The organism is Propionicimonas sp., from assembly GCF_049840635.1.
In the GTDB taxonomy this organism is placed as follows: domain Bacteria; phylum Actinomycetota; class Actinomycetes; order Propionibacteriales; family Propionibacteriaceae; genus Propionicimonas.
In genome coordinates, this window is the sequence record NZ_JASGKL010000004.1 from 115344 (window position 1) to 172249 (window position 56906).

The 56906-nt window shown below is 70.7% G+C and carries 52 protein-coding genes, 2 tRNA genes and 1 pseudogene (2 of these 55 cut by a window edge); 27 read left to right on the forward strand and 28 right to left on the reverse strand.

The genetic code is table 11. The features are described 5' to 3' along the window. The 3 genes from QM779_RS00760 to QM779_RS00770 all read left to right on the forward strand — a co-directional run. Positions 1–792 carry the 3' portion of a carbohydrate ABC transporter permease gene (locus tag QM779_RS00760; RefSeq protein ID WP_428530252.1) on the forward strand. The gene continues 63 nt to the left of window position 1, outside the view, so the window shows 792 of its 855 coding nt (coding positions 64–855); its start codon lies beyond the left edge, outside the window; its stop codon occupies positions 790–792. Between the two features lie 22 nt (positions 793–814). Beyond that, positions 815–2143 (forward strand): extracellular solute-binding protein, encoded by a 1329-nt coding sequence (locus QM779_RS00765; protein ID WP_428530254.1) that lies wholly within the window; start codon positions 815–817, stop codon positions 2141–2143. An 81-nt stretch (positions 2144–2224) separates the two neighbouring features. After that, positions 2225–4099, forward strand: a complete 1875-nt coding sequence (locus tag QM779_RS00770) for an amylo-alpha-1,6-glucosidase (RefSeq protein ID WP_428530256.1) — start codon at positions 2225–2227, stop codon at positions 4097–4099. Between the two features lie 607 nt (positions 4100–4706). On the opposite strand, the gene QM779_RS00775 is transcribed toward QM779_RS00770, so the two are convergent. Further along, complete coding sequence (locus QM779_RS00775) at positions 4707–5216, reverse strand: GNAT family N-acetyltransferase (protein WP_428530258.1); 510 nt, start codon at positions 5214–5216, stop codon at positions 4707–4709. A 69-nt stretch (positions 5217–5285) separates the two neighbouring features. Between QM779_RS00775 and QM779_RS00780 the strand changes: the two genes are divergently transcribed. Next, on the forward strand, positions 5286–5810 hold the full coding sequence (locus QM779_RS00780; protein WP_428530260.1) for a TspO/MBR family protein: 525 nt from the start codon (positions 5286–5288) through the stop codon (positions 5808–5810). A gap of 237 nt (positions 5811–6047) precedes the next feature. On the opposite strand, the gene QM779_RS00785 is transcribed toward QM779_RS00780, so the two are convergent. Continuing rightward, entirely contained in the window at positions 6048–6776 is a 729-nt protein-coding gene (locus QM779_RS00785) for an SCO1664 family protein (protein WP_428530262.1), read from the reverse strand. A 2-nt stretch (positions 6777–6778) separates the two neighbouring features. After that, positions 6779–7438, reverse strand: a complete 660-nt coding sequence (locus QM779_RS00790) for a histidine phosphatase family protein (RefSeq protein WP_428530264.1) — start codon at positions 7436–7438, stop codon at positions 6779–6781. Positions 7439–7518: 80 nt separating this feature from the next. Between QM779_RS00790 and QM779_RS00795 the strand changes: the two genes are divergently transcribed. Next, positions 7519–8907 carry a sigma 54-interacting transcriptional regulator gene (locus QM779_RS00795; RefSeq protein ID WP_428530266.1) on the forward strand — a complete coding sequence of 463 codons (1389 nt, stop codon included), beginning with the start codon at positions 7519–7521 and terminating at the stop codon, positions 8905–8907. A 4-nt stretch (positions 8908–8911) separates the two neighbouring features. Beyond that, the gene (locus QM779_RS00800) at positions 8912–10981 is read left to right on the forward strand and encodes a vWA domain-containing protein (RefSeq protein ID WP_428530268.1); all 2070 of its coding nucleotides are present in this window, start codon (positions 8912–8914) and stop codon (positions 10979–10981) included. 17 nt (positions 10982–10998) lie between these two features. On the opposite strand, the gene QM779_RS00805 is transcribed toward QM779_RS00800, so the two are convergent. The 5 genes from QM779_RS00805 to QM779_RS00825 form a co-directional block, all read right to left on the reverse strand. Then, complete coding sequence (locus QM779_RS00805; RefSeq protein WP_428530270.1) at positions 10999–11856, reverse strand: hypothetical protein; 858 nt, start codon at positions 11854–11856, stop codon at positions 10999–11001. A gap of 226 nt (positions 11857–12082) precedes the next feature. After that, on the reverse strand, positions 12083–12967 hold the full coding sequence (locus QM779_RS00810; protein ID WP_428530272.1) for an aminodeoxychorismate lyase: 885 nt from the start codon (positions 12965–12967) through the stop codon (positions 12083–12085). A gap of 2 nt (positions 12968–12969) precedes the next feature. Then, on the reverse strand, positions 12970–14088 hold the full coding sequence (gene menC, locus QM779_RS00815; protein WP_428530274.1) for an o-succinylbenzoate synthase: 1119 nt from the start codon (positions 14086–14088) through the stop codon (positions 12970–12972). Continuing rightward, positions 14085–14774 (reverse strand): MurR/RpiR family transcriptional regulator, encoded by a 690-nt coding sequence (locus QM779_RS00820; protein ID WP_428530276.1) that lies wholly within the window; start codon positions 14772–14774, stop codon positions 14085–14087. The genes menC and QM779_RS00820 overlap by 4 nt, the downstream gene beginning before the upstream one ends. Continuing rightward, a complete protein-coding gene (locus QM779_RS00825; protein WP_428530278.1) occupies positions 14771–15499 on the reverse strand; it encodes a hypothetical protein in 729 nt (242 codons plus the stop codon). Before QM779_RS00825 ends, QM779_RS00820 begins: the two co-directional genes overlap by 4 nt. Before the next feature lie 107 nt (positions 15500–15606). On the opposite strand from QM779_RS00825, the gene QM779_RS00830 reads away from it, so the two are divergent. Then, positions 15607–16770, forward strand: coding sequence for a M20/M25/M40 family metallo-hydrolase (locus QM779_RS00830; RefSeq protein WP_428530280.1), 1164 nt, complete (start codon positions 15607–15609; stop codon positions 16768–16770). Positions 16771–16862: 92 nt separating this feature from the next. On the opposite strand, the gene QM779_RS00835 is transcribed toward QM779_RS00830, so the two are convergent. From QM779_RS00835 to QM779_RS00860, 6 genes are all read right to left on the reverse strand, one after another. Continuing rightward, positions 16863–17249, reverse strand: coding sequence for a DoxX family protein (locus QM779_RS00835; RefSeq protein ID WP_428530282.1), 387 nt, complete (start codon positions 17247–17249; stop codon positions 16863–16865). A 39-nt stretch (positions 17250–17288) separates the two neighbouring features. After that, positions 17289–18272 carry a quinone oxidoreductase family protein gene (locus QM779_RS00840; RefSeq protein WP_428530284.1) on the reverse strand — a complete coding sequence of 328 codons (984 nt, stop codon included), beginning with the start codon at positions 18270–18272 and terminating at the stop codon, positions 17289–17291. 223 nt (positions 18273–18495) lie between these two features. Beyond that, a complete protein-coding gene (locus QM779_RS00845; RefSeq protein WP_428530286.1) occupies positions 18496–19371 on the reverse strand; it encodes a carbohydrate ABC transporter permease in 876 nt (291 codons plus the stop codon). Further along, positions 19368–20306 (reverse strand): carbohydrate ABC transporter permease, encoded by a 939-nt coding sequence (locus tag QM779_RS00850; protein ID WP_428530288.1) that lies wholly within the window; start codon positions 20304–20306, stop codon positions 19368–19370. Before QM779_RS00850 ends, QM779_RS00845 begins: the two co-directional genes overlap by 4 nt. Beyond that, positions 20284–21666 carry an extracellular solute-binding protein gene (locus QM779_RS00855; RefSeq protein ID WP_428530290.1) on the reverse strand — a complete coding sequence of 461 codons (1383 nt, stop codon included), beginning with the start codon at positions 21664–21666 and terminating at the stop codon, positions 20284–20286. Before QM779_RS00855 ends, QM779_RS00850 begins: the two co-directional genes overlap by 23 nt. Positions 21667–21712: 46 nt before the next feature. Beyond that, positions 21713–22780 (reverse strand): PfkB family carbohydrate kinase, encoded by a 1068-nt coding sequence (locus QM779_RS00860; protein WP_428530292.1) that lies wholly within the window; start codon positions 22778–22780, stop codon positions 21713–21715. Positions 22781–22921: 141 nt separating this feature from the next. On the opposite strand from QM779_RS00860, the gene QM779_RS00865 reads away from it, so the two are divergent. Further along, complete coding sequence (locus QM779_RS00865) at positions 22922–24259, forward strand: 6-phospho-beta-glucosidase (protein ID WP_428530294.1); 1338 nt, start codon at positions 22922–22924, stop codon at positions 24257–24259. A gap of 137 nt (positions 24260–24396) precedes the next feature. Here QM779_RS00865 and QM779_RS00870 read toward each other — a convergent pair whose 3' ends face one another. Next, complete coding sequence (locus tag QM779_RS00870; protein ID WP_428530296.1) at positions 24397–25314, reverse strand: NAD(P)-dependent oxidoreductase; 918 nt, start codon at positions 25312–25314, stop codon at positions 24397–24399. 189 nt (positions 25315–25503) lie between these two features. Between QM779_RS00870 and QM779_RS00875 the strand changes: the two genes are divergently transcribed. Next, positions 25504–26448 (forward strand): AEC family transporter, encoded by a 945-nt coding sequence (locus tag QM779_RS00875; protein ID WP_428530298.1) that lies wholly within the window; start codon positions 25504–25506, stop codon positions 26446–26448. A gap of 212 nt (positions 26449–26660) precedes the next feature. Next, positions 26661–28070, forward strand: coding sequence for an ElyC/SanA/YdcF family protein (locus tag QM779_RS00880; RefSeq protein WP_428530300.1), 1410 nt, complete (start codon positions 26661–26663; stop codon positions 28068–28070). 7 nt (positions 28071–28077) lie between these two features. On the opposite strand, the gene QM779_RS00885 is transcribed toward QM779_RS00880, so the two are convergent. Together QM779_RS00885 and QM779_RS00890 are read right to left on the reverse strand one after the other, a co-directional pair. Then, positions 28078–28935, reverse strand: coding sequence for a chitosanase (locus QM779_RS00885; RefSeq protein ID WP_428530302.1), 858 nt, complete (start codon positions 28933–28935; stop codon positions 28078–28080). A 495-nt stretch (positions 28936–29430) separates the two neighbouring features. Next, complete coding sequence (locus QM779_RS00890) at positions 29431–30627, reverse strand: FadR/GntR family transcriptional regulator (protein ID WP_428530304.1); 1197 nt, start codon at positions 30625–30627, stop codon at positions 29431–29433. A gap of 166 nt (positions 30628–30793) precedes the next feature. Between QM779_RS00890 and QM779_RS00895 the strand changes: the two genes are divergently transcribed. From QM779_RS00895 to QM779_RS00920, 6 genes are all read left to right on the forward strand, one after another. Then, positions 30794–31555, forward strand: a complete 762-nt coding sequence (locus QM779_RS00895) for a (Fe-S)-binding protein (RefSeq protein ID WP_428530306.1) — start codon at positions 30794–30796, stop codon at positions 31553–31555. Next, positions 31552–33033 (forward strand): LutB/LldF family L-lactate oxidation iron-sulfur protein, encoded by a 1482-nt coding sequence (locus QM779_RS00900; protein WP_428530308.1) that lies wholly within the window; start codon positions 31552–31554, stop codon positions 33031–33033. Before QM779_RS00895 ends, QM779_RS00900 begins: the two co-directional genes overlap by 4 nt. Further along, positions 33030–33680 (forward strand): LutC/YkgG family protein, encoded by a 651-nt coding sequence (locus QM779_RS00905; protein WP_428530310.1) that lies wholly within the window; start codon positions 33030–33032, stop codon positions 33678–33680. The genes QM779_RS00900 and QM779_RS00905 overlap by 4 nt, the downstream gene beginning before the upstream one ends. Positions 33681–33745: 65 nt before the next feature. Beyond that, the gene (locus QM779_RS00910; protein ID WP_428530312.1) at positions 33746–34360 is read left to right on the forward strand and encodes a maleylpyruvate isomerase N-terminal domain-containing protein; all 615 of its coding nucleotides are present in this window, start codon (positions 33746–33748) and stop codon (positions 34358–34360) included. Between the two features lie 75 nt (positions 34361–34435). After that, positions 34436–34867 carry a DUF6325 family protein gene (locus QM779_RS00915; RefSeq protein ID WP_428530314.1) on the forward strand — a complete coding sequence of 144 codons (432 nt, stop codon included), beginning with the start codon at positions 34436–34438 and terminating at the stop codon, positions 34865–34867. Further along, positions 34864–35250 carry an SHOCT domain-containing protein gene (locus QM779_RS00920; protein ID WP_428530316.1) on the forward strand — a complete coding sequence of 129 codons (387 nt, stop codon included), beginning with the start codon at positions 34864–34866 and terminating at the stop codon, positions 35248–35250. The genes QM779_RS00915 and QM779_RS00920 overlap by 4 nt, the downstream gene beginning before the upstream one ends. Positions 35251–35298: 48 nt before the next feature. Here the strand turns inward: QM779_RS00920 and QM779_RS00925 are convergent, their stop codons facing one another. Continuing rightward, positions 35299–36027 carry a type 1 glutamine amidotransferase gene (locus QM779_RS00925; RefSeq protein WP_428530318.1) on the reverse strand — a complete coding sequence of 243 codons (729 nt, stop codon included), beginning with the start codon at positions 36025–36027 and terminating at the stop codon, positions 35299–35301. After that, positions 36024–37322: a MurT ligase domain-containing protein gene (locus tag QM779_RS00930; protein WP_428530320.1), complete on the reverse strand. Its 1299-nt coding sequence runs from the start codon at positions 37320–37322 to the stop codon at positions 36024–36026. Before QM779_RS00930 ends, QM779_RS00925 begins: the two co-directional genes overlap by 4 nt. A gap of 88 nt (positions 37323–37410) precedes the next feature. Between QM779_RS00930 and QM779_RS00935 the strand changes: the two genes are divergently transcribed. Continuing rightward, entirely contained in the window at positions 37411–37737 is a 327-nt protein-coding gene (locus tag QM779_RS00935) for an ArsR/SmtB family transcription factor (protein ID WP_428530322.1), read from the forward strand. Positions 37738–37740: 3 nt separating this feature from the next. Next, entirely contained in the window at positions 37741–38229 is a 489-nt protein-coding gene (locus tag QM779_RS00940; protein WP_428530324.1) for an SRPBCC family protein, read from the forward strand. A gap of 254 nt (positions 38230–38483) precedes the next feature. Here the strand turns inward: QM779_RS00940 and QM779_RS00945 are convergent, their stop codons facing one another. Next, a complete protein-coding gene (locus QM779_RS00945; protein WP_428530326.1) occupies positions 38484–39272 on the reverse strand; it encodes an SGNH/GDSL hydrolase family protein in 789 nt (262 codons plus the stop codon). Positions 39273–39379: 107 nt separating this feature from the next. Between QM779_RS00945 and QM779_RS00950 the strand changes: the two genes are divergently transcribed. Then, on the forward strand, positions 39380–40030 hold the full coding sequence (locus QM779_RS00950; RefSeq protein ID WP_428530328.1) for a DUF2461 domain-containing protein: 651 nt from the start codon (positions 39380–39382) through the stop codon (positions 40028–40030). A 43-nt stretch (positions 40031–40073) separates the two neighbouring features. Here QM779_RS00950 and QM779_RS00955 read toward each other — a convergent pair whose 3' ends face one another. Further along, positions 40074–40766, reverse strand: a complete 693-nt coding sequence (locus tag QM779_RS00955; protein ID WP_428530330.1) for a TetR/AcrR family transcriptional regulator C-terminal domain-containing protein — start codon at positions 40764–40766, stop codon at positions 40074–40076. A gap of 72 nt (positions 40767–40838) precedes the next feature. On the opposite strand from QM779_RS00955, the gene QM779_RS00960 reads away from it, so the two are divergent. Together QM779_RS00960 and QM779_RS00965 are read left to right on the forward strand one after the other, a co-directional pair. Beyond that, positions 40839–41450 carry a DUF4386 domain-containing protein gene (locus QM779_RS00960; protein WP_428530332.1) on the forward strand — a complete coding sequence of 204 codons (612 nt, stop codon included), beginning with the start codon at positions 40839–40841 and terminating at the stop codon, positions 41448–41450. Between the two features lie 389 nt (positions 41451–41839). Then, positions 41840–42886: a tyrosine-type recombinase/integrase gene (locus tag QM779_RS00965; protein WP_428530334.1), complete on the forward strand. Its 1047-nt coding sequence runs from the start codon at positions 41840–41842 to the stop codon at positions 42884–42886. Between the two features lie 87 nt (positions 42887–42973). Here the strand turns inward: QM779_RS00965 and QM779_RS00970 are convergent, their stop codons facing one another. After that, complete coding sequence (locus QM779_RS00970) at positions 42974–43510, reverse strand: AAA family ATPase (RefSeq protein WP_428530336.1); 537 nt, start codon at positions 43508–43510, stop codon at positions 42974–42976. Between the two features lie 192 nt (positions 43511–43702). Between QM779_RS00970 and QM779_RS00975 the strand changes: the two genes are divergently transcribed. Further along, positions 43703–44368 (forward strand): hypothetical protein, encoded by a 666-nt coding sequence (locus QM779_RS00975; protein ID WP_428530338.1) that lies wholly within the window; start codon positions 43703–43705, stop codon positions 44366–44368. A 264-nt stretch (positions 44369–44632) separates the two neighbouring features. Here QM779_RS00975 and QM779_RS00980 read toward each other — a convergent pair whose 3' ends face one another. Both QM779_RS00980 and QM779_RS00985 read right to left on the reverse strand, forming a co-directional pair. After that, positions 44633–47071 (reverse strand): hypothetical protein, encoded by a 2439-nt coding sequence (locus tag QM779_RS00980; protein ID WP_428530340.1) that lies wholly within the window; start codon positions 47069–47071, stop codon positions 44633–44635. After that, positions 47068–48450 (reverse strand): SWIM zinc finger family protein, encoded by a 1383-nt coding sequence (locus QM779_RS00985; RefSeq protein ID WP_428530342.1) that lies wholly within the window; start codon positions 48448–48450, stop codon positions 47068–47070. Before QM779_RS00985 ends, QM779_RS00980 begins: the two co-directional genes overlap by 4 nt. Before the next feature lie 38 nt (positions 48451–48488). Here QM779_RS00985 and QM779_RS00990 point away from each other — a divergent pair, with 38 nt between their 5' ends. The 4 genes and pseudogenes from QM779_RS00990 to QM779_RS01005 all read left to right on the forward strand — a co-directional run bounded on the left by QM779_RS00990 (position 48489) and on the right by QM779_RS01005 (position 54811). Further along, positions 48489–49076: a transglutaminase-like domain-containing protein gene (locus QM779_RS00990; RefSeq protein ID WP_428530344.1), complete on the forward strand. Its 588-nt coding sequence runs from the start codon at positions 48489–48491 to the stop codon at positions 49074–49076. Positions 49077–49458: 382 nt separating this feature from the next. Further along, positions 49459–51267: pseudogene (mobF, locus tag QM779_RS00995) on the forward strand (MobF family relaxase); the annotation flags it as partial. A 2174-nt stretch (positions 51268–53441) separates the two neighbouring features. Beyond that, positions 53442–53984 carry a type IV toxin-antitoxin system AbiEi family antitoxin domain-containing protein gene (locus tag QM779_RS01000; RefSeq protein WP_428530346.1) on the forward strand — a complete coding sequence of 181 codons (543 nt, stop codon included), beginning with the start codon at positions 53442–53444 and terminating at the stop codon, positions 53982–53984. After that, positions 53981–54811, forward strand: a complete 831-nt coding sequence (locus tag QM779_RS01005) for a nucleotidyl transferase AbiEii/AbiGii toxin family protein (protein ID WP_428530348.1) — start codon at positions 53981–53983, stop codon at positions 54809–54811. The genes QM779_RS01000 and QM779_RS01005 overlap by 4 nt, the downstream gene beginning before the upstream one ends. Positions 54812–54999: 188 nt before the next feature. On the opposite strand, the gene QM779_RS01010 is transcribed toward QM779_RS01005, so the two are convergent. The 3 genes from QM779_RS01010 to QM779_RS01020 all read right to left on the reverse strand — a co-directional run bounded on the left by QM779_RS01010 (position 55000) and on the right by QM779_RS01020 (position 56357). Beyond that, a tRNA-His gene (locus QM779_RS01010) sits at positions 55000–55075 on the reverse strand. A gap of 52 nt (positions 55076–55127) precedes the next feature. After that, on the reverse strand, positions 55128–55724 hold the full coding sequence (gene orn, locus QM779_RS01015) for an oligoribonuclease (RefSeq protein ID WP_428533015.1): 597 nt from the start codon (positions 55722–55724) through the stop codon (positions 55128–55130). A gap of 90 nt (positions 55725–55814) precedes the next feature. Continuing rightward, positions 55815–56357 (reverse strand): mycothiol transferase, encoded by a 543-nt coding sequence (locus QM779_RS01020; RefSeq protein ID WP_428530350.1) that lies wholly within the window; start codon positions 56355–56357, stop codon positions 55815–55817. Between the two features lie 60 nt (positions 56358–56417). Here QM779_RS01020 and QM779_RS01025 point away from each other — a divergent pair. Next, positions 56418–56490 (forward strand) — tRNA-Arg (locus QM779_RS01025). Between the two features lie 43 nt (positions 56491–56533). On the opposite strand, the gene QM779_RS01030 is transcribed toward QM779_RS01025, so the two are convergent. After that, positions 56534–56906, reverse strand: partial view of a TetR/AcrR family transcriptional regulator gene (locus QM779_RS01030; RefSeq protein WP_428530352.1) — the 3' portion only. It continues 221 nt past the right edge of the window; the window shows 373 of its 594 coding nt (coding positions 222–594); the start codon falls outside the window, past its right edge — the gene reads right to left on this strand; the stop codon is at positions 56534–56536.

Genomic DNA, 56906 nt, shown 5'->3' on the forward strand with positions numbered 1-56906 from the left:
GTCCTCTCCCTGGGCGCGATCTTCGTCCTGATGCCGGTCTTCTGGACGATCCTCACCTCGCTGAAGACCGGCCAGCAGACGCTGGAGATCCCGCCGGTGTGGTTCTTCGTCCCGCAGTGGGGCAACTACGCCGAGGTGCTGCGGCTGGTGCCGTTCCAGAACTACGCGCTGAACACGGCGGTGATCGTCACCGGCGTGGTCGTGGGGACGCTGCTGAGCTGCTCGTTCAGCGCCTACGGGTTCGCCCGGCTGCGCGCGCCGGGTCGCAACGTCATCTTCGGCGTCCTGATGGCAACGATGATGCTGCCCTCCACGGTCACCCTCGTCCCGACCTACATCGTGTTCAACAAGATCGGCTGGCTGAACACGTTCCTGCCGCTGATCGTGCCGGCCTTCTTCGGCTCGGCCTTCTTCATCTTCATGTTCCGGCAGTTCTACCTCTCGCTGCCCAGGGAGCTGGAGGAGGCGGCCCGCATCGACGGTGCGAGCTACTTCAGGATCTGGTGGAGCATCTTCCTCCCGCTCAGCCTCCCGGTGATCGCGACCGTGACCGTGTTCACGTTCGTGGGCACCTACAACGACTTCTTCGGCCCGCTGATCTACCTCACCGACGAGTCGAAGTGGACCATCTCCGTCGCGCTGTCCACGTTCGGGGGCAGCCCCCGGATCGGGCCGCAGCTGCACATGCTCACCGCGGCGACGATGATCGCCGCCGCGCCGTCGATCATCGTGTTCCTGCTCGCCCAGCGCTACTACGTCAACGGCATCAGTGTGGCCGGCATCAACAAGTGAACCGAATCGAGAAAGGACTCGAATGAACCCAGTGCCCCTGACCCGACGGACGCTGCTCGGCGGCGCACTCGCCGGATCCGCCCTCGCCCTCGCCGGGTGCAGCAGCCCGACGGCCGCTCCGACGTCCGCCGCCCCGGCGCCCACGTCCACCGAGATCGTCGGCAAGACCGACCTGACCGTCTACGCGTGGACCAACGGCACCACGATCGACGAGAACTTCAAGAAGAGCGTCGAGATGTTCAACGACGAGTTCTCCGGCAAGTTCACGGCCAAGATCAACTTCCTGCCGTACGACCAGTACTGGCAGAAGATCCAGCTCCAGTACGCGGCCAACCAGCCGTTCGACATGTACTACTGGGACGTCCAGGCCTACGCCCACTACAAGAAGGGCCTGCTGGAGAACCTCGAGGGGGTCGTCTCCGCGTCCGAACTGGCCGACGGGAGCAAGTACCCGGTGGACCTGTTCGCCCCGTGGCGCTTCGACGGCACCAACCTCTACGCGATCCCCGAGAACATCCAGTCGATGGCGCTGTTCTACAACAAGTCGCACTTCGACGAGGTGGGGCTGTCCTACCCCGACGCCACCTGGACGTGGGACCAGGTGCAGGACGCGGCGACCAAGCTCCAGAAGAAGAGCGGAGACAAGGTCACCCGGTGGGGCCTCGACATCGGCGACCTCGGCGTGTGGTGGGGGATCCAGACGCTGGCCTGGTCCGCCGGGACGGCGTTCTTCGACAAGCCGCTGGAGCCGACCGCCTTCCAGATGACCGACCCGAAGGTGGTCGAGGCGCTGAGCTTCGTGCAGGGCCTGATGTGGCAGTCGCACATCGCGCCGCAGCCGACCGAGCGGGACGCGAACAACCAGGCCGGCGGTTTCGCCGGGGGCATCGTGTCGATGATGCCGGGCGGGACCTGGAACATCACCTCCTACCAGCAGATGAAGGACGGCTGGGGGATGGCGCCGCTGCCGCTGTACCAGGGCAAGAGCGTGATGCCGTACTGGCTGGGTGGCTGGGTGATCCCGAAGCAGTCCCAGGCGCTCACCGCCGCAGAGACGTTCGCGATCTGGCGGGCGACGAAGTTCCAGGACCAGATGGCCTCCGACCACGACTGGATCCCCGTCCAGAACGCCGCCCGCACCTCCGACGCGATGCTGAAGGGGATGCCGGACGGCTTCAAGGAGGCCATGGCCGCGCTGCCGTCCGCCCAGATCGGCGACCTGTACACCGAGAACAGCCAGAAGATCCTCAACGAGGTGTTCGGTCCCGCGCTGGACGACCTGTTCCAGAACAAGGCGACCGCGCAGGACACCGCCAGCAAGATCCAGGACGACGCCACGTCGCTGCTGTGACCTGGTGACCGGCCGGGTGGGAGGACCACGGGGATCCTTCCACCCGGCCGGACGCCGTTCCCGACCCAGGAGGTGCCTGCCGTGCCCGTCGAACCCGCCCCGGGGCTCCAGCCCGTGCTCAGCGACGGCGTCGTCCTGCTGCGCGCGCCCGTCCAGGCCTGGTCGCGTCCGGACGGTTCGATCGGAGGGGCGGCGATCGACGGCATCTACCTCGGCGACCTGCGCCAGCTGCGCTCCCGGGAGCTGGTCGTCGAGGGCACAGCCGTGGAGCCGATCTCGCTGGCCCGTCCCTCGGCCTCCTCCGCGGTGTTCGGCGGGGTGCTGCGGGGCCTCGACGACCCCGATCCGGACCCGAAGGTGCGGCTGCTCACCACCCGGACGGTGACGGGCGCGGGCGTGCAGGAGGTGCTGCGGCTGGAGTCCCACCTGACCCGGACGCTGTCGACGACGGTGACCGTGCGGCTCGAGCCCGAGTTCGGGCACCTCGGCGACATCAAGAACGGTGTTCTCCCTCCGGCGCGCGGGGACGTGGTCGTCGCCGGCGACACGGTGGTGGCCGGACTCGGCAGCGCACGGTTCACCCTGCGCGCGCCCGACGCGCAGGTCGCGGTGGAGGAAGGCCGGATCGTGCTCTCCTGGCCGATCGACCTCGGCCCGCGGTCGGCCGTCGAACGGAGCTGGTCGGTCGAGTTGGAGGACGACGCGCTCGTGGTGGCCGCACCGTCGGGGCCGGCGCCGTGGGCGGTGCCGCCTGCGCCCGGCGTCCACCCGGACGCCGCGCGGTGGCTGGCCGTGGCCCTCGACGAGCTGGACGCGCTGCGCCTCACCCTGACCGGCGCCACCGACGTCGACTTCCTGGCCGCGGGCGCGCCGTGGTTCCTCACCCTGTTCGGGCGGGACGCGCTGTGGGCGGCGCGTCTGCTGCTCCCGCTGGGGACGGGGATGGCCGGCTCGACCCTGCGCGCGCTGGCCGTGCTTCAGGCGTCCGATCGCGACGACGCCACGTCCCGCGAACCGGGCAAGATCCCGCACGAGCTGCGCGCGTCCATGCCCGTGGGGACCGGCTCGGGGTTGCCGCCGCTGTACTACGGGTCGGTGGACGCGACGCCGCTGTGGGCGTGCCTGCTCGTGGACGCGTGGCGGGCGGGCCTGCCCGAGGCGGAGGTGCGCGCGCTGCTGCTGACGCTGCGCGGCGTCCTCGACTGGCTGGTCGAGGCGGGTGACAGCGACGGCGACGGCTTCATCGACTACATCGACCGCACCGGGCGCGGGCTGGCCAACCAGGGCTGGAAGGACTCCGGGGACTCGATCCAGTGGCGGGACGGGCGGCTGGCTGTCGGACCGATCGCGCTGTGCGAGGTGCAGGGCTACGCGCACGAGGCGGCGGTGGGGAGCGCCGACCTGCTGGACGCGCTCGGCGAACCGGGCGGCGCGGCGCTCCGGGAGTGGGCGGCAGCGCTACGGGCCAGGTTCGCGGAGAGCTACTGGGTCGATACGCCGGAGGGTCGCTACCCCGCGATCGCGCTGGACGCGGACAAGAACCGGGTGGACACACTGACGAGCAACATCGGCCACCTGCTGGGGACGGGGATCCTCGACGGCCCGGAGGAGGCGATGGTCGCCGACCTGCTGGTCTCGCCCGCGCTGTCGTCGGGGTTCGGCGTCCGGACGATGTCGACCGGGGCCGCCGGCTACTGGCCGCTGAGCTACCACGGCGGCTCGGTCTGGATCCACGACACGGCGATCATCGCTGCCGGCATGGCGCGGGCGGGCCTGCCCGATCACGCGCGCAGGGTGGCCGAAGGGATGCTCGCCGCCGCGGTGGGCTTCGGCTACCGCGTCCCCGAACTCCACTCCGGCGACGCCGCCACGCTGTCGCCGTACCCCGCGGCGTGCCACCCGCAGGCGTGGTCGGCGGCCGCCGCCGTCACCGCGTGGCGCCTCCTGCGCGCCTGATCAGCGGCACGATGGGGACGGTTCCTAACGTGCCGCGCTCTTCGTCATCCCGGGCTTGACCCGGGATCTCCGGGACAAGGCTGTCCGCGCGGACGTCGGGATCCCGGCTTTCGCCGGGATGACAGGTGGGTTGGGCGGTCCGGGTCGGGAACGGTTGGGCGAGTGCCGCACTCCTTGTCATCCCGGGCTTGACCCGGGATCTCCGGAAGAAGGCTCGCCGCACAGGGGGGGTGGGTTGGTCATCCCGGGCTTGACCCGGGATCTCCGGGACAGGGCTGGCCGCACGGGCGTCGCGGTCCCGGCTTTCACCGGGATGACAGGGGGAGTGGTCGTCCCGGGTCAGGACGGTTGGGCGGGTGCCGCGCTCCTTGGTCATCCCGGGCTTGACCCGGGATCTCCGGAAGAAGGCTGGCCGCACGGGCGTCGCGGTCCCGGCTTTCGCCGGGATGACAGGGGGATTGGGCGGTCCGGGTCAGGACGGTTGGGCGAGTGGCGCGCTCCTTGTCATCCCGGGCTTGACCCGGGATCTCCGGGATGACAGGGGTCGGGTCGAAATCTCCGGAGGTTCACAGCCCGGCCGACGGGCGGCGGCGGACGCGAGCGTACTTCATTGTGGTTCACCCGAATCGATGTCCGGCAGCGCGAGCCATTCCGTCCAGGTGAGGTCTCGGCCGATGAGTCGCACGGCGGTGAACGGCCACGCTTCGGCCAGCCAGCGCGGGACGAACGCGTCCAGAGCCGCCTCGAGCGAGGTCCCGGCGTGCTCGTCCCGCACCCACCAGCTCACCTCGGCGTCGGCGCCCACCTTCTCCGGCGGGTCGATGTAGACGCACCCGATCAGCTCGGTCTCGGCCTCGTCGAACAGGGCGTAGTTGAACGAGGCGTGGGCGGCGATCTCCGCCTCGTGGCGGGCGAGGTCCTCGGCGTCCTGCTCCGCCGTCATGGTCGCCGGCGGCCAGCCCCACGCCGGGCCGAAGATCGACCACAACCGAGCCTGGGAGCCCATCACGGCGGGCATGTCCAGAGCCACGTCGTCGGCCCGAATGGGACGCAGGTGGTGGCCCTCGTCCACCGGGACGACGCCGGGATGCTCGAACTCCTCAGGGAGCCACGCCATCAGGAACCTTCCGCCCGCCGCTGGTTCCCGCACCGTAGCCCGGGCGCGAGGGCGCGGCAATCCGTCCGGATGGGGTACTGGTCGGAGGTGATCAGGAAGACGAACCGCACGCGGTGGCTCCGCAACCTCGCCCTGACCGGCTCGATGGTGGGGGCCACCGTCGTCGCCGGCACCCTCGCCACCGACCCGCAGGGCCAGTGGTACGAGGGCCTGTCCAAGCCCGACTGGCAGCCTCCTCGGGAGGCGTTCCCGATCGTCTGGACGGCGCTGTACGCCGACATCGCGCTCACCTCAGCCGCTGCGCTCACCGAGCTCGAGCGGCGCGGCGACGAGCAGGCCGCCGCCGACTTCCGCAAGGCGTTGGTGGTGAACCTCGTCCTCAACGGAGCGTGGAGCTGGCTGTTCTTCCGATCACACAACCTCGCCGCGTCCGCGATCGGCGCCGGCGTGCTCGCGGCGAGTTCGATCCAGCTGGCCCGCAACGCGCGCCGTGCGGGACGCCGCTGCGCGGTCCTCCTCGCGCCCTACGCGCTGTGGACGTCCTTCGCCACCGTTCTCGCCGCGGTGGTGTGGCAGCGCAACCCGAACGGCTGAGCGGGTCGGGCGGCGGCCTGACCGCGACGTTTCCCGGCTTTTCGCCCCTGTGGTCGGGGACGATCTCCGCGATAGCGACGTTTCCCGGCTTAAGAGCAGCTTCGAACCGGTCATAAGCCGGGAAACCTCGCGGTCATCGGACGCAGCACGGGAGAGGGTCCTCATAACTCGGGAAACCTCGCTGTCAGGCGCGGCCGAGCCCTGTGCAGGCTCTGGAATCGGGACGGCTGCGCCCGCTCACACCATCGGCCAGGGCACCCGGCGGCCGCTGTGGTCGACGGGGAAGCGGCCGAAGCGGACCACCCGCCGGACGCGGGCCTTCAGCGCGTCGACCTCGTCGGGGTCGATCAGCGCGCAGAGCTCGGCGGGGACGTTCTCGGCGAGCGGCGCGACCCGCTCCAGCAGCGGCTCGGGGATCGGCTCGTCGGCGAAGTCCCAGATCACGGTCCGCAGCTTGAACGGTGCGGCGAAGCACAGGCCGTGGTCGATGCCCCAGAGCCGGCCGTCCGGGCCGTGCAGCACGTGCCCGCCCTTGCGGTCGGCGTTGTTGGCAACCAGGTCGAAGACCGCCATCGCCCGCAGCGCGTCCACCACGCCCGCCTCGGACTGATCGAGGGTGAAGAAGTTCTCGCGCTCGTCCACGTCGATGTAGAGCTGCACCGAACCGACGCCGAGCGGCCCGTCCTCGCGCACGATCGTCGGCGGCACCAGCCCCCAGCCCAGCCACTCGCTGAGCAGCCAAGCAGCCCGCTCCCGGCGATGCAGCCCCGGGTCGAAGTCCCACAGCGGGCGCTCCCCGGCCTCCGGCTTGTACACCGCGCCGACGGCGTCCTCCCGGTCGCCCACCTCCACCAGCAGCGTCAGGTTGCTGCTGGGGAATCGTCCGATGATCTCCATCCGCCCGCGGGCGAGCAGGTCCAGTACGCGGTCGTCGGCCGTGGGCTCGGGACGCGGCAGCGCGGACACGCTCAGACCGCGGATCCGGTCGAGGGCACGAGGTCGTCCAGCGGACCGTGCAGCGAGTTCACGCCGAGCACCAGCGGCGGGGCGTCGTGCGGGAATCGCACCACCGACACCGAGCCGGTGCCGACGTTCACCCGGTGGAACGCGTCCAGCGGTGCCCCCACCGCGTACGTGAGCGCCGCGCGGATCGGGTCGGCGTGGGTGAAGCACGCCACCACGCCGTCGGGGTGCGCGCCCCGCAGCCGGTCCAGCAGCGACACCATCCGCGCCTCCAGCTCGGCCAGGCTCTCCCCGCCGGGGAACCGGAAGGTGGACGGGGAGGTCATCAGCGCCCGCCATTCCTTGCGCCGGGCGAGGGTGGCCAGCGACTCGCCCGTCCACTCCCCGAAGTCACACTCGAACAGGTCGGGCTCCACCACCGGCACCAGCCCGGTGGCCGCGGCCGTCGGCGCCGCGGTCTCCTGCGCGCGCTCCAGCGGGGACGTGTACAGGGCGGCCAGCGGCAACCCGGAGAGCCGTGCGGCGGCGTTCTCCGCCTGCCGCGCGCCGGCCGCCGACAGGTGCAGCCCCGGCGCCCGACCGGGCAGGACCCTGCCGGTGGTCGGGGTCTGGCCGTGCCGCACGAGCAGGACGAGGGTGCCGGGCGGCCGCTTCCGGGTCGGCATGCGGCCGAGCGTAGCTCGCGGGGCAGTGTCCACATAGTGCGATCTTCTGCCGGTCTTGCCCACGCGGTTAGCGTGAATGCGTGAGTGAACCCCCAGCCATCACCACCGTCGGACAGCTCCGCGCAGCCGGTCACGTGCAGAAACACCTGCGCCAGGAGATCCGCGACAACCTGCTCGCGATGATCGCCGCGGGCGACGACCCGTGGCCCGGCATGCACGGGTTCGGACGCACCGTCCTGCCGCAACTCGAACGCGCGCTGATCGCCGGCCACGACGTCGTCCTGCTCGGCGAACGTGGCCAGGGCAAGACCCGGCTGCTGCGCACCCTGTCCGGCCTGCTCGACGAGTGGACGCCGGTGATCGCCGGCTCCGAGCTGGGCGAGCACCCCTACGACCCGATCACGCCGGCCTCGGTCCGGCGCGCGGCCGCCGAGGGCGGCGACCTGCCCGTGGCCTGGCGGCACCGCTCCGAGCGGTACGTCGAGAAGCTCGCCACCCCGGACACCTCGGTGGCCGACCTCGTCGGCGACGTCGACCCGATGAAGGTCGCGGAGGGACGCCAGCTCGGCGACCCGGAGACCATCCACTACGGGCTGATCCCGCGCTCCCACCGCGGCATCGTCGCGATCAACGAGTTGCCCGACCTCGCCGAGCGCATCCAGGTGTCGATGCTGAACGTGATGGAGGAGCGCGACATCCAGATCCGCGGCTACGTGCTGCGACTGCCACTGGACGTTCTCGTCGTCGCGTCCGCCAACCCCGAGGACTACACCAACCGCGGCCGGATCATCACCCCGCTGAAGGACCGGTTCGGTGCCGAGATCCGCACCCACTACCCGATCGAGCTGGACGACGAGGTCGCCGTCATCGCCCAGGAGGCGCACCTCGTCGCCGAGGTGCCCGCGCCGATCCTGGAGATCCTGGCCCGGTTCACCCGCGCGCTACGGGAGTCGGCGGCGATCAACCAGCGCTCCGGGGTGTCGGCCCGGTTCGCCATCGCCGGCGCGGAGACGGTCGCCGCCGCCGCCCTGCACCGGGCGACCGCCCGCGGCGAGGCCGAGGCGGTGGCCCGGGTGGTCGACCTCGAGGCAGCGGTGGACGTGCTGCTCGGCAAGCTCGAGTTCGAGTCGGGCGAGGAGGGACGTGAGGCCGAGATCCTCGCGCACCTGCTCCGCACCGCGACGGCCGAGACCGTCCGGGCGCACTTCCGCGGCATCGACCTCGGGCCGCTGGTCGCCGCGCTCGACGGACGCACCACCGTGGTCACCGGGGAGCAGGTCAGCGCCAGGGAGTTCCTCACCGGTCTGCCCTCCCTGGACGGTGCGGACGTGTACGACGAGCTGTGCGCGCGGTTCGACGCCACCACGGACGGTGAACGCGCGAGCGCGATCGAGCTGGCGCTGGAAGGCCTCTACCTCGCCCGCCGGATCTCCAAGGAGTCCGACGACGGCCAGACGATCTACGGGTAGCGCCATGCCGCACTCGCGATCGTCCCGCTACGGCCGCTACGTCGACGGCCCCGACCCGCTCGCGCCCCCTGTCGACCTGTCCGAGGCGCTGGAGGAGATCGCCCGCGACGTGATGGAGGGCTACTCGGCCGAGCGGGCGCTGCGCGAGTACCTGCGCCGCGGCGGGCACGGACGCCAGGGCCTGGACGACCTCGCCGCCCGCGTCCAGCGCCGCCGGCAGGACCTGCTGAGCCGGCACCGCCTCGGCGCCACGATGGAGGAGGCGAAGCGGCTGCTCGACACTGCGGTGCTGGAGGAGCGCAAGGAGCTCGCCAGGGACATCGACCTGGACGACCTCGACCGCGACTTCCGGCAGCTCCGGCTGGACAACCTGCCCGATTCGACCCCCGCTGCCGTGAACGAGCTGGCCGACTACGACTGGCGCTCGCCGACCGCGAAGGCCGCGTACGACCGGATCCGCGACCTGCTCGGACGCGAGCTGCTCGACCAGCGGTTCGCCGGCATGAAGCAGGCGCTGGAGAACGCGACCGATGCCGATCGCGAGGCCGTCCAGGAGATGCTGGCCGACCTCAACCAGCTGCTGGACGCGCACCGCCGCGGCGAGGACACCCCCGAGGACTTCGACGCGTTCATGGCCAAGCACGGCGAGTACTTCCCCGAGAACCCACGTGACGTGGACGAGCTGATCGACGCGCTCGCCAAACGGGCCGCCGCCGCGCAGCGCATGTTCAACTCGATGACGGCCGAGCAGCGCGAGGAGCTGATGCAGCTGTCCGCGCAGGCGTTCGGGTCGCCCGCGCTGATGGCGCAGCTCGGCCAGCTGGACGCCAACCTGCAGTCGCTGCGTCCGGGCATGGACTGGTCGGGCTCGGAGCAATTCGGCGGCGAGGAGGGGCTGGGCCTCGGCGACGGCACGGGGGTGCTGTCCGACCTCGCGGAGCTCGACGCGCTGGCCGCCCAGCTCGGGCAGGGCTACGGCGGCGCGCATATGGACGACATCGACGTGGACGCGCTGGCCCGCCAGCTGGGTGAGGACGCGGCCGTGTCCGCGCGGACGCTGGCCGAGCTGGAACGTGCCCTGCGCAGCGCCGGCTACCTCAGCCGCAGCGCCGACGGCGGCCTGAAGCTGTCGCCGCGGGCGATGCGCCAGCTGGGCAAGAGCTTCCTCGCCGACGCCGCCGACCGGCTCAGCGGCCGCACTGGCCAGCGCGACACCCGTCTGGCCGGGGCGGCGGGCGAGCAGACCGGCTCGACCAGGCAGTGGGCATTCGGCGACACCGAGCCCTGGGACGTCACCCGCACGATGCTGAACGCGATGCGCAACGGCGAGGACGTGCCCACGGTCCCTGAGGAGCGAGCGCAGCGAGCGTCCACGGTCCCTGAGGAGCGAGCGCAGCGAGCGTCACGAAGGGCCGCCGACACGAATCCCCGGATCCGGGTCCGCCTTGAGGACGTGGAGGTGGCGGAGACCGAGACCCGCACGCAGGCCGTCGTCGCGCTGCTGGTGGACACGTCGTTCTCGATGGCTGCCGAGGGCCGCTGGCTCCCGATGAAGCGGACGGCGCTCGCCCTGCACCACCTCGTCTCCACCCGGTGGCGCGGTGACCAGCTGCAGCTGATCACCTTCGGCCGCTACGCCCAGGCGATGGACGTGGGCGAGCTGACGGCGCTCCCCGCGCTGCGCGAGCAGGGCACGAACCTCCACCACGGGCTGCTGCTGGCCGAGCGCCTGTTCCGCCGGTTCCCGACCATGCAACCGGTGCTGCTCGTGGTCACCGACGGTGAACCGACCGCCCACCTCACCGCCGAGGGCGACTCGTGGTTCACCTACCCGCCGAGCTACGAGACCCTGCGCACGACCGTCACCCAGCTCGACAAGCTCGGCCGGTTGCGCGCCCGGACGACCTTCTTCCAGCTCGGCGACGACCCCGGCCTCGAGCGGTTCGTGCGCCAGATGGCCGAGCGCGTCGACGGACGCGTGGTCAGCCCCGACCTCGACGACCTCGGCGCGGCCGTGGTCGGGGAGTACCTCGGCGCCCGGCGTCCTTTCTGGGACTACCCGCGCGGCTGGTGAGCGCAAGGCCGGCCGGGTTACCCGGTGAACCCCTTCTCCCGAGCGTCCTGAACGATCTTCGTCCAGTCCGCGGCCAGGGTGCGAAGCTGGGAATCATGGCCGGCTGCAAACTGACTCAGTTCGGGGCCGAGCAGGGCGAGCCCCTGCTGGTACTTGTCGGCTCGGCACCGCTCGTCGGCGTTCAGCGCTGTGGTCTCCAGGTCGAGGTAGCGGTTCCAGGCGGGCGACGGCTTCTCGTTCTCGATGGGGGCCTTCGGCATACTGGCGGTCAAGAACATGTAGAGACCCTGCCATCCCTCGTCGCCGTCGGACTTCTCGGAATAGTTGATTCCAGCCTCCGCCATGCAGGTGCGGTAATCCTGAATAGGTCCCAGTTGTGCGTCGACGGACGTGATCAGCTCCTTGAACTCGGCAAGGAGTTGGGCCGCACCTTCGGGCGTCCCGGGGCCACCGCCGACCGTCATGTCCTGGTCGTTGACCTGACAAGCGTCCGACACTTTCGCGTATTCGGCGGACGTCTCCGATGGTTCGGACTCGTCCCGGGACGAGGCGGCGATTCCGAGCGCGTGCAGCGACGGCTTGACCTGCACTGCACCCATCCACGTACCCGAGGTGGCGTTCGGTGTCCAGCTTGTCCACAGCGGTGAGAAGTGCTTCACCGGTTCGACTCCGCGCTGCTCCATGCACGACCAGTAGTCCTCGTTCAGGGCAATCCAGGACAGGTAGTTGCCGGCCTCACGCTGCTGAGCATCGCCGTAGATCTGAACAAACACACGGTTGGCGGCTGTCTCGACCTCCAGCGGGTCACTCGGCGCACCCGGCACGCCCGAAGAGAGAGCGGAACAGCCGACCAGCACGAGCGCAGCGCCCGCCACGGCAGATCCCCTCAACAGTCGGCGGCGCGGCTTCATCGAGTCCCCCATCGATCACCAGAATCAATTGGAACACCGCCGTCGTCCCACTTGTTCTCGCCATTCTGCTTGCACGGATAGATCGAGTGTCTCAGCTTGGTCCAAGCCTGAGCCGTGTTGTTGCGGAACTCATGGCGCTCATGGGCCGCACGGGGACGAACCAGTCAGTCGTCCCTGCGAAGGTGAGTGATCAGCGGGTCCGGGCCAGCAGGGCCGCGTTCCCTGCGTCGGTGAGTTCGCGGTCGACGGTGATCGGGCGGCCGTCCAGTTCGCGGACGGGGACGAGCATGCGGCCCGACGACGTCAGCCACAGCGCGTCCGCGTCCCAGAGCTGGTCGATCCGCAGCAGCACCTCGGACGTGGCGTAGCCGGCGTCAGCGAAGAACTCGAACGCCGCCGCCTGCGTGGTGCCGCGCAGGATCCCCTGCGAGGTCGACGGCGTCCAGATGTGGCGGCCGTGCTTCACGATCAGGCTCGCGCTCGGGCCCTCCAGCACGTAGCCGTCGGAGCTGGTGAACACCACGTCCTGCGCGCCCCGGCGGGCGGCCTCGCGGAGCACCGCCTTGTTCACGGCGTACGACAGCGTCTTCGCCCCGGCCAACAGCCACGGCGCCCGGGAGGCGATGTCGTGCGGGTAGCCGCGCTCCAGCAGGACGACGCTCACGCCGGTCTGCCGTTCCACGGCGTAGTCGTCGGCGGACTTGAACGCCAGCACCCACGCGGTCGCCACGCCCGACCCCTCGATCCCGCGGGTGACGATGATCTTCACCGAGTACTCGCGGTGCGGCTCGTCGAACGCGGCGACCACCTGGTGGATGGCGGCGCGGAACGCGTCCAGGTCGAGGGCGGGCAGGTCGAGCATCGCGGCCGAGACCGCCAGCCGGCGCAAGTGGGCGTCCACCGCCTGCGGGTGGCCGTCCACGACGCCGAGGACCTCGAAGATGCCGTCGCCCCTGGTCACGCCCAGGTCGGTGACGGAGACCTGCGGGAGGGCGGGGTCGACCACGTGCAGGCGGTCCGCCGTGGGGACGGAGGCGGACGCCTCGGCGGGGCTGACGATGAGGCAGGCGGGCACGGTCATTCCTCTACATGGATGGTGGACAGGGTGTTCGCCGCGACCCATTCGGTGTCGACGTCGAACCCTAGGCCGGGTCGGGTGGGGACGGGGACGTAGCCGTCGGCGGTGGTCTCCACCGGCGGGGTGATCACGTCCCGGGCGTAGTACTTGTCGGAACCGGACACGTCCGAGGGCAGCGTGAAGCCCGGCAGCGAGGAGAGCGCGACGTTCGCCGCGCGGCCCACCCCGAACTCGTGCATGCCGCCGCACCAGACCGGGATGCCGGCCTCGCGCGCGCGGTCGTGGGCGGCGACCGAGGTGGTCAGGCCGCCGAGCCGGGACACCTTGATGTTCAGGACGCGGCCGGCGCCCAGCGCGATCATCGTCTCCAGGTCCGCCAGCGTCTCCACGGCCTCGTCCAGGCAGACCGGGGTCTCCAGCTGGGCCTGCAGGCGCGCGTGGCCGACGAAGTCGCGGGGCGCGAAGGGCTGCTCGATCATCGTCAGGTGGTACTGGTCGAGCGTCCGCATGACGGCGAAGGACGCGTCGTCGGCAGGGTAGGCGCCGTTCGCGTCCACGTGCAGGTCGTGGTCGGGGTAGACCGCGCGGACGGCGGCGACCGGCTCGGTGTCCCAGCCGGGGGCGATCTTCAGCTTCACCCGGCGGTAGCCGGCCTCGACCTGCGCGGCGACCTGTGCGACGAGCGCGTCGATGGTCGGCTCGATGCCCAGCGAGACGCCGGTGGCCGCACGGTCCCGCGTCCCCCCCAGCAGCGCGGCGAGCGGGCGTCCGGACGCCTCGGCGGCCAGCACCCAGCAGGCCATGTCCACGCCGGCCTTCGCGAACTCGTTGCCGCGCACCTTCGCCCACGACTTCGCGGCGTCGGCGGGGTGCTCCCAGCTCGTGCCGAGGAGGGGCGGCAGCAGGTAGCGCTCGGCGACCAGCGTCGCGGTCTCGACCGTCTCCGGCCCGTAGAAGGGGTGGGACGCGGACGCGATCTCGCCCCACCCGACCGCCCCGGAGGCGTCGGTGAGTTCGACGAGGATGTGGTCGAGGTGGCGCTTGGCGTGCGAACTGGTCTGGAACTCGTGCACCAGCGGCAGCCGGACCGTGTGCAGGGTAGCGGCGACGACCCTCATCGGGGATCTCCCGTCTCGTCCAGGTAGAGCCCGAGCGCCGCGCTGATCCGGTCGCGGTCGGCGAACCGGCGCCGGGCGCCCTTCGCGCTGGCGGTGGTGAGCGTGGAGAGCAGGTGGATCGCCGCGGCGACGGCGGTGGGGGAGTCGGCGTAGGACTCCGAGTCGGTGGCGACCTCGACCACCTCGTCGGCGTGGCGGGCGATCGGTGCGGTGGCGTCGTCGGTCACGGCGACCACCTTGCCGCCCGCGGCGTGGAACTCCCGCGCGACCTCGACGGTCGAGCGGCGGTAGCGGCGGAAGGAGAAGGCGATCAGGACGTCGGTCTCGCGCACGTCGGAGAGCAGGTCGAGGGTGCTCACACTGGAGTCGTCGACGAGGCTGACCTGCGCCACGGCCGTCGACAGGTCGGAGGCGAGCAGGTTCGCGTAGGCGTGGCTCTTGCCCGCCCCCACGACGAACCGGCGCCGGGCCGCGACGGTGAGCGCGGCGGCGCGGCGGACGCTGCCGTCGGCGCTGAGCCGCTCGAACACCTCGGCGAGGTTCTCCAGCTCGGAGGCGATCAGGCGCGCCTGGAGCGTGGCCGAGGAGGTCGACTCCATCCGGGCGCGGTACCGGTCGGCGGGGCTGCGCAGCGAGCGGTTGGCCTCGTGGCGGGTGGGGGTTCCGGTGTTCGTCTGCGTGCTCATGCGTCGCTCCCGGTGAACACGTAGACGGCGGTGTCCGCGTCCTGCCGGACGCAGGAGCGCGCGACCAGCCCGTCCGCGAACAGGCCGCTGAACGCGTCGTCCATGCGCGCGACCACCTCGGGGGTCACCCGGCTCCGCTCGGAGGGGAGGGCGACCGCCGCTGCGCCCTCGCCGCGGTCGACGCGTCCCCACTCGGCCGCCGAGTAGGACGCCCAGGGTGCCGGCACCGGGGCAGGGGTGTCGGCGTCGAGGTCCCAGTCGACGACGAGCCGGGACTCGCCGTCCCCGTAGCAGTCGGGGACGAACCAGCGTCCGACCGCGCCGAGCACGGACAGGTTGAAGTGGGCGTTGCGGGACAGGATCGGGTTGTAGGCCCACCGCATGTGGTGGAGCCCGTTGGAGAGGGCGAGCCGGCGCTGCTCGCCCTTGATGCGGCGCCCCACGCCCGAGCCCTGGAGCCCGTCGGCGACCACGACGGCCTGGGAGTAGAAGTAGGTCTCGCCGCCGGCGTGGCCGGTGAAGCCGTAGCCGAACGCGACCAACCGGTCGCCGTCCCAGGCGCCGACCATCGAGCCGCCGTTCGCGGCCATCGCCATCAGCAGGCGCGGGTTGAGGGTGGCCTCGGGCTTGGTGTAGCCGAACACGTCGCGGTACAGCCCGGACGCGGTCGCGAGGTCGTCAGCGCCGGTCAGGGGGGCCACCCGCAGCTGTTCGGTCGTGCTCACGAGATGAACTATAGGATCCGTATCATCCGAGTCCAGTCCGTGATCACTGGGAGAGATGAGCGGGCGGTTGCCGGAGATAGGATACGTAAAACAGACCCTGGAGGATCATGGAACTGGCTGCTGCCGGAGCGGCGGTGCGCGCGTCGCTGGACCCGGACGCCCTCGTCGCCGACCTCGTCGCGCTCGTGCAGCGGGAGACGCCCAGCCACGATGCTGCCGCGAGCGCAGGTATCGCCGGACACCTGGCCGGACTGTGGCAGCCGTTCGGCGCTGTGAGCGCTGTCGAGGCGCCGATCGGCACGCACCTGGTCGTGGCGGTTCCCGGCACTCCGGGACGGCAGGACGCGGCCCCGGTGGTGCTGCTCGGCCACAGCGACACGGTCTGGCCGGTCGGCACGCTGGACGGCGCGGTGCCGCTGGTGGTGGAGGACGGCGTGCTGCGCGGTCCCGGTTCGTACGACATGAAGGCCGGCCTGGTCGTGATGCTCGCCGCGGTGCGGGCGCTCGGGGAGCTCGGGCTCGCGCACCGTCCGCTGCGGGTGGTGATCGCCGCCGACGAGGAGGTGGGGTCGGGCTCCGCGTCCGCGCTGGTACGTGAACAGTGCGCGGGTGCCGCGGCGGTGCTGGGCTTCGAGTCCCCGCATCCCGACGGGGCGTTGAAGGTCGGGCGGTTGGGCTCGACCCGGCTGCGGTTGCGGGTGACCGGCCGGGAGTCCCACGCCGCCCTCGACCCGGACGGGGGTGTGTCGGCGATCGACGAGCTGGTCGACCAGCTCGTGGAGCTCCGCCGGTCGGTCGCCGCCGTGTCGGCCCGGCATCCGGGCCAGGTGCTGTTCAACGTCGGCGCGCTCAGCGGCGGGGGCCGGACGAACGTCGTCCCCGGCGCGGCGGAGGCGCTGATCGGGTTCCGGTTCGGGACGTCCGCGGCAGAAACGGAGGTGCTGGACGCCGTCTCGGCGCTGTCCCCGCTGCGGGTGGGCGCCGTGCTCGAGGCCGAGGTGCTGAGTTCGCGTCCGGCGTGGCAGGCGTCCGACGCGGACGCCGCGCTGCTCGGCCGGGTGTCGGCACTGGCCGCCGAGGTCGGCCTCGAGGCGTCCGGACGCCCGGCAGCGGGAGCGGCCGACACCAACACCAGTGGTGCGCTCGGCATCCCGACGCTGGACGGCTTCGGCCCGCGCGGCGGCGGCGCCCACGCCGTCACCGAGCACGTCCTGCTGGACTCGCTCGCCGATCGGGTCGTCCTGCTCGCGACGGTGCTGACCGGCCTCTGACCCGCTCGTGGCGCGAAAGGAGAACCGTCCCCGATTCCGCGCCAACCCGTCGCGGCACGATGGGGACGGTTCCTAACGTGCCGCGTCGCGGGTCAGGACTTCGGCGACGTCGACCAGAGGGCCCAGGCGACGAGCAGGGGCTGGAAGAACAGGCGGACCAGCCGGCGGTTGTCGGTGTCCAGGCCGAAGCCGTCGCGCTTCTTGAGGTACTGCTCGACGTTGCCGGGGAAGACGGCCACGAAGAACGCGGCGAGGATCACGCCGATCCGGCGGCGGTCGCCGGGCAGCGCGACCAGCGCGGCGCCGAGCATCGCCTCCACGGCGCCGGACGCCACGACCACGCCGTCGGCGTCGATCGGGACGACGTCGGTGACCCAGTCGGGAACCTGCGCCTGGAACTCCTTGCGGGCCCAGAACAGGTGGCTGAGCCCTGCGAACACCATGGAGCCGGCCAACAGCCAGCGAGCGAACGTCCTCATGTCTCCAGCACACCCCAGCCGGGCGGGGCTGTCCAGCCCTCAGCCGATCTCGAGGATGACCTTCCCCGTGGTGGCCCGGCCCTCCAGCGCGCGATGGGCGGACGCGGCGTCCGCCAGCGGGAACCGTGCCCCGATCCGGACGTCGAGCCGCCCGGCGACGACGGCGGCCATCAGCTCGTCCCAACGCCAGCGGAGTTCCGTGGCGTCCACGATGTAGTCGCCCAGCTTCGGGCGCGTGGTGAACAGGGACCCGCCCGCGTTGAGCCGCTGGAGGTCGAACGGCGGCACCTGGCCGCTGGAGCCGCCGAACAGCACGAGCATGCCGCGTCGGCGCAGGGTGGCGAGGGACGCGTCGAAGGTGGCCCGACCGACGCCGTCGTAGACCACGTCCACCGGGCCGCCCGCGGCCTCCTTCACCAGCGGCGGCAGCTGCGTGGTGAGGTCGTCGAGTTCGTCGTAGCGGATCACCGCCGCCGCCCCGGCCGCCCGGGACAGCGCGGCCTTCTCCTCCGTCGACACCGTCGTCACCACCCGGGCGCCGCGGAGCGTCGCCAGCTGGGTGAGCAGCAGCCCGACGCCGCCTGCTCCCGCGTGCACGAGCGCCCACTCGCCCTCGCCGACCGGTCGGGTGGACGCCACCAGGTAGTGCGCGGTCATCCCCTGCAGCGGGAGGGCCGCGGCCACGTCCAGGCCGACCCCGTCAGGGACGGGGAGCGCGCGGCTCGCCGGCACCCGGACGAGTTCGGCGTAGGCGCTCGGCGCGTCCACCCATGCGATCCGCTCGCCGACCGCGAGGCCGGTGACTCCCTCGCCCACCGCGGTGACGACCCCCGCGCCCTCGTCACCGGGGACGTGCGGGAACGGGATCGCGTAGACCCCGCTGCGGCGGTACGTGTCGATGAAGTTGATCCCTGCGGCGGCCGACCGGGCCACCACCTCACCGGGACCGGGGACCGGATCGGGCAGTTCCACGAGGTCGAGGACGCCGGCGTCGCCCGGTTCACGGGCCTGGATCGCGCGCATGAGCCGAATCTACGGGACCCTGCTGCGAGAGGGAAAAGGATGGGCCTGGACGGCGGGCCTTACGGCGCCACCGCCCAGGCCCAACGCACGGCGACGCCCCCCGACATTCGCTGTGCACCGTCCCGGACGCCCCCCCGGCGTCTAGTGGACTGTTTCCACCCTACGTGGCGGAAACTCTTGCCCAAGTCCCCGTCCGGGTGACTGCGTGGCCGCGATATGAGACCTACTTCACGGCTCCCTCGGTCATGCCCGCGATGAAGTACCGCTGGGCGAACAGGTACAGCACCACGACCGGCGCGGCGACCATCACCGCCGCCGCTCCCATCAGCGCGTAGTCGGTGACGTGCTGGCCCTGGAAGAAGGCCAGGCCGAGCGGCGCCGTCCGCAGTGTCCCCGTCGGCGACATCACCAGCGGGATCAGGAACTCGTTCCACGTCCACATGAACACCAGCACCACCAGGGTCAGGATCGCGGGCCGGGCGATCGGCGCCTGCACCTGCCAGAGCACCTGTCGGGGCGCCGCCCCGTCGATGATCGCCGCCTCGGTGATCGCGCGGTCGGCGGAGCGGAAGTGGGTGCGCATCCAGTAGGTACCGAACGCGATCGACTGCGCGATCTGCGGGCCCGCGACGGCGACGAGGGTGTTCACCAGCCCGAGTTGTCGCAGGTCGAAGAACAGCGGCACGACGATGGCCTCGGTGGGCACCATGATCCCGAAAAGGAACAGGTAGAACAGGACGGTGCTGCCCGGGAACGTCATCGTCCCGAACGCGTACCCGGCCAGCACCGACAGCACCACCGACACCACGACGACGGTCACGGACACGACGACCGAGTTGAGCATGTAGGACGAGAAGCGGCCCTGGCTCCAGGCCAGCCCGAAGTTCTCCAGGTGCAGGCCGCCGGAGGTCACCGCCGCGGAGCTGGACGGGCCGAACGCCTGGGCCACGATCGTCCCGATCGGCCACAGCGAGACCAGCGCGAAGCCGAGCAGGATCACGTAGTTGGCCGTGACCTCTGCCCGCGAGGTGAGCGGGCCCGCACGCCGCCGGCCGCGCCGGGTGGCGGCCAAGGTGCGGGGTGTCGTCACGGCGCTCACGAGTCGGCCGCCGCCCGGTCGCCGAGCCGGTTCAGGACGAGGTTGATCCCGAAGATCACCACGGCCAGGCTGACCCCGATCGTGGTGGCCATGCCCACTTGCCCCAGCCCGAACGCCTGGTTGTACACCTGATAGGACGGGACGGTCGTCGAGGTCCCCGGGCCACCCCGCGTCGTCATGTAGATGATGTCGAAGTTCTTCAAGGCGGCCACGACCGTCAGCGTCGCCGCGACGACGAGTTCGCCCCGCACGGCCGGCAGCGTGATCGCGAGGAACTCCGCGATCGCGCCGGCTCCGTCCAGCCGCGCAGCCTCGTACAGGTCCCGCGGGACCCGCCCCATGCCGGCCAGCAGCAGGATCGTGACCAGTCCGGTCTCCACCCAGGTGCCGATCAGCCCGACGGCGGGCAACGCGAACGTGTAGTCGCCCAGCCACGCCCTCGTGACGTCGCCGAGCCCGACCAGCCGCAGCAGGGCGTTCAGCGAGCCGTCGGTGGAGTAGATCCGCGTCCACGCCACCGCGACGACGACCATCGCGATGACCTGGGGCAGGAAGATCACGGTGCGGAAGAACGACAGCCCTCGCACCCGGGCGCGGTTGAGGATCGCCGCCACGACCAGGCCCAGGCCGATCGGCAGCACGGCGTAGAAGATGATCAGCACCGCAGCGTGACCGAACGACGCGAGCAGGTCCGGGTCGTTCACCATCGCCACGTAGTTGGCGAAGCCGACGAAACGGGCCGGTGAAACGGTGTCCCACGCGTAGAGCGAGAACTGCGCGGCCCGCGCCAGCGGCCACAGCAGGAACGCGCCGTACACCAGCAGGGCCGGCGCGATGTAGAGGTACGGCGTCGCGACGGTCCGCCCCTCGCGGCTGGCCAGGCGACGCCGGGCCAGCCGCCGGTCGGGGCGCTCAGCCCTTGATGAAGTCGCCATAGTCCTTCTGGAGGGTCTCGGCGAACTCCTGGGGGGTCTTCTTCGCCGCGATCAGGTCCTGCAGGGCCGCGCCGAGGGTGTCGGAGAAGGTCGGGGTCGCGTAGTCGAGGTACGGCAGCAGGTGGCCCTTCGTCGTGACGAGTTCGTAGGCCGCGTACACCTCCTTGCCGACGCCGGAGGACGGGGCCAGTTCGGACGCGTGCAGCACCGGCAGGTTGCCCTTCTCGGCGATCACCTTCATCGCGTCGTCGCTGGTGAGGAAGTTGATGTAGGCCGCGGCGGCGTCCGCGTGCTTCGATGCGGACGTGACCGCGAACGGCAGCGACGTGCCGCCGGTCGTCGCCGGCCCGGCGGACGCGTCCGTGGGCGGCGGGGCGAAGAAGCCGACGTCGTCGCCCATCGCGGGGTCCAGCGTCGCGGTGTTCCAGGAGCCGCCGAGGAAGTAGACGCCGGTGCCCTTGGCGAACTTCGCCACGACGTCGTCGTAGGCCGCGCCGTTCACGTCGGCGTTGAGGTAACCGGCCTTCACCCAGTCCTGGAGCTCGGTTGCCGCCGCCACGTTGTTCGCGTCCGTCCAGTCGCCGCCCGCGTTGCCGAGGGCGAGGTTGGTGATCTCGTCGGCCGGGGTGTGGGCGCCCTGGATCGGCCCGAAGACGTGGATCGCCGGCCACTTCTCCAGGTTGCCGAGGACGAGCGGCGTCTCGCCGGCGTCCTTGATCGTCTTCAGCTGCGCCTCCAGCTCGGCCCACGTCGTGGGCACCGTCAGGTTGAGCTTCGCCAGCTTGGACTTGTTGTAGTAGAACCCGACGACCTCGCCGACCTGGGGCAGGCCGAACAGGCTGCCCGAGCCGAAGGTCTTGCCGTCGGTGCTGTACGAGGAGAGCTTCAGCACGGACGCGGGGAAGCGGTCGCGCCAGCCGTACGCCTCGGCATAGGGGTCCAGGTTGAGCAGCTGGCCGGCGGTGACGAACGAGCCCATCTGGCTGCGCGAGTTGTTGGCCTCGATCACGTCGGGGGCGTCGGGGCCGGTGAGGACGAGCCGCCCGGTCTTCTGGAGGTCGTCGAACGACTGCGCGTGCCGGTCGATCGTGATGTTGGGGTACTTCTCGTGGAACTGGGCGTTCAGTGCCTCGATCTCGTCGTTCTGGCCGCCGCGGACCTCCTGGTCCCAGACCGTCAGCGTGATCTCGCCCATCGACGCCGGATCGGTGTTCACCGAGGCGGCCGGCGACGCCGGCGCGGTGGTCTGGGTCGTGCCCGCGCCCGGGGCGCAGCCCGCGGACAGCGCGAGGAGGGCGGCGATCGCTCCTCCCGCCAGTGCCCTGGGCCAGCGGGTCGTGGGGTTCCCCTTGCCGATCACGTCTTCTCCTCTCGTGCCGCGCCCGGCGGCTGTGGTGGTGCCCATTTCACACGTCCGCGAGCTGCGCGATCGTCGCTTCCGCCCGCCGGACGGCGCGGCCCTCGTGCCGGGCCAGGAGCTCGGGAAGGAACACGTAGTCGCGGGCGAGTGCTTCATCGGCGGTGCTTCCCGCGTCTGCCCGCCGCGTGGTCCGGCTCCACCAGTCGGCGATGTCGCCCCAGCCGGGGGCGGCCAGCCCTCCGCCGAACTGCTGGACGGCCAGGGACGCGGCCAGCGCGGCGAAGCGCAGCCTGTCGGCCAGCGGCCACCCGTCCAGCGTTCCGGCGACGAGCGCGGCGGCGAAGACGTCGCCGGCGCCGGTCGGGTCGATGGCGGGCACGTCCAGCGCGGTCACGGATGCGTGCTCGCCGGTGGCCTGGTCGACGGCGATCGCCCCGCGGGCGCCCATCGTCACGACGGCGAGCGGGACGCGGTCGGCCAGCGCGGCGAGGGCTGCCTGCGGGGAACCGGTGCGGGTGTAGGCCATCGCCTCCACCTCGTTCGGCGTGAACGCGTGGCAGCCGTCCAGCCGGTCGAGGACGCGGCGGTCCCACGCCTCTGTCGGGTCCCAGCCGACGTCGGCGAACACGAGCGCGCCGGCGTCCCGGGCGCCCAGCCACCAGGGCTCGACCTGGAGTTCGGCGATGACGGCGCGGGCACGCGGCGCGGCGCCGAGCAGGTCGGCGAGCGGGACGGGGGAGTCGTGGCCGTGGGTGACCATCGCCCGGTCGCCGTCGTAGGCGAGCGAGACGGTGACCGGGGAGTGCCAGTCGCCGAAGATGCGCGACCTGCTCAGGTCGATGCCCTCCTGGCGCTGGAGGATGTCGCGGCACCACCGCCCGTAGCCGTCATCGCTGAACGCCGCGACCAGGCTCGTGCTCAGGTCGAGCCGCGCGGTGGCGGTGGCGAGGTTCGCGATCCCTCCCGGGGAGGAGCCCATGCCGCCGGCCCACACCTCGTGGCCGGGCGAGGGTGCCTGCATGTCGGTGAAGACGATGTCGAGGAAGACCATGCCCGCCAGGAGCACGTCGACGACCGCCTCGTCGCGTCCGCCCGTGCTGTTCGTCCCCTCCACCCCCTCACCCTCGCACGGCCCGCCCACACCCTTCAACCTTCAACAAAGTTGCGACGTCGATCAGGACGGTCAGGGGGCGCCCCTACGATGGGTCGCACGGGCACCCTCGGGGTGCGGGAAGGGGTGCGAGGTGGTGCAGGCGTGAAGCTCGTCATCATCGGCGGGGCCGGGTTCCGGGTTCCGCAGGTCGTCGGCGCGGTGGCCACAGCGGGACCGGTGGACACGGTGGCCCTCGTCGACACCGACGCCGGCCGGCTGCGCACGATGCGGGCCGTGCTGGAGCAGCTGCCGCTGGGTGGCGACCTGCTCCTGAGCACGCACACCGACCTCGCCGAGGCGCTCGTCGGCGCGGACTTCGTGTTCTGTGCGATCCGGGTGGGCGGGACTGCCGGTCGCGTGGCCGACGAGCGGGTCGCGCTCGACCTCGGCGTGCTCGGCCAGGAGACCACGGGTCCCGGGGGGCTGGCCTACGCGCTGCGGACGATCCCGGCCATGCGTGCGATCGCGCGGACGGTGCGCAGGGTCGCGCCGCAGGCCTGGTTCGTGAACTTCACCAACCCGGCCGGGATCATCACCGAGGCGCTGCGTCCCGTCCTGGGCGAGCGGGTGGTCGGGATCTGCGACACCCCGATCGGGCTGATGCGCAGGGCGGCGGCCGCGGTCGGCGCGTCCGGCGACTCCCCGGACGTGCGCTACGACTACGTCGGGCTCAACCACCTCGGCTGGCTGCGCACGCTCGAGGTGGACGGAGTGGACCGGCTGCCCGACCTGCTCTCCTCGCCCGACCGGCTCGAGCGGATCGAGGAGGCACGGCTGATCGGCCCCGACTGGGTGCGCCAGCTCGGTGCCCTCCCCAACGAGTACCTCTTCTACTACTACTGCAACCGGGAGGCCGTGGCCCGGATCCTGGCCGCCCCCGGCACGCGCGGGGAATTCCTCGCCGCGCAGCAGGACCGGTTCTATGCTGAGGCCGCCGGCCGGCCCGGCGACGCGCTGGAGCTGTGGCGGGAGACCCGCCGGCAGCGCGAGGAGACCTACATGGCCGAGGCCCGCGCCGAGGACGAGCAGCGGGACGCGGAGGACACCGACGGCGGGTACCAGGCGGTCGCGCTGGCGCTGATGACCGCGCTGTCCGGCGGCGAACCGACCGCGGCGATCGTCAACGTCGCGGGGCGCGGGGCCGTCCCCGGGCTGCCGGACGACGCGGTCGTGGAGGTGCCCTGCGACGTGGACGCGGACGGGATCCACCCGCGTCCGGTCGCACCGCTGGCGGGCCCCGAGCTGGGGCTGGTCCAGTCGGTGAAGGCGGTCGAGCAGCTGACGATCAGGGCGGCCACCGAGCACTCCGAGGGACTCGCCTGGGAGGCCTTCGCCACGCACCCGCTGGTGGGTTCGGTGAGCCTGGGTCGCCGCCTGCTGGACGGCTACCGGGCGCGGATCCCCGAGGTCGCGGCCGCGCTGTCCGGCGACGCTGGCTGACCGGAGGGACGGGGCGACGCCCACCCCGAAGCGAACCGGGAGCGGCACGATAGGAACCGTCCCCATCGTGCCGCATCCGATGGGGGCACGATGGGGACGGTTCCTATAGTGCCGCATCCGATCTGGCCGTCGTCCGCTCAGGTGCGGGCGACGACGTTCTCCGGCTGCTCGCCGGCGAGCAGGTGCTCGAGCTGGCTGCGCAGGAGGGCGGCCACGCGGGAGTAGGTCGCGTCGCTGTTGCCACCCTGGTGCGCGGTGATGATCGTGCGCGGGGCGTGCCACAGCGGGTGGTCGGGAGACAGCGGCTCGGGGTCGGTCACGTCGAGCGCCGCCCGGAGGCGCCCGCCCTCCAGTTCGGCGAGCAGCGCGGCGGTGTCGACCACGCCACCGCGGGCCACGTTCACGACCAGGGCGCCGTCCGGGAGCGCGGCCAGCGCCGCGGCGTCCAGCAGGTGGTGGGTCTCGGCAGAGCCGGGCACGGCCAGCACGACGATGTCGGCGGCCGGGAGCAGGGCGGGCAGTTCGGCGATGCCGTGGACGCCGCCCCGCGCCGTGCGCGCGACCTGGGTGATCTCGACCTCGAACGGACGCAGCCGGTCCACGATCGCCTGCGCGAGCGAGCCCGCGCCCACGACCAGCACCCGACGGTCGGCGAGGGAGGGGAGCTCGGGGTTGTGCCAGCGGCCCTGACGCTGCGCGTCGAGCGCGTCCACCAGGCCGCGCTGGGACGCGAGGATCAGCGCGAGGGCGAGTTCGGCCGTCCCCGCGGAGTGCACGCCGCGTCCGTTGCAGAGGGTCACGCCCTTCGGGATCCGCGGCAGCGCGTGCTCGAAGCCGGCCGACGGCAGCAGGACGTAGCGCAGGTTCGGAGCCTCCGCCAGCCGGCGCCAACGCTCCGGTTGCACCCAGTAGTGGCCGATCTGGACGACCTCGACCCGCTGCGCGACTTCGGCGGGCAGCGGCTCGAGCAGGTCCCACAGCACCAGTTCGACCCGGTCGGAGAGGTCGGAGAGGCGGGCCAGCAGGTCGAGGTCCGGGACGGTCACGGTGAGCACGGCCCGAGTCTGCCAGCCGCCCCGTCCGCCCGGTCTCCATCCCGCGTTTGCTCCCGAAAGGCGGCCTTGCTCCCCGAACTCCGGGAGCAAGGCCGCCTTTCGGGAGCAAACCGGTCGGTGGTCGTCGTCCCGGAGGCGGGTCGGCGTCTCCTAGGGTGGCGGGGGAGCGCGAGCGGGAAGAGGTGCGGGGTGGCGTTCGGCGTGCCGGCGGGGCAGGTGCTGATCATGTTCATCCTGATCGCGCTCGGCTGGGCCGCATTCCGGCTGCACTGGATCGGCCAGGAGTCGCTGAAGGGCATGACGAACCTGCTGCTGTACCTGGTGTCGCCGTCGGTCACGATCCTGGCGTTCCAGCGCCCGTTCGACGCCGACCGGTTGCGCATGATGGGCATCGTCTTCCTCGTCGACCTGGCCGCTTTCGCCCTGACGATCGGGATCGCGAACGCCCTGTTCAACCGTCGCGTCGTCCCGGACGCAGACACGAGGACGGCGTTGCGCTTCGGCACGGTGTACTCCAACGCGGGCTTCATCGGCATCCCGCTCGCGCAGGCCATCCTCGGCAACGACGGCGTGTTCTACACCGTCGCCTTCATCGCCGCGTTCACCGTGATGGTGTGGACGCACGGCGCGTCCCTGTTCGGCCACGACGACGAGGCACTGGCCGCGAAGGTCCGGCGGGTCGCCGTGAACCCCGGCATCGTCTCGATCGTCATCGCGCTGCCGCTGTTCCTGTTCTCCGTGACCCTGCCCTCGCCGATCTCGGACGTCCTGGGCTACCTGGCGTCGATGAACACCCCGCTCAGCATGGTCGTGGTGGGGGTGAACCTCGCGGCCTTCAGCCTGCGCACGGTGTTCAGTGACCGGCTGGTCTGGCTGGGCACGGTCGCCCGCAACGTCCTGGTGCCCGCCGTGTTCATCGCGCTGCTCGGCCTGCTGCCCATCGACCCGGTCGCCCGGCTCGCGATCGTCATCTCGGTGAGTGCACCGGTGGGGGCGTTCCTGGTGATCTTCAGCGTCCGGCACGACCGCGACACCCAGTTCGCCACCCGGTTGCTGTGCCTGTCCACGCTGGCCAGCGTCGTGACCCTTCCCGCGGCGCTGGCGGCGGCCACGGCACTGTGGGGAAGTGCCTGAACCAACCCTCAACCAGCGCCGGGCAAACTCTCAACCAAATGCTGTATGCGTGATGAGCCCGTGTCAGACTCCTTCGTGTAACGGCGGTCGAATACGACTGCGCATTTGGCGTTGCCCGCCCGAATGAGTGGTGGGTTCGACGTCCACGAAATCGCGCACCAGTCGCTCTTCGGCATGCCCGCAGCAGGGAAATCATGGGAAGGGCTGCAGCGATGGAACCGATCAGGACGGTACGGGTGCTGGCCGCCACGGTGGTGATGGCGGTGTTCGTCGCCCTCACGGGCGGGATCGTCGTCGAACCCGCGTCCCACGCTGCGGCGGCGGCCTCGCCGACCAGCCTGAAGGCCCAGGCGATCTACTTCCAGCAGGACCGCAACACCGCCCGCCGCGATCTCGCGGTCGCGTCCATGGCCGCGGGCTCAGCCTGGGAATACACACTGTGGAGCGGATTCGTCGAGTCGTGGTCGACGATCAACAACTCCATGGTGATGAACTCCACGGTGCCCGACGGATTGCCCAAGAAGGGTCATGTGTTCGTCGTGCTGGGCTCGGCCCTGAAGAGTTCCGGGAAAATCAGTGTCAAATTCGAACGACGACTGAAGGTGACGCTGAAAGCGCTGAAGAAGTACCCGAAGTCCAAGGTGCTGGTCACCGGTGGCGCGCCGAAGAAGGGCCACACCGAGGGCGAGGTCGGCTACCAGTGGCTGGTGGCCAAGGGCATCGCGAAGTCCCGAATCATCGTGGAGAAGAGGGCCTCCAGCACCATCGGGAACGCCAAGAACTCGATGGCGATCCTGGCGAAGTCGTCGGCCTACACCAGCTACAGCCTGATCTCCGACTCCTCCCACCTGCGCAGGGCCTCGATCCTGTTCGACGCGGCGAAGGTGCTCGTGCAGGAGAAGAGCGGGAAGCCGTGGGGTATCCAGCGGCTCGCCAACGTGGCGTACATGGACATGAAGTCCGCGGGCAAGGTGCCCCTGGCCGACTGGTCGGTGAGCTACACCGCCGGCAACGTCGCCGCCCTGTTCGACGTGACGAGCGGCTACAAGAAGCTGCTGGCGGACGCACCGGCGAAGGCCGTGCTGACCTCGGTCGCGGTTACGTCCCCGACCAAGGTGACCTACACGGTCGGCCAGGACCTGAGCACGAAGGGGCTGGCTGTCACCGCCCTCTACAACAAGGGCGTGTACTCCCGTGACGTGACGTCGACGGCGAAGCTCAGCGGGTTCGACTCCTCGGCCGTCGGCACCGGCACCGTCAAGGCCACCTATTCCGACGGCGGGGTGAGCAAGTCCGCGTCGTTCACGTACACCATCGCGAAGAGCGCCAGCACGCTCGCGCTCAAGCGCTCGACCAGCACCGTGAAGGCCGGCGTCACGCGCCTGACCGTGACGGCGACGGTCGGGACGAACGCCCCCGATGTCGTGCCTGCCGGCTCCGTGAAGTTCTACCTCGACGGCACGCGGCTGAAGACCGTCACCCTGACGGACGCCGCGGCGGGAGTGTCCAAGTACCGCTTCCCGAAGATCAAGGCCAAGGGTACGCACCGCATCGTGGTGAAGTACTCCGGCTCTGATGTCCTGGCGTCCACCCGCAAGGAACTCGCCGTCGTCGTCAGCTGAGCCGGACTCAGCCGATGTGGTACGGGTCGCCGTACACGTGCCAGTCGAGCGGGGGAGCGAGGTCGAGGTTGCCGGCTCGCAGGAACACGCGCTGCGCGTCGTCGATGCGGGAGGTGTCCTCGTGGGCCTCCTCCGCCCGCATCGCCTTCTTCCGCACGTCGAGGAAGGTGTTCAGGTAGGTGGTCTCGTCCCCGCCCTGCGCGGGCGGCAGCGCCCGCTCGAGAGCGGCAGCGCGGATACCACCGAAGCTCGCCGGGTCGTCGCCGGGCCCGTGCATCACCATCGCGTCGTAGTAGATGAACTGGCCGAGCGTGCCGAGCCCGTCCTCCCGCGCGCGGTCGACGGCCGGATCGAAGTAGGTGCCGTCCCGCTCGGCGTCCTGCGCGGCCTGGAAGGCGGGATCCTTCGCCGCCGTCCGCCACGCCCGGACGAACGGCCTGCCCAGGCCGGCGTGCGACGCCGTCCCGTCCACCTTCTCCAGCGCGGGCAGGAACGCGGCCAGCGGGTTGGCGGGGCTGGCCGCCGTGTACTGCTGGATGACCTCGAGCATGTCGCCGGTGCCCGAGCAGAACCCGATGATGCCGCCGGTGTAGCCGCGTCCGTCGCCGATGTCCTCGATGTAGCGGTACTGCGCGCGCCAGTCGAGGGAGGAGTTCTCGGCGCTGGAGACCAGCTCCATCGCGATCTCCTTCTCCGCGGGGTCCCGCAGCCCGGCCGCTGCCGTGGCGGACGCGGACGGTGTGGACGGTGAGACGGCCGACGGCGTCGGCGCCCTGGGCGACGCGATGGACGGTCCTGCGTAGGCGGAGAGCACGGCGGCGAGCGACAGCACGGTCAGCAGGCGGGAGGATGCGGCGAACCCCATGCGGGAACCCTACGTCCGGGAATGTCCGGCGCGGTTCCTGCGCTGGAGGTTCTGTAGAACGAGGAACCACCGGGAGGGTGCATGTCAGACAGCGAACACGCGACGACCAGCGACGAACGAGAGGGACGCGATCGTCGCACCGGCCCGGTGGAAGGACCCTTCGTCGGCTCATCGGCCTCCGAGGAGGAGGGGGCTGGTCGCGGCGACGTCCCCCGGGCTCGGCAGACGATCGCGTTCTGACGTCGGCCCTGGCCGCCACCGTCACCCCGGGCTTGACCCGGGGTCTCGCCTTCCCGTCCACGACAAGGTGGACGCTTTGTCGTGAGTTGGCCGCAGAGGCGTCCACGACAAGGTGGACGTCGGCTCTGGCCGCCACTGTCACCCCGGGCTTGATCCGGGGTCTCGCTTTCCCGTCCACGACAAGGTGGACGCTTTGTCGTGACTTCGCCGCAGAAGTGTCCACGACAAGGTGGACGTCGGCTCTGGCCGCCAGTGTCACCCCGGGCTTGATCCGGGGTCTCGCCTTCCCGTCGCGTCAAGGTGGACGGAAAGTCGTGAGTTGGCCGCAGAGGCGTCCACGACAAGGTGGAGGTCGGCTCTGGCCGCCACTGTCACCCCGGGCTTGATCCGGGGTCTCGCTTTCCCGTCCGCGTCAAGGTGGACGCTTTGTCGTGACTTCGCCGCAGAAGTGTCCACGACAAGGTGGACGTCGGCTCTGGCCGCCACTGTCACCCCGGGCTTGACCCGGGGTCTCGCTTTCCCGTCCCCGACAAGGTGGACGCTTTGTCGTGACTTCGCCGCAGAGGCGTCCACGACAAGGTGGACGTCGGCTCTGGCCGCCACTGTCACCCCGGGCTTGATCCGGGGTCTCGCTTTCCCGTCCACGACAAGGTGGACGCTTTGTCGTGAGTTCGCCGCAGAAGCGTCCACTTTGTGGTGGACGTGGGCCTGGACAGCGCGGCCGCCTCCGCTCAGGCCTCGGGCTCTGAGATGCCCAGCGTGAGGTAGGCGCGGCGGATGTGGCGCTCGATCAGGGTCGCGGCGGACGCGGAGTCGCCGGCCTCGATCGCGGCGAGGATTCTCCTGGTGCTCGGTGAGGATCTCCCGGCGGTGGTCGGGCCAGTTGGGGAGCAGCCGGGTCGCCGCGCGGATGGTCTCCCTGACTGCCTGCCGGATCGCCACCGTGAGGTCAGCGATCAGCTCGCTCTGGCCCGCCCGGGCGATCTGGACGTGGAAGTCGGTGTCGAGGTCATTGAACTCGTCGACGGCGTCCGCCTCCTCCATCGCCGCCATCAGCGCCTTCAGCTTGCGTACCGAGCGCCCGGTCGTGCGCTGTGCAGCGAGGGCCGCCGAGGACCGTTCGAGGGCGACGCGAGTCTCGGTGAGGTCGGCCGTCCCCGCCGCAGAGAGCGTGAGGTGCAGCTGGAAGATGCGGGCGAGCGCGTCACCGCGGGCGGGCGAGATCCGGGTGCCGCGTCCGGGGCCGGAGCTGGAGGTGATCAGGCCCTGCGTCTGCAGGACCCGCATGGCCTCGCGGACCGCCGACCGGCTGACGCCGAGCTGGGCGGCCAGGTCGCGCTCAGGCGGCAACTGGTCGCCGGGACGGTGCGTCCCGGCGAGGATGCCGGCCTCGATGTGCTTCAGCACGACCTCGTAGGCGTGGAGCCCTTCACGCTCCTCGGTGGGTGTCACGACTTCATTGTGGCGGATCTGCCGGGTGCTCTTGACGATGGCGGTGCGAAGGTCCAGACTCAGAAATGGTCTGACCAATAGGTCGAACCAAGGTGTTGCCGGGTTCCGTCCGCCCCCTCTGGTCGCGGGTCGTGCCGTCGGTGGCGCCGCGAGGAACGGAGGAACGATGACGATCCCGTCCGGTGGAATCACGGTGGCGCTGTTCGCCACGTGCATCAACGATGTGATGTTCCCGGGCACGCCCAAGGCGGTGGTGTCGGTGCTCGAGCGGCTGGGCTGCCGGGTCGAGTTCCCGCTCGAACAGACGTGCTGCGGCCAGATGTTCACCAACACCGGCTACTTCGACGCCGCCGTCCCCGACGTCCGCAACTACGTGAAGGCGTTCTCGGACTACGACTACATCGTCGGGCCGTCCGGTTCTTGCATCGGCGCCGTGCGGCACCAGCACCCGATGCTGGCCGAGCACGCCAGGGACGCGAAACTGGCCGAGGCCGTGGACGCGGTCGTCGCCAAGACCTACGACTTCACCGAACTGCTCGTGGACGTGCTCGGCGTGACCGACGTCGGCGCCTACTTCCCGCACCGGGTCACCTACCACCCGACCTGCCACTCGGTCCGGGTGGCGAAGGTCGGCGACCGCCCCTACCAGCTGCTCAGCAAGGTGAAGGGCATCGACCTGGTCCCGCTGGACGCGTCCGACCAGTGCTGCGGCTTCGGCGGGACGTTCTCGGTGAAGAACCCGGACGTCTCGGTCGCAATGGGCTCCGACAAGGCGCGGCACGTGATGGACACGGGCGCCGAATACCTGATCACCGGCGACAACGCCTGCCTGATGCACATCGGTGGCCTGCTGCACCGGCAGAACTCGGGCGTCAAACCCATCCACCTGGCCGAGGTCCTCGCCCACACCGAGGGAGGCAAGGCATGAGCACCGAAGCCATGCGCCGCACGCCGGCCCCGCCTCCCGGCACCTACCTGGGCATGCCGAAGTTCCAGAAGAACGCCAAGGAGCAGCTCGGCAACGAGCAGTTGCGCAAGAACCTTCGCCACGCCACCGGGACGATCCGCGCCAAGCGCGTGCTGCGGGTCTCCGAGGTGCCCGAGTGGGAGGAGCTGCGGCTGGCCGGCGAGGCGATCAAGAACCGGACGCTGCGCCACCTGGACCGCTACCTCGTCCAGCTGGAGGAGTCGCTGACGAAGGCCGGCGCCACCGTCCACTGGGCCAGGGGCGCGGCGGAGGCGAACGCGATCGTCGTCGCCCTGGTGAAGGCCAAGGACGTCGACGAGGTCGTCAAGGTCAAGTCGATGGCCACCCAGGAGATCGAGCTCAACGAGGCCCTGGAGGAGGCCGGCGTCGCGGCGTGGGAGACCGACCTCGCCGAGTTGATCGTCCAGCTGGGCCACGACCGGCCCAGCCACATCCTCGTCCCCGCGATCCATCGCAATCGCGCCGAGGTGCGCGAGATCTTCCTGCGCGAGATGAAGCAGTACGGCACGCCGGCCCCCGAGGACATCACCGACGACCCCGCCGAACTGGCCAGCGCCGCGCGGCGGCACCTGCGGGAGAAGTTCCTGCGCGCGAAGGTCGCCATCTCCGGCGCGAACTTCGCGATCGCCGAGACCGGGACGCTGGTCGTCGTCGAGTCCGAGGGCAACGGACGGATGTGCCTGACCCTGCCCGAGACGCTGATCTCGGTGGTCGGGATCGAGAAGGTCCTGCCGACGACGGCCGACCTCGAGGTGTTCATGCGGCTGCTGCCGCGCTCGTCCACCGGCGAGCGGATGAACCCGTACACGTCCATGTGGACCGGCGTCACGCCCGGCGACGGACCGCAGGAGGTGCACGTCGTCCTGATCGACAACGGACGCACTCACGCGCTCGCTGACCCGCAGGGACGCCCTGCCCTGCGCTGCATCCGGTGCTCGGCCTGCCTGAACATCTGCCCCGTCTACGAGCGGGTCGGCGGGCACGCGTACGGCTCGGTGTACCCGGGCCCGATCGGGGCGGTGCTGAACCCGCAACTGCGCGGCATCGAGCACCCGATCGACCAGTCGCTGCCGTACGCGTCCAGCCTGTGCGGGGCGTGCTTCGAGGTCTGCCCGGTGCGGATCCCGATCCCCGACATGCTCGTCCACCTGCGCAAGGAGGTGGCCGACCACAAGGCCGGCGTGCACCTGGAGCCGATCGCGATCGGGCTGGCCGGCTGGGCGTTGAGCGACCGCAAGCACTTCGAGTTCGTGGAGGGCCTGGCTTCGCTCGCCGCGCGGGTGCTGCCGAACACCCACTACCTCGGCCCGTTGCCGTGGCCGGCCGCGGCGTGGACGCGGGCGCGCGACCTGCCGATGCCGCCCCAGGAGTCGTTCCGGCAGTGGTGGCACAAGAACCGCGGGGAGGAGCAGCAGTGAACGCGCGCGAGGAGATCCTGGGTCGGGTCCGTTCGGCACTGGCGGACGTCACCCAGCCCGATCCGGAACTCGACGTCCCCATCACCTGGGAGTACGGGCGCGCGACCGCGATGCCGGACGTGCTCGACCGGTTCGTGGAGATGTGCGAGGACTACAAGGCGACGGTGGCCCGGTGCGGTGCGGCGGACGTCGCAGCCCGGGTCGCCGACCTCCTCGGCGGTGCCGGGGTTCGCTCGGTGGTCCTGCCGTCAGGGTTGGAGCAGACCTGGCGGCAGGCCATCGAGGCGGCGGGGATCACCGTCCACGACGACGATCCGCCCTTGTCACGGGCCGAACTGAACGCCATCGACGGCGTGGTGACCGCGTCCGCGGTGAGCATCGCGGAGACCGGCACGATCGTCCTCGACCACGCGGCCGATCAGGGCCGCAGGGCGCTCACGCTCGTGCCGGACACGCATCTGGTGGTCGTCCGCGCCGACCAGGTGGTCTCCGACGTCCCCGAGGCGGTCGCCCGCCTCGCCGACGCCGTGACCGCCGGCGCACCGCTGACCTGGATCAGTGGCCCTTCCGCGACCTCCGACATCGAACTCAGCCGTGTCGAGGGCGTCCACGGGCCGCGAAACCTGTTCGTCGTGCTGGCGGAGTAGCCCCCGCCCCGGCCGAACCTGTGCAGAACGTCCGGACGCTCTACCCTGCTGCCAGGGAGGTCGAGATGACACAGACCTGGGCCGAGGCGCGACAGGCGTACTCCGAGGCGACGGTGTGGTTCCAGGAGGTGCTCGCCCAGGTCGATGACCGCTGGGAGGAGCCGGGCCTCGGCGAGTGGGACGTCCGTGCGCTGGCCGGGCACACCAGCCGGTCGTTCCTGACCGTCGAGTCGTACCTGGCGGTACCGGCAGCCGCCGTCGAGGTCGAGTCGGCGCGCGACTACTACCTGGCGATCAGCGGAATGTCTGCGGGCGCCGACATCGCCCAGCGGGGCCGGGACGCGGGTCGCGCGCTCGGCGACGACCCCGTCGCGGCGGTGGCGGAACTGGCCCGGCGCGTACTCGCACTTCTCGCCGACCGGGACGGCGAAGAGCTTCCCACGACCATCGCCGGCGGCATGCGCCTGCGCGACTTCGTGCTGACCCGCGTGCTGGAGTTGACTGTCCACACCTCCGACCTCGCCGTCGCACTCGGCATCCCGGTCGAGCCGCCTGGGCTCCCGGCCCGGCTGACGCTCACCCTGATCGCCGATCTGGCCGTGGCCGGGGGACGGGCCGGCGACCTGCTCCTGGCCAGCACCGGCCGACGAGCTCTCCCGGACGGCTTCACCGTGCTCTGATCCTCCGACCTGTGGTCCGGTGCGGTGCTTTCGGCGATGGAGTAGGTTCCACGTCAGGCGAGAAGAGGAGGACGGGTGGAACTCGGACCTGTGGAGGTTGTGGTGTTCGCGCTGCCGGGTGAGGGGCTGGACGCGGCCGTCCTGACCGAGCTGGGCGCGCTGGTCGCCGGCGGCACCGTGCGCATCCTGGATGCCGTGCTGGCGCGCCGCGACGAGGACGGCACGCTCTCCGTGACGGAGTTGGCCGATGCCCCGAGCTGGGACGACCTGAGCGGCTTGGTCGACCACCTCGAAGGGCTGCTTGCCGAGGACGATATCGAGGAACTCACGAGCGGGCTCGCCGCCGGCAGCCAGGGGCTCGTGATCGCCTTCGAGAACACCTGGGTGGTCCCGCTGCTCACTGCGGTGCGCGGGGTGGGCGGCTCGGTGCTCGGCGAGGTGGCGGTCGCCGATGTCGTCGTGCAGGAGATCGTGGACACCGTTCCGGACGAGGAGGAGGACCGATGAGGCGAAGGGTGGGACGTCCCGGCCTGCTGGGCACGATGGCGCGGACGGCGGTGATCGCGGGGACCGCACAAGCGGCCGCGGGGACCGTCGCGCAGGCCCAGTCGGCGAAGGCGCAGGCCGTGGCCAACGAGCAGGCGGCCGCGCAGGCACAGCAGGCCGAACTGGCCGACCTCAGGCAGCAGGTGACGCAGCTGCAGGCCTCCGCCCCGGACCCGGCACCCGCCACGTGGCCGGTGATGCCGACCCCGCCGCCGGCACCCGCCGCACCCGCCGCGCCGGCCACGGACCTGATGGCACAACTGCAGCAGCTGGCGTCCATGAAGGAGGCCGGCCTGCTGTCGGACGCGGAGTTCGCGGCGGCCAAGGCCAAGCTGCTGGGCTGACCGTGGCCTACGACTTCAGCGTGCTCTAGCGTCCTGACGGCGTAGCGCTCAGCGGCGCAGGCCGGACTTCCGGACGGCCTCGATGCGCTGGCGGCGCAGCTCGTCCAGCTCGGGCATCGGCAGCGGGTCGAGTTCGTGGCCCAGTGCCCGCTCGAGCAGGTGGTCGGCCAGGTCGGGGTTCCGGGCGAGGATCGGGCCGTGCGGGTAGATGCCCAGCACATTGCCCTGGACGGCGCCGTCGGTGCCGTCGCCGCAGTTGCCGATGCCGATCTCGACGCGGGCGAGGGGTGCTGCGTCCGGACCGAGGTAGGTGAAGCCGCCGTGGTTCTCGAAGCCGGTGACCAGGCTCTCGGTGCCGTCCGGCCGCGTCCAGCTGCTGAGCACCTCGCCGACAGCGCGCTCGCTGCCGCGGCGGGTGGTCACGTCCAGCAGGCCGAGGCCGTCGATCACCTCGTCGTGGTCGCCGACGGTGAACGTCCGGCCGACGATCTGGTAGCCCGCGCACACCGCGAACAGGACGGCGCCGCGGTCGAGCGCGTCGAACAGGTGACCGTCGGCCTTCAGTTCGCGGACCGCCGAGATCTGCGCCGCGTCCTCGCCGCCGCCGAGGAGGTACAACGAGCCGGTCGAAGGCACCTCGTCGCCGGGCTCGACGACGGTCAGCGTTGCATCGATGCCGCGCCTCAGCAGCCGCTGTCGCAGGACCAGCGCGTTGCCGCGGTCCCCGTAGATGCCCAGCAGCGACTGGTAGACGAGGACGATCTCGACCGGTGTCATCGCAGCCCCGCCATCTTCAGCAGCTTCTGGAACGGTGTGTAGGTGGCGATCACGTCGACGGGCACGTCGCGGTCGCCGAGGGCGGCCCGTAGGTCGGGCTCCACCTCGTGGTCCACGCCGGCGTAGCTGAGCCGGACGGCGAGGTCCTGCGCGCGGGGGCCCGTGCAGACGACGTGGCGTCCGGCGAGCTGCTCGTACTCCACGTCCCACAGCCAGGACACGTCCTTGCCGTCGGCGGCGACCGAGTCGATCGCGAGCACCACCGGGTCGGACGTGGCCAGCGGCAGCGCCTCTGCCCAACCGGCGGGGTTCTTGGCGAGCAGCAGCCGCGCCCTGGTGCGTCCGAAGTGGGTGGTGGCGAAGCGTCCCGCGGGGGCGGTGACCGTGTGCATTCCCGCGAGCGCGTCGGTGGCGGGCACGCCGAACTCGACCGCGGCGGCGAGCGCGCAGGCGGCGTTCGACACGTTGAACGAGCCGGGCACCTGGAGGTCGGGGTGGACGCTCGTCCCGTTCGGCAGCACGATCCGGTCGCCGTCCACGCGGTAGGCCGCGTCCGGCTGGGTGAGTTCGCAGCCGGGGCAGTCCCAGCGTTCGCCGGCCGCGGTCGCGCTGCGGCGCAGCACGGTGCCGCAGGCCGGGCACAGCGCGCCGTCGGCGTTCCAGACCGTCGCGGTCTCGACCCACACCACGCGGGCCGCGGTGCCGGCCGACCACACGACGAGGGGGTCGCAGGAGTTGGCGATGATGGTGGGGCCTGCGGCGGCGGCGGTCTCGAGGGCGATCCGCCAGGAGCGTCCGAGCGCCTTGATCTCGTGATGGCGGTCGAGCTGGTCGCGGCTGAAGTTCAGCAGGACGAGGATCTCCGGACGCGCGTGCGCGATCATGTCCGAGACCACGCGCTCGTCGGTCTCGAGCACGGCGATGTCGGACCGCGGCCGCTGGCTGAGCGCCGAGGCGATCCCGTAGTGGAGGTTCGCGCCGTCGGCGTTGGTGACCACGCGGTCGGCGTCCCTGCCGAGCCCCACGCGCACGGCCGCCGCGAGCAGGTGCGTGGTGGTCGTCTTGCCGTTGGTGCCCGAGACCGCCAGCACGCGGCGGCCCTGGAGCAGGTCGGCGAAGGCGTCCGGCGCGATCCGGGTGAGCACCTGGCCGCGGATGGACGCCCCCGAGCCGCGACCGGCGAGGCGGGAGGCGAGCGCGGCTGCGTCCCCGAGCCGGATGGCCACCCACAGGCGCAGCAGCTCGCCCCGGGGCAGGGACGCGGGCGCTGCGGGCGTGCTCAGGGGGGACGGCATGGCCCCATTGTGCCAACTCACAGGCGGTCCACTGTTCCCTGCGGTCCACCATTGACAACGTACAACTGTTTGGTTGTATGTTTGTGGGGTGATCGAGGACGCAGAGGGCAGGGCGGACGCGTTCTTCCACGCCCTCGCCGATCGCACCCGGCGCGACATCCTGCGCAGGGTGCTGGCGGGGGAGCACTCGGTCACGCAGCTGGCGGCGAACTACGACATGTCGTTCGCCGCCGTCCAGAAGCATGTCGCCGTGCTCGAGCGAGCCGGCCTGCTGACCAAGCGGCGTCACGGCCGCGAGCAGCTGGCCAGCGGCGACGTGGACGCGGTGCGGTCGGTCGCCTCGATGCTCTCCGAGCTGGAGGGCGTGTGGCGGGGCCGCATCGACCGCATCGACTCGTTCCTCCAGGAAGGATGACCCATGCCCGTCATCGATGTCTCGACCAATCCCGACGACCGTTCGATCGTGATCACCGCGGAGTTCGCCGCTCCGTTGGCCCGGGTCTGGCAGCTGTACGCCGACCCGCGCCAGCTCGAGCGGGTCTGGGGTCCGCCGACGCATCCGGCCACCGTGGTGGAGCACGCGCTCACCCCGGGCGGCCGCGTGCTGTACTACATGACCGGACCCGAGGGTGAGAAGTACTACGGCGGCTGGCGGGTACTCGCCGTCGACGAGCCGAACGGCTTCACGTTCGAGGACTTCTTCGCCGACGAGGAATTCCGCGTCCGGTCGGACCTTCCGGTCTCCACCAACACCTACGCCTTCGAGGCGGCCGGCGCGGGGACGAGGGCGACGTTCTCGAGCACCTACGAGACCGCCGAAGCGCTGGCCCAGGTGCTCGAGATGGGCATGGAGGAGGGCGCCACGCTGGCGATCAACCAGATCGACGCCCTGCTCGCCGAGGGCTGACCGGCCTCAGCGGTCGCCGTCGGCCAGTTCCGTCCACGTTGTAGTGGACGCAACTGAGGCGTAGTCGCCCGTTTCCGTCCACTTTGTGGTGGACGGGGGTGCGGGCGGCCCCAGCCGTTCCCGTCCACCCTGTAGTGGACGCAGCTGCGGCGTAGTCCCGCGTTTCCGTCCACTTTGTGCGGGACGCGAGCCCGTCCACCTTGTGGTGGACGCAACTGCGGTGTAGTCGCCACTTTCCGTCCACTTTGTGGAGGTCAGGCGGGGGACGGGGCGACCTCGTAGTAGGCGGGGTGCTTGGCGGATCGACCCGCGCCGGAGCTCGTCCGCCGGATCCGGCGGCCCAGCCAGGGGCCGAGGTGGTCTCGGGCCCAGACGAGGTTCCAGTCGAGTTCCTCGCGACGGCTCATCGACGGCGCGGGCGGCAGCGGCGCGTCCCAGTCGGGGCTGTCGGGTGTCAGTCCGAGTCCGACCAGCGCACCCTGTGCGACCCGGGCGTGGCCGGCGGCGTTGAGGTGGATCCGGTCGTCGTACCACATCCGCCAGTCGTGCAGGGAGCGCATGTTCCAGGCGTCGAGGACGTGGGCGCCGTGCCGGCGGGCGACACCGACGAGCAGCATGTTGTAGATCGCCGTCCGGTTCCGGGTGAGCCTGACGACCGGAGAGTCCTTCGCGTCGATGCCGAGGCCGATCAGCACGTCCGCGCCCGCCTCGCGGAACCGGACGACGGCGCTCTCGACCGCGGCGGCCATCGCGTCCGGGTCGGCGTCGGGACGCAGCATGTCGTTGCCGCCGCCCCAGATGCTGACCAGGTCCGGGGCCAGGGTGAGCGCCGGCTCGACCTGTTCGGCAAGGATCGGGCCCAGCAGGCGTCCGCGGATCGCCAGGTTCGCGTACCGGATCGGCGCGCCGGCCCGGTCGGCGAGGTGCTGGGCGAGGCGGTCGGCCCAGCCGATCGGCTCGCCTGCGGCGTCCAGGTCCTGGAGACCCTCGGTGAGGGAGTCACCGATCGCGACGTAGGACCGCCAGCGGATCGCGTCGGGCACTGCCGCACCTGCCTTCGTGGTTGGTTGTCGTCACGGTAGCGCGCGTTGTGGCTGCCGGTCGGGCGTCCGGGGTTTGCGGGACGCGGACGCGGTGCCAGAGTGACCCCATGACGTCCGGCTTCCCCATCGACGCGGTCCACTTCTTCACCGAACTCGAGCACAACAACGAGCGCGCGTGGTGGCTGGCCAACCAGGACCGCTGGCGCCGGGTCGTGCGGGAACCGATGCAGGCGCTGTGCGACGCGCTGGCCGGGGAGTTCGGGGAACCGAAGGTGTTCCGCCCGTACCGCGACGTCCGCTTCTCCGCCGACAAGACGCCGTACAAGACCCACCAGGGCGCGGTCGTGCACATCTCGCCGGGGGTCGGCCTGTACGTGCAGCTCAGCGGCGCGGGCCTGCTCACCGGGACGGGCTGGTGGCGCCCCGAGCCGGGGCAGCTGGACGCCTACCGGGCGGCGGTGCTGGACGACGACACCGGTGAGGCGCTGGTGGCGATCGTCGCGGCGCTGGAGGAGGGTGGGGTGGAGGTGCACGGTGACGAGCTCAGGACCGCGCCGCGCGGCGTGGATCCCGCCCACCCCAGGATTCGGTTGCTCCGGTACCGGACGGTGCTCGCCACGGCCGACCACGGTGATCCGGACTGGCTGGCCACCCCGGAGGTCGTCGACCGCGTCCGCGCCGACTGGCGCAGCTTCGCGGCCCTGAACCGGTGGCTCGCGACGTCGCTCGTGCCGCGGGAGGATGTCTCGCCTCGCTGACACGCTGAGGCGGCCGCTCCGCTCGTACTGGGGCGGGCCGGGATCAGACCGGGGTGCCTTCGGCGACGGCACCGGGGGGACGCCAGCCGTCCTCGTGGAGCCGTCCGATGCCGTCGAGGATGAGGTCGAGGGCGAAGGCGAACTCGGCGTCCTCGTCGCAGGAGGCACCGGCGTGCGACGACGTCGTGGCCATCCGCACGATGGCGGGATACGACGCCGAGAAGTCGGACAGGGCCCGCGCGCGTTCCTCCGGGGCCTCCGGGACGCGGGGGGTCGGGAGCACGTCACGGGTGAATCCCCACATGCGGGTGCTGAGGGTGTGCATCGCGTGGTGCACGAGATCGGCCGAGAGGCCGCCGGCGAGCATCGCTGCCATGAGCGAGTCCATGTACGCGAGCGTCGTCGCGGTCGCGAGCGTGCGGGACTCGATCGCGTCCCTCGCCCACGGGTGCGCGAGGAGCACACTGCGCGCGGCGAAGATGCGCGACCGGACGGCCTGGCTCCATCGGCCCTGGTGGGCGGCGGGGGGGATCTGGTCGAGTACCTGGTCGAGCATCGCGTCGATGAGCTGCGACCTGTTCGCGATGTGCTTGTACAGCGCCATCGGCGTCACACCCAACCGCTCGGCGACGCCGCGCATGCTCGCGGCGTCCAGCCCGTGCTCGTCGGCGAGTTCGACCGCGGCCTGGACGACCCGCGGCCGATCGAGTCGGCCACGCGCGATCGGGATTGACACGTATACAGCGTACACCTAACCTACGACGAGACAGCGGTATACGCCGTATATCCAGAATGGAGGCACTCTCACGTGACGCACGCTCGACGACGGCACGCCCGCGCTGCCGGCCTGCTCTATCTCCTCACCCATGTCACGTCCGTGGCAGCGGTGTTCGCCTACGGCTCCGGCCTCGTGGCCGCCGGCGTCACGCTCGAGTTCGCGCTGGCGATCGGCTGCGCGGGGACGGGGGTGCTGATGGCGGTCCTGCTGCACTCGTACGGCCCGGCGCGCGCCGCGACCTTCGCGCTGTTGCGCGCGGTGGAGGCGTCGGTGATCCTCGCTGGCGCCCTTCCGCTGCTCGCGACCTCGCTGGTCCCCGACGTCGCGGAGCGATGGTCAGAGACCGCCGCCGCGGTGCACGCCGCGTCCTTCCTGCTCGGCCAGGGGCTGGTGATCAGCGTCAACACGATCGTGCTCGGATGGCTGCTGTGGGACTCGCGGGCCGTGCCTCGAGGGCTCGCTGCGCTGGGGATCGTCGGGGGGACGGTCGTACTCGCCAGCAACGGTGCCCAGCTGTGGGCGGTGATCCCGCTCAACGGGGTCGCTGCCGGCATCGCGGCCGTCCCGGTCTTCTGCTTCGAGCTGTGGCTCGCGATCCACCTCATCGTCGTGGGTGGTGCGGTCAACAACGCGACGCTGTGAGTTTGTCCACCACACACGGTGTACGGATTCACACCTACGCGCGTGCCGGCCTGCACGAAGAAGCCCGCCCCGACCAGGTGACCTGGTCAGGACGGGCTTCGCATGGGGTGAGTAACGGGACTCGAACCAGATACTCTGCATAATGCCGAATAACGGAATGCTCCCTAGCCGTCAGCGCAATGACTAGGTGATACGCCTCAACATACGCGCCCCGTTACTTGGTCAGAAGTGGGCAGACAGAGGCTCTCGGGGGCTGTTATATTGCACGTATGTTGCACGAACAGCGGGAGAGAAGGGGCTTCGGACGTCTCCGGAAGCTGCCCTCGAAGCGCTGGCAGGCGGCCTACACAGGCCCCGATCTCGTCCTGCACCGCCCGCCATCGACGTTCATGACCAAGGACGACGCCGTGGCATGGCTGGCCGCCGAACGGAAGCTGATCGACCTCGACACGTGGACGCCGCCGGCCGAGCGACGAGCCGTCCGCAAGGTCTCGGGGCAGACCGTCGAAGAGTTCGCCAACGAGTGGCTGTCCGGCCGCAAGACCGCCAAGGGCGAGCCGCTGAAGGCGCGGACAGCCGCCGACTACCGCCGCTACCTCGACCGGCACATCCTCCCGGCGCTGGGGAGCTTGCCGCTACGACAACTCACCCCGGCGCGCGTTCAGGCGTGGTACGACGAACTCGACGCCCAGACGCCCACGCAGCGAGCGCACGTCTACCAGCTGCTGCGGGCGATAGCTACGACGGCCGCCGACAAGAAGCTGATCCCCGCCAACCCGTGCAAGATCCCGGGCGCCGGACGCGCCCAGCGGGCCAAGAAGATCACGCCGGCGACCCCCGCCGAGCTGGCGGCGATCGCCGCGAACATGCCCAAGCGGTTGCAGCTGGCCGTCCTCCTCGGTGGCTGGTGCGCGCTGCGCTACGGCGAGATCGCCGAACTCCGCCGCCGGGACATCGACCTGAAGCGGGGGACCATCACCGTCTCCCGAGGCGTGACCTGGCCGAGCGTCCGCGACCCCGAGACCGGCAAGCTGACCTCCACGGCGGTCGTCGGCACGCCCAAGACCGCCGCTGGCCTCCGCGAGGTCCACATTCCACCCCACATCCTCCCGGCGGTGGAAGCCCACCTCGCCGAGCACACCGACCGCGGCCGGGATGCGATGCTCTTCGCGTCGTCCAGCGGCCAGCACATCCACCCGCGGGCGTTCGGCTGGCAGTACCACCAGGCGAGGGTGAAGGCCGGACGGTCCGACCTCCGATTCCACGACCTGCGCCACACGGGCGCCGTGCTTGCTGCCCAGACCGGCGCCACCCTCGCCGAACTCATGGGCAGGCTCGGCCACTCGACACCCAGTGCCGCGATGCGCTACCAGCACGCGGCAGCCGACCGCGACAAGGCGATCGCAGAGGCGCTGTCGAGGTTGGCGGAAGCGTGACTATCGTTATCGTGAGCCGTGGCGATCCCCGAAGGCCCACCGCGCGATCGTCCTGCTCCGATGGCGCCGGTTTGTGGCCCGTTGTCGTCAGAGGAACAGGCCGTCCGGCACTTCTGGCCGTGCGGTGACTGGACCGATGTGCCGGCGCAGCACTCTCAGGGTCTCTTGCGGGCTCAGGTTGCCGTCCACAGCGATCTCGCCGGGCATCCCCAACAGATCGCGTTCCCGGTACCACTCCCGCAACCGGTCCGGACCGACCTCGGCCGCCATCGGTCGGCCCGCATGACGTCGCAAAGTCTCTTCCAGGCTGGTGTAGAGGTAGAACACATGGGCAGGGCCGTCGTGTTGGCCGATCAGGTCGCACAGCATCGAACGGTAGTGGCCTGAGTGGAGGATGCCCTCGACGATGACGTGGTAGCCGCTATCAAGGCAGTACCGGGCCGTGTGGGCGATCAGCCCGATGTTGTCGCCGTTCGGACGGTCCTGCTCACGCAGCACCACGCGACGCAGATGGTCCTGGCCGATGTTGGCGGTGCCGCGCCCCATGGCGAGTTGAAGGTCGTGCGCCAGGGTGGTCTTTCCCGAACCCGAGTTGCCCCGGATGACCACCAGATGCTGCGACATCGACACACCCTGACCATAGCGATCAGTCGCCCGCAGGAGACTTGACACGCAACCGCGCCAGCCGCGGCAGCGTGCGCTGGTCTCGCAGGGAGGTTGTGGGCTGATCATGCGGTGGCTCCCGCGGCAGGTGCGCTCGAGTCGGCCCCGGCGTAGCCTCGACCCGTTCGGTTGCGGACGGGAAGGTCGTAACGGATGCGGGTAGATCAGGGCCTCGACGCGCGTCTCCTGCAGTTCAGCCGCAGCGGGATGGCACGAGCGGTGCGGCGCCTCAGGGCACTGGCTCTCACGGCGGTCGGCCTCTCGTTCCTGGCCGCCTGCACCGCCGCTGCGCCTCCGGCGCGGCCGACGGAAGGTGCGTCGGCCGCATCTACAGCGTCCCCTGCAACTGCGTCCTTCCAGCCCGGGCAGTTGTCGTGCATCGACGCGTATACCAAGGAAATGCAAGGCGGTAAGGCGGTGTTGACCGCCTCCGGTGTGGGCTTCGAAGCGCTGAGCAAGGCCGGGTTCGACCCGATCCCGGCCGAGGGTGCGCTGCCTTGGGAGGCGTCGGGTGGCTACTTCTCGAAGTCACCGATCTACCTCGACGACCGCGTGGCCTGGGCCGAAGTCACCGCGATCACGGGGGAGGTTAGGTTTGCGTGGGTGCCGTCGGCCGTCTGGACCGGCCAGGAGCGAGCGACCGGAGACTACGAGACTGCCAGCGTCCGGCTCGAATCGTGCAATGACTCCTACACAGGCTTCTTGGGCGGCATCCTCACGCCCACAGCGCATGCGTGCATCACGCTCGGGATCCGAAGCAACCTCCACCCTGATGTCGAACCATTCCGGGTGGCAATCGGCAAGGGCACCTGCAGCTAGCCTCGGGCGGCCGCGCCTCACTCAACCCAGCAGCGAGGAGTCCGCTACACACGCGCAGGGTCGACCCCGAGGGACACGAGGTGCTTTCGACAACAGGATCCGGCTCGCAGGCCCGGCAGCCAAGACGGACAGCCGTTTCGAATGATCCTCCGGCCATCAGCAGGTTCGACCGCGCGCACCGCGGCATGAGCGCGCGATACCGGATTGGTGTTGTGACCACGTGGATGTGGCCTTGCGATTGCCGCCGATGGGCGAGCGGGGCGCTCACCTTGTTGGACGAGGCCCGCCTGGGTCGGGAATCTGGCTGATCAGTGTTCGTGCCAGGGTTACGGCCCGGGACTTTCCCTCGCGGCTGGCGAGCGCGCGCACTCCGGGTAGTGCCAGCGCGTCGAGCGGTGCTGTTCCCCGGTTGATGGCTTCGCGGACCTCGGGCAGCAGTGTGACCATGGCCTCGACCACTTCTGCCGTTCCGGCTGCCAGGCGGACGTCTCGGTGGGAGGCGGCGAGAAGGTCGTCCAGTACGGGCCAGATCACCGACAGCACGCCGAGGTCGGCCACGTCGGTGAGGGAGCTGGCCAGGGAGGCGAGGCCGGTGAGTTCGCCGGTCCAGTCGAGGAGCCGGACGTCTGCGACCCCGGGCCGCAGGATTCCGCGCTGCCAGGCTTCGGACACCGCTGCTACCACGTCGTCGGCGGCTGCGGGGTGTGGGGAGCGGAGGACGCCGAGCAGGTTGGTCGCCCCACCCGGGGGTAGCGCGGACGCTCGGCGGGCGACCTGGCGGGCGAGGCGTCCGGCGTCGCGGCTGCCCTCACCGGAATGGGTCAGCTGCCGAAGGGCGCCGTCGCCCCATCCCGGCAGAGTGGCCGGGTTTGGCGGGTATCGGTCGCTGATCCGTCGCGGAAAGTCGGCCAGTGAGGCGGGCCAGGTCACCCGTCCGACCACGGAGGGACGGCGGTGCCGGTCGGGTACCGCTTGCGGCTCGAGGAGGGGGTCGGCCACATAGTCCGCGACCACCACCCCCGTCGGACGGGCCATCACCTCGCCCGACTGCAGCACCACGGGGACCCCGTCGCGGTTCAGGTCGGTGAGCGCGGTCAGATCGTCGAGGTTCAGCCTTGCCAGCGCCAGCAGCAGGTCAGCCTCGCTGGCGCTGGCCCCTTCGCAGGCGTACTGGTCGAGCCGGGCGACCAGGTCGGCCAACGACACCCGAAGGTCGACCGTGGACGGTTCGCTGAGCAGGCAGGGCACCTCGCCGAGGTGGGCGTACACGCTGAACTCCCGGGCGGCGAGCAACTCCTGGACCCGGAAGTTGCTGTCGAGCGCCCAGATCGGTTGACGGCCGGAGATCCAGCTGGACGCGAACTCCAGCCCCGCCGCGTAGAAGACGGCGACCCCGCTCAGCGCTGTGCGCACGTCGGCGGGGTCGTGGCGGGCGAGTGCGTTCGCCACGGCGAGGAAGGCCTCGACCGTCACGTCGACGACCTGGGTTGTGGTCCGGACCAGCTCGCCGGCCAGCCCTGTCAGCGCCTCGATAGTGACCGGTCCGTGGCTGAATTCCGGCACCGTCCAGACCGGCGGCGTCGGACGCCACCACGCCCGGAACTCCGGCCCGGCGACCTCGACCTCATCGCTGGGGGGCGGCTCGAGGTGCCAGGCCTTGAGCACGGCTGCAGCTGCGCGGGACACAACGCGGTCGCGGCTGCGTGCGAGTTCGACCAGGCGCGGCCCAAGCGTCGCGATCACCTCGGTGTCGGGGGGTTCCCGACGTCCGAGCGCGACCAGCACTGTCCGCTGGGCCTTGAGGGTGGACACCATCAAGCAGGCCAGTCCGACATCGACCAGGTCGTCGTCGTGGACGCCGGCGATCAGACTTGGCGCGAACCGCTCGACCACCACCGGTTCGCTTGCGGCCAGTACCGGGACCAGGGCGTTGGCGTGGGCCAGGATCTCGACGTCGCTCAGTGCGAGGTCGTCGATGAGGACCCTGCTCCATCGTTGCCGCTGGGACGGTCGCTGGGCGAGTTCCATCGCGGTGAAGCCGAGCTCGACGGCCTGGGCGCGTCCGAGCCAGTCGCGGGCGACGCCGGTCGCGACGATGTCGGCTGCCCGAGTGTCGCTGAGCATGCCAAGTTCGGTTGCCGCCTGGAGGTGTTCTGTCAGGCGTGGCGGCCGCTGTGGATCGATCGCCGTCTGGTGGGCCCAGCGCCGATCCAGTGGTTGGCCGATGACCCCGAGCCAGGCCTGGACGTAGGCGCGGCTGGCTGGCACCGGCTCGTCGCCGGTCGCGACCAGGGTTACGACCGCAGCTTCGAGTCCCCACAGCCGTGATGCGGACCGGCAGGCGCCGGCGACGAAGGCGGACACGAACCGGTCGCCTCGTCCGCTCACCACCCGAACCACCACGTCGGCGGGGATCGGGCGAGCGGAGAGCAGGGCGAGCGCGCGGGCGGCGCTGACGCCGACCCGGATCGCGAACAGCGCCAGCCGCGCGGCGTCGACGTCGAACGCCGGGACCCAGCGCCAGATGTACTCGCGGAGCTGCCGCTCCTCGCCCCAGTCTCCGGTGGACAGCCCGGACCGCGCCGTGCGCTGCTGCTCGGCAGTGCCCAGCGGGAGGGTCGGGCAGGCGTCCAGCGGGGCGTCCGCCCAGCCGAGTGCGGTGAAGATCGCGACCGCGTCGGCCAGCTTGGGGTTGAGCGTCACCGATGACTCCGCTGCGTGAGGCGGACAGCGAGGACGTGCTTGCACGGCCCACGATCGCCGGCGTGGCGCAGGTACCAGGGGCAGGTGCAGCGCGCGCCGCGGGTCGGGTCGGCCGGGTCGTTTCCGAGGGCGACGGCGTGGTCCTCGCCGGAGGAGTGCACCATCCAGCCGCCGGAGCCGTCCGGATGCACCGCGCCAGCGGCAACCAGTGCGGTGGCGGCGACGAGGCGCGGGTTGTCCCTGGTGATGCGTTCTGGGTCGTCGGGCAACTCGCGATGGAACCAGGCCTGGTCGTGGGTGTCCCAGCCGACACGGCCAGAACTCGCCAGCACCGCCAGCGCCGCCCGCAGCCGCTGTGCCGGCAGCGCGGACTCGCGGGCCAGCCGGTCGACGTCGATTACCGGGTCGAACGCGAGCAGGACGCCGACCAAGTTCGCGTCCTCGGCCGCGGACGAGTCGCCCAGCGCCGACAACAATGCGCCCTCCCCGGAGAAGCCGCGCCACGCCTCATCGGTCAGTCCCAGGCTCAGCCGGGCGTCGGGCAACTCCACGCTGACCACGACTGGCCCTTCCCCGTGGGAGTACACGACCAGTCCGGTGACGTGGGTCAGCACCCGCTTCAACGCACTGAGCCGGTTCAGGCCGTTCAGCCGGATCGCATCCGGCACCCGCCGCGACACCAGCCGCAACCCGGACCCCTTCAGGGCCAGCCAACCGCTGGAGGCCTTGCCGGTGGCCGACGGCAGACCGGCGATGAACGACTGGGCAGCAGGCCCGGCAACGCGGAACGCCTCGGGCAGCCCGTGATGCAGCTCGGCAACGTTCCCCAGAGCGCGCACCCACCGATCCGGCATCTCGACCGGACGTTCAGTCACAGTCGCGTCCGGTGTCGAGGCGCGCAACCCGTCGACACCGACGTCCAGGTGCAGCAACTCGTGGTGTCCCATCGCTGACAAAGCCTGACGCATCGCCAACCCCAGGTCGACATTGGTCGTGCCGTGCGCGATCTCGCCGCCGTCGAAGCCACCGCCCAGCAAGTCGAGGCGGGCATAGACGCCGTTGCACGCCGAGAAGCACTCAGCGCGCAGGCGGTCACCCTGGGCGGTGAGCACCGGATCGCGCAGCGAACTGGGCACGTAGTTGAAGTACCGCGTCGCTGTGACGTCCGCCAAGGTGACCAGCCCGCGGGCCAGTACCTGCGGATGGGTCGCGAAACCATGAAAGAAACTCGGCGCCAGCGTCACGCCGTCCGGGGTGAGCGCCGGAGCGAGCGCGAAACTAAGGTCTGCGCCATCCACAGCGGACGCACCCGCAAAGGTTCGCATGACCGGACTGTAGCCCGGCCCGCCGCCAGATTCGGACGAATCCTCCGAGACCACCGCGGTCAGCTCCTGGCAGGTCTCGATAGCGTGGAGTTGTGCTGACGCTCCTCCAACAGGAAGACAGTCTCGAGGCGTACCTGCAGAGGACTGAGGTGATCGATCTCGACGACCCATCGGTTCGACACGCCCATGCTGGCATCGTGGAAGGTGCAGTCGACCGTGAGGAAGTAACGCGGCGGGTGTTCTTCTTCGTGAGGGACCAGATCCGACACTCCGCGGATGCGGGCGACCACGTGGTGACGCTTCGTGCCAGCGAGGTCCTGTCGGCAGCCACCGGACTGTGTTACGCGAAGTCCCACCTAGCGGCAGCCTTGCTCCGGCTGTCGGGGATCCCGACCGGCCTGTGCTTCCAGCTCCTGCAGAACAACGACCGACTCGTACTCCACGGTCTGATCGCCGTTCATCTCGACGGAGCTTGGCACCGCCTCGATGTGAGAGGAGACCGGCCCGGGCTACACGCCCGCTTCAGCCTCGGCGACGAAGCTCTACCATTCCGTTGCGATGCCTCACTCGGCGAGCAGGACCTCCCACAGCTCCTCGCCGACGCCGCTCCAGCCGTGGTGCGCTGCCTGACCAACACCCACGACATCCTCACGGCCAACCTTCCCGACTCCATCAGGTAAGCGGCTGCCAGCGGCGGAGACAACGGATCGGCGCGCCGCACGAGATACCTCTGGCTTCGCCTCAGCCTCGTCCCCAGACGCCCGACGCGGCATGAGGGAGGTTCGGCCGGTGGGGGCAGAGCCTGAACCGATCTCCTGGCGGGGATGCGATCTTCGGTGCCGTGCTCGGCCCTGGACGCGCCCACTCTGCAAACCCTCCTTGACCAATCCCCGGACCAGAACCAGAACTCACCGACCGCGCCCTTCTGAAGTACCCCCGCCCCACGACTCCAGATCGTCGCTCTTTCCAGAAACCGTCTTTCTGTTGGAAGCGCACGCAATGTACCATGGCTGTGTGGCGATGACAGGGATGGGAATCGTGCGGGCGGCGGGGGCCGCGAACATGGTGCGCTACCTGTCGACGTGCGGCCATTCCCGGGCTGATGAGTACTTGTCCGAGCACGGTCATGCGGTGGTGACGTGGCGGGGCATCGGCGCCGACGGCCGGCTGGTGGAACGGGAGCTGGGTGCCGACCAGTTCGCCCGGTTCATGGCCGGTCTGGATCCGGACACGGGCGAGTCGCGGTGGGCGCAGGCGGTGGAGCCGCAGCATGTGGCGGCAGTCGATTTCTTGGTGAACGGGCCGAAGGAGTGGAGCATCCTCGCCGTCCTGGACCCAGACGTTCGGGCGGCGTTGCTGCGGGGCCAGGTGGCCGCGGAACGTCAGGCGCTGCGCTATCTGTGGGAGAACGGCACGGTGCAGGTGAAACTGGCGGGCCGGGTGGTGCGGGTGCCGGTGGAGCGGATCGAGATCGCCTCGGTGCAGCACTTCTCGTCAAGGGCCGCTGATCCGCATTTCCACCGGCACATGGAGATCTCGGCCCGGGTGTGGGCCGCGGGGAAGTGGCGAGCCCTGGACAGTCTGGGGGCCCGGAATCTGAACGTCGCGGTGCAGGCGATCTTCCACCGCGAACAACTCCGCGAACTGCGTCCGGTGCTCGAGGGGCTGGGCTACCAGCTCGACGAGCACGGCCAGATCCGCTTGCTCCGGCCGGTGGTGGAGGCGATGAGCCGCCGCTCAGCACAGTTGGAACGCAACCTGGCCCGGATCGAAGCAGCGTGGCGGGCCGAGCATCCCGGCCAGGAGCCCACCGCCCGGCTGGCCCGGCTATGGGATGTGCAGGCCTGGGAGCAGCAGCGGCCCTACAAGGCCGAGGCCGGTGTGCTGGACGACGAGCTGGCCGTGTGGGCGGCCCGGATCGGTGAGGTGATCGCCGAACACCACATCACACTTCCGACCCCGGTACTGGTCGCTGCCGCTGACCGGGTGAGCGTGGCGCGGCTGGACCGGGACGCACTGGCTGCGGAGATTGTGGAGTCGCAGGGGTTGAAGCGGTCGGCGTGGTCGCGGGCTGATCTGGAGGCCGCGGCGATCCTGGCCGTGGAAGGACTCGTCACGGGTGATCCGGCAGCGGTGGATGAGGCTGCCGCCGACGTGGCCGCCCGGGCGTTGGCGCTGTCGCAGTTGTTGCCGGGGGTGGCCACAGGGGTGCCGTCGGCGGCGGTGAAGTGGTTCACCTCGGTGGGTGTGATCGCCCGGGAGAACGAGCTGCGGACCGGCCTGGCGGTGCTCGCCGCGGAGGATCGGTTGTCGGTGGTGGAGGGTGCGGCGGGGGTGGGGAAGACGACCAGTCTGGCCGAGCACGTCACCGAGGCGGCGGCTGCCGGGCAGCGGGTCGTGCTGGTCGCGCCGACCGGGGCGGCGGCGAACGTGGCCGCCGGGCAGGCGGGGGTGGAGGCGTCGACCATCGACCGGTTCCTGCTCCGCTACGGCTGGGACCACAACCCGGTGGGTGCCTGGGAGTGGATCGAGCCGCACGCCCCCGCCGATGCGCTGCCGACCGGTGGGCGTCTGGTGGTGGATGAGGCGGGCATGGTCAGCCAGGACGCTGCCCGGGCGTTGGTGATGACCGCGATCCGGCACGGCTGGCAGCTGCGCGTCCAAGGGGACTCGTTCCAGTTCGGCGCGGTCGGTGTCGGCGGCGTCATGGAACTCGCCAAGCAGGCTGCCGACCCAAACAGGGTGTGGCTGCTCGATGATGCGAACGATGTGCACCGGTTCCGGCTGCCCGACGGCGATCGGGACGAGGCTTACGCCGCGCACAGTGTCGCGCTGCGCACCGGGGCTGATCCCGAGCAGACCGCCCGGACCGTCATGGAACACACCCACGTGTACAACTCCCAGGCGGAACGAGCCGCGACCGTCGCGGCCAGCTGGGCGCAGCGTGCCCACGCCGGTACCGGGCTGGTGATCGCCGGGACGAACGAGCAAGTCCAGCTGCTCAACGGGCTGATCCGCGACCAGCTCCTTGCGGCCGGAACCATCACGAGCGGCAGACAGATCACCACCATGCCGTTGCAGGGCCGGTGGGAATCGGAAACCATCAGTGCTGGGGATGTGGTTGCCACCCGGGCGAACGCGGCCGGGACCGACGGGGCCCGGTATGCGAACCGGGAACGCTGGCGCGTGCGTGCGGTCGACGCCGATGGGGGACTGCGTCTGGTCAGCCTCGACGGTGCCCGGGCCGTGCACCTGGACGCCCAGGCCGCCGGTCAGCATGTGCAGCTGGCCTACGCGGTCACCGGCTACGGCGCCCAAGGCCTCACTGTGAACGAGGCCGTCCAGCTGGTCGATGACGGCACCGACCGACCCGGCTTCTATGTCGGTGCCACCCGCGGCCGCTACACCAACCAGACCGCCCTCGTCGCCGAAAACGCCGACCCCGACCTCGCCCGCCGCCAGATCGAAGACATCCTCACTCAACCGGGTGCCGACACCGGCTGGCGAGCCGCCGACCTGGCCGCGAAAGCCGACCGGGAACGCATGGGCGACCTCATCGACATGCCCAGCCGTCACGTGCCGCCGATCGGCGGCGGCCCGGTCGCCGAGGCTGCCGAGCAGATCTCCAGGGACGCCGACTGGCCCGACGAGGTTCGCGATCCCCACCGGTACGACAAGGCACTGGCCTACATCGACGAACTCCAGCAGAAGCGGGCGCTTGAAGCCGCCCGGCAGGAGACGAGCCTGGAGCAGCTACGCGGCAGGCTCGCCACGTCCCTCGACAACACCCGGCAGGCAGCACTGGGGGTGGCCGGCGCTGCAGAGCGGGTCCGGGAGGCTGAGCAGGCCACCCGGGCAGCCCAGGAAGCCGTACAGGCCGCCGAGGAGCGGGCGCGGCACGCGAACCCGTTCAACCGCGGCGGCCGCGAGCGTGACCTCGCCGCCGCCCGCCACAAGCTGTGGGACGCCCGGCAGGCCGAGACCGGCCAGCGGGCGCGTCACGCCGAAGCCACCCAGAGCGCCCAACGCCAGCAGGAAGCCGCCCGCCGGATCGCCGACGAGGTCAGAATCGCCGAGGGCCAACTCGGCTGGCTGCGGAACGACCGGCACCAGCTCAAGCTCCAGATGATGCCCCTGCCCGGGGTCGAGTACCAGCAGACCTACAGTCGCGCCGACCTCGAAGCACTCCGGGATGCCTGGCTCGCCGAGCCCCAGCCCCGCGAGACCGCCGACCCGGCCCGGGCGATCATCGACCTCGTCAACGACGAGCGCCAACTCGCCGACCTCCTCACGCCCAGCCAGTGGCACACCCTCGCCGACGCCACCAACCCCGACGACCTCGTCTGGCACGACAGCGACAAGCGCTGGCTGTGGGGGATGCGACGGCCACTGCTCGGCTGGCTCGGCCAGCAAGCCGACCGCCTCGCCAGCGACCCCCACTGGCACGACGGCGCCGAGGCCCTCTCCAGCCGCTGGACCACCATCGAGCAGGACGCGGAGACCCGACACGCCCAGCTCAAGCCCCGGCCGGCCACCCAGATGCGCATCGACCCCCATCGCGAACCCCCACGGCTCAGCCCACCCGGACCCGACCTCAGCCCCGGCTGGTGAGGGTCGAACGACGTCGGGTGAGGCGCCTGCCGAAAGGCTGATGCTGAGCTACGGACGCCAGCACGCGGCTAAGCTTGTGGGCAAAGCAGAACCCCGGCCGTGTGATCGGCTCTCCGTTGGAGGGCTACAGGGACGGTTCCGGGGTGTTCTTGTCAATGATAGGTGATCGCCCACTCATGAGCGACGGACCGGGATCACATCCATCAGAACGCCGAGACCCGACACGCCCAACTCAAGCACACCCGGCCGGCCACCCAGATGCGCATCGATCCCCATCGCGAACCCCCACGGCTCAGCCCACCCGGACCCGACCTCAGCCTCGACTGGTGATCCTCTCGGACGAGTCGTCCGCCTCGATGGCGTCAGGTCTCTGGCCTCACTCGACCACGGTAGTGAACGAGTCACAACGCTACCGTTTTCGGTATAGTTGTGGCATGGCCGCGAAGTTGAAGTACCGGGAGATCGTGCGGGAACTCGCGCTCGATCGGTACGGGTATGTCACCACCAAGGATGCCGTGATCGCGGGCGTCCCCGCGGTCGAGCTGCCCAAGCTCGCGGCTCGCGGGGGCCTGGAAAATGTGGCGTACGGCTTGTATCGGGTGCCTGACGTTCCGGTGACGGCGCTCGACCAGTTCGCGGAGGCCCTGCTGCGAGCGGGTGATGGTGCCTACCTGCACGGCGAGTCGGTGTTGGCTCTGCTAGGGCTGGCGGACGTCAATCCGAGGCGCATCAGGGTCGCCATCCCCAGGCGTGCCCGGTCGAAGCTGCCCCCTTTCATCGAGCTGACCCGGGTGGCGGGTGGCCTGCCGACGACCCACTACGAGGCCCTGCCTGCCCAGCCGATTGCCGACGCGATCCTGGAGTGCCGCGGACGGATCGAGACAGAACGCCTCCTGGAGACGGCGAGGCAGGCGCGCGCCGAGGGTTTGCTCACCACGGCCGAGTGGCAGCGGGTGCGGAAGGAGCTTCAGTCGTGAGCTACTCGGATCCTCCGGCGAGCGTGCGTTCGCTTGAGCAGCGCATCCGCAACCTCGAAGGTGACGACGGTCTGGCGCTTCGTCGCCGCGTCGGGATGGCGCTGGTCGTTGTGGGCCAGCTGCTCCCGGAAGGCGCAGTAAAGGGTGGGAGTGCGATGGCGCTGCGCTACGGCCGCGGAACCCGCTTCACCCGGGATCTGGACGCCGCGAGGGTGCAGTCACTGGCCCGGTTCCGCAGCGACTTCGAGGAGTCCTTGACGACGGGCTGGGTAGGGTTCACCGGACGGCTGATCGAGAAGGCTGCGCCCCGCCCGGCTGGTGTGCCGACCGCCTACGTGATGCAGCCCTTCGACGTGAGGCTCGACTATCTGGGTCGGTCGTGGTGCACGGTCGCCTTCGAACTCGGCCACAACGAACTCGGCGACGCCGACGAACCCGAGTACCAGCTTGCCCCCGATCTCGCCCGCCTGTTCACCGAAGTCGGGCTTCCAGCGCCCGAACCGGTGCCCGTGATGCGCGCCGATCACCAGATCGCACAGAAGCTCCACGCCGCGTCCGAGGATGGCAGCGAGCGTGCGCGCGATCTGGTCGACCTCCAACTCCTCGATCACGGCGAGGAGTTGGACTTGGCCCAGGTCGCCTCGACCTGCACGCTCTTGTTCGAGTACCGACACCGGCAGGAATGGCCGCCGACTATCGTCACCAGGAACCAGTGGGACACCCTCTACGAAGAAGCTGCCGACGGCCTGGACGTGCTCGCCGACGTCGACGAGGCGGTCGGCTGGGCCAACGAGTTCATCCAGCGCATCGATGCGGCGCGCAGATAACGCCGTCCATCCCGTGCTCGATTTCGGCGTCTTGGCGGCCCTCACCGCAGCTCCGCAGGGCACTCGTCCGAGGTCGCTCGGCGGACGTGCGGGCACGGTTGGCTCCCTCAGGGGGGAGCCGTTGTTGCACGAATGTTGCACGAGAAAACCCGCCCTGACCATTTTGCCTAGTCAGAACGGGTTTCACCTGGGGTGAGTAACGGGACTCGAACCCGCGACCACCTGGACCACAACCAGGTGCTCTACCAACTGAGCTATACCCACCATCGCCACTGAGGCTGAACCAGCTTAGCGGCTCGGCGCGGGAGGGACGAAATCAGGCCTCGTCGGCGGCGAGGGCCTCGCTGGTGAGCGAGCCCTGGTGGCGGACGGCGAGCTCGCGGAGCGTCTCGGTGTTGGGCCCGGGCGGGGGGACGAACAGGGCGTCGCGGTAGTACCGCAGCTCCTCGATCGACTCGCGGATGTCGGCCAGGGCGCGGTGGTTACCGCTCTTCGCGGGGGTGTTGTAGTAGGTGCGCGGGTACCAGCGCCGGGCCAGTTCCTTGATCGACGACACGTCGACGTTGCGGTAGTGGACGTGGGCCTCCAGCGTGGGCATGTCGCGGGCGAGGAAGGCCCGGTCGGTGCCGATGGTGTTGCCGGCCAGCGGCGCGCGACGCGATTCCGGGACGTGCTCGCGAATGTAGTCGAGGACCTGCTGCTCCGCGTCGGCCATGGTCAGGCCGTCCTCGAGCAGCGGCAACAGGCCGGAGTTCTCGTGCATCGTCCGGACGAACTCGCCCATCTGCGCGAGCGCCTCTGCCGAGGGCTTGATGACGACCTCCGCGCCGTCGCCCAGCACGTTCAGCTCTGAGTCGGTGACCAGGGCGGCGACCTCGATGAGGGCGTCCGACTTCAGGTCGAGCCCGGTCATCTCGCAGTCGACCCAGACGAGGTGTTCGTTCACGGGCGTCACTTTACTTTGTTAGGTAAACCTGCTGACCACATTCTGACGACGCGGGCCTCACGCCGTCCCCGCCCACCCGGAGTTGATGCCCCGCGAGCGCTCCCGCAGGCCACGGACGTAGCCGGCCTGGCCGATGTGCTGGGCGGTCTCCACCATCACCGAGACGAGCCGGACGCCGACCGTCACCGGCGGTGTGTAGCGCTCGTCCACGACCTCGTCGAGCCGGTCCTCGCCGAGCGAGGCCAGGACGGCCTGGGTCTGTTCCCACGTCGCGGCGGCGTACCCGTTCAACAGGCTGGTCTGGGTGACGTTGAAGGCCCCCACCTCCACCGGCGTCATCCGGAACCCGTGCGCGTGCTTGAGGTACGGAAGCCCGAACCGGGCGTACCAGCCGTCCGCCGTCCACGCCTGCTCGACCCCACCCAGGTGTGCGAGGTGGTCGTCCTCGACCCGCGTGAGGTGCCACACCAGCCAGCCGATCGGGTTGGCCTCGGCGTCGGCACGCCACAACAGGTCGTCGCCGGTGAGGCCGTCGAGGATCGCGGGGATGAGTTCGTGCACGCGGCCGAGCGAGTCGCGCACGAGGTCGATTGTCTGCATGGCGTCCATCCTGCCCCGCGCCGCCGACATCGACCAGAGCGATACCATCGTGGGGCGTCGGCCCCCGTAGCTCAGTGGATAGAGCAACAGCCTTCTAATCTGTCGTGCGCAGGTTCGAGTCCTGCCGGGGGCGCGCTGACTACGGGTTATGCGCGCGGGCGAGTGCTGTGGGGCGATCAGCGACCAGCGTCAGCGCCCGGGTTCGCACCGCCCAGCGCCGCGCGGAGTTCGCCGAGTGCCTCCCTCTGCAGCTCGGCCATACCGCGCTGCTCGCCCTCGCCGATCCAGCGCAGGAACGCGACGTGGAACACGCTGAGCGCCGCCTCCGCCGTCATCGTCGCGGCCGGGTCGGACGCCCCTCGCGCGACCAGCGCCTCGACCAGCGTGGCCTTCAGCGTGGCGAGCTTCAGCAGTTCGCGCTCGCGGAGCGCCGGTTCGGCGTCCAGTCGGGCCTGCCGCCGGCGCGCGTACGACCGCCGCTCGTCCGGGAACGACGCGGCGAGGCCGGCCAGGGCTGCGTCCACCAGCAGGGACGGTCGTGCGCCCTCC

What these genes read in the sequence shown, in the direction of transcription:
- QM779_RS00895 (WP_428530306.1), top strand. Translation starts at nt 30,794, where the DNA reads ATGACGATCCCGTCCGGTGGAATCACGGTGGCGCTGTTCGCCACGTGC.
- orn (WP_428533015.1), bottom strand. Translation starts at nt 55,724, where the DNA reads ATGACCGGGCTCGACCTGAAGTCGGACGCCCTCATCGAGGTCGCCGCC.
- QM779_RS00780 (WP_428530260.1), top strand. Translation starts at nt 5,286, where the DNA reads ATGGGGTACTGGTCGGAGGTGATCAGGAAGACGAACCGCACGCGGTGG.
- QM779_RS00880 (WP_428530300.1), top strand. Translation starts at nt 26,661, where the DNA reads ATGGAACCGATCAGGACGGTACGGGTGCTGGCCGCCACGGTGGTGATG.
- QM779_RS00930 (WP_428530320.1), bottom strand. Translation starts at nt 37,322, where the DNA reads ATGCCGTCCCCCCTGAGCACGCCCGCAGCGCCCGCGTCCCTGCCCCGG.
- QM779_RS00970 (WP_428530336.1), bottom strand. Translation starts at nt 43,510, where the DNA reads ATGTCGCAGCATCTGGTGGTCATCCGGGGCAACTCGGGTTCGGGAAAG.
- QM779_RS00920 (WP_428530316.1), top strand. Translation starts at nt 34,864, where the DNA reads ATGAGGCGAAGGGTGGGACGTCCCGGCCTGCTGGGCACGATGGCGCGG.
- QM779_RS00925 (WP_428530318.1), bottom strand. Translation starts at nt 36,027, where the DNA reads ATGACACCGGTCGAGATCGTCCTCGTCTACCAGTCGCTGCTGGGCATC.
- QM779_RS00835 (WP_428530282.1), bottom strand. Translation starts at nt 17,249, where the DNA reads ATGAGGACGTTCGCTCGCTGGCTGTTGGCCGGCTCCATGGTGTTCGCA.
- QM779_RS01020 (WP_428530350.1), bottom strand. Translation starts at nt 56,357, where the DNA reads ATGCAGACAATCGACCTCGTGCGCGACTCGCTCGGCCGCGTGCACGAA.
- menC (WP_428530274.1), bottom strand. Translation starts at nt 14,088, where the DNA reads ATGAGGGTCGTCGCCGCTACCCTGCACACGGTCCGGCTGCCGCTGGTG.
- QM779_RS00940 (WP_428530324.1), top strand. Translation starts at nt 37,741, where the DNA reads ATGCCCGTCATCGATGTCTCGACCAATCCCGACGACCGTTCGATCGTG.
- QM779_RS00900 (WP_428530308.1), top strand. Translation starts at nt 31,552, where the DNA reads ATGAGCACCGAAGCCATGCGCCGCACGCCGGCCCCGCCTCCCGGCACC.
- QM779_RS00820 (WP_428530276.1), bottom strand. Translation starts at nt 14,774, where the DNA reads ATGAGCACGCAGACGAACACCGGAACCCCCACCCGCCACGAGGCCAAC.
- QM779_RS00775 (WP_428530258.1), bottom strand. Translation starts at nt 5,216, where the DNA reads ATGGCGTGGCTCCCTGAGGAGTTCGAGCATCCCGGCGTCGTCCCGGTG.
- QM779_RS00840 (WP_428530284.1), bottom strand. Translation starts at nt 18,272, where the DNA reads ATGCGCGCGATCCAGGCCCGTGAACCGGGCGACGCCGGCGTCCTCGAC.
- QM779_RS00950 (WP_428530328.1), top strand. Translation starts at nt 39,380, where the DNA reads ATGACGTCCGGCTTCCCCATCGACGCGGTCCACTTCTTCACCGAACTC.
- QM779_RS00800 (WP_428530268.1), top strand. Translation starts at nt 8,912, where the DNA reads ATGCCGCACTCGCGATCGTCCCGCTACGGCCGCTACGTCGACGGCCCC.
- QM779_RS00850 (WP_428530288.1), bottom strand. Translation starts at nt 20,306, where the DNA reads ATGGCGACTTCATCAAGGGCTGAGCGCCCCGACCGGCGGCTGGCCCGG.
- QM779_RS00885 (WP_428530302.1), bottom strand. Translation starts at nt 28,935, where the DNA reads ATGGGGTTCGCCGCATCCTCCCGCCTGCTGACCGTGCTGTCGCTCGCC.
- QM779_RS00965 (WP_428530334.1), top strand. Translation starts at nt 41,840, where the DNA reads ATGACCAAGGACGACGCCGTGGCATGGCTGGCCGCCGAACGGAAGCTG.
- QM779_RS00765 (WP_428530254.1), top strand. Translation starts at nt 815, where the DNA reads ATGAACCCAGTGCCCCTGACCCGACGGACGCTGCTCGGCGGCGCACTC.
- QM779_RS00830 (WP_428530280.1), top strand. Translation starts at nt 15,607, where the DNA reads ATGGAACTGGCTGCTGCCGGAGCGGCGGTGCGCGCGTCGCTGGACCCG.
- QM779_RS00975 (WP_428530338.1), top strand. Translation starts at nt 43,703, where the DNA reads ATGCGGGTAGATCAGGGCCTCGACGCGCGTCTCCTGCAGTTCAGCCGC.
- QM779_RS01000 (WP_428530346.1), top strand. Translation starts at nt 53,442, where the DNA reads ATGGCCGCGAAGTTGAAGTACCGGGAGATCGTGCGGGAACTCGCGCTC.
- QM779_RS00790 (WP_428530264.1), bottom strand. Translation starts at nt 7,438, where the DNA reads ATGCCGACCCGGAAGCGGCCGCCCGGCACCCTCGTCCTGCTCGTGCGG.
- QM779_RS00910 (WP_428530312.1), top strand. Translation starts at nt 33,746, where the DNA reads ATGACACAGACCTGGGCCGAGGCGCGACAGGCGTACTCCGAGGCGACG.